Source organism: Streptococcus constellatus (assembly GCF_902167705.1).
Taxonomy (GTDB): Bacteria; Bacillota; Bacilli; order Lactobacillales; family Streptococcaceae; genus Streptococcus; species Streptococcus constellatus_A.
In genome coordinates this window covers 57672-98322 of the sequence record NZ_CABHMZ010000013.1, presented here as the reverse complement: position 1 = coordinate 98322, position 40651 = coordinate 57672, and the positions used below count along the sequence as shown (strand labels likewise).

Below are 40651 nucleotides of genomic sequence, written 5' to 3'. Positions count from 1 at the left end.
ATGGGAGTAGCTCATAGTTTTTCCTCGGGTTCTGTTTGTGTGGTTACTTACAGTTTACACCAATGAAACGCTATGAGTTTTTTTGTTGAACTATATTTTACAATTTATCCTGATAAAAAAGAATGCGACATTTTAAATTACCTACTTAAAACGAAAATATGTTATACTTAATAGTGAAAATTTTAGGAAATAAGACAAGGAAGTACAATTTGTGAAAAATATAACTAGGAAGATACTCAACTTTATGAGTACAAGACTAGGTTTTGTCTTGACCTTACTGACCCTTTACTGGCTGAAAACCATGTGGGCTTACTCTGTTGATTTTAATCTTGATATTCAAGGTGCCTATCAAGTCTTTCTCGCTATCATCAATCCTCTTCCATTAGGATTATTACTGATTGGACTAGCATTTTATATTAAAAAAACCAAGGTTTTCTATATTCTAGCAGTTGCGCTTTACATTTTATTATTTGTCTGGCTCATTTCAAACTCTATCTATTATCGCGAGTTTAGTGATTTTGTCACTGTCAATACTATGCTAGCTTCAAGTAGTGTTTCTGCTGGTCTGGGAGAGGCTGCTCTTGAATTATTTAGACCTGGAGATTTGATTTACATCATTGATTTTCCAATCTTAGGTTTCCTTTTTTATAAAAAATGGATTCGTTTGGACGATCGTTCTTTTAATAAACGAGCTAGTTTTGCAATTACTGCCTTATCTAGTATGCTCTTTTCAGCCAATCTCTTCTTAGCAGAAGTTGACCGTCCAGAGTTGTTGACACGCGGATTCTCCAATTATTATGTCGTCCGCGCCTTAGGATTACCTGCCTTTCTTGGATATAGCGCCAACCAAACATATAGCGCCAATAAAGAGCGTTCTAAAGCAAGTGCTGAAGATTTGAAACCTGTCGAAGAGTATGTCAAGTCACACTATGCGGAGCCAAATAAAGAATATTATGGGATTGCTAAAGGTAGAAATGTCATCTATCTTCACTTAGAAAGTTTCCAACAATTCCTAATTGATTATAAATTAAAGTCTGAGGGTAAAGAATACGAAGTAACTCCATTCCTCAATTCACTTTATCATTCAAACTCAACGTTTGCTTTTTCTAATATCTTTAACCAAGTAAAAGCTGGAAAAACATCTGATGCAGAAACGATGTTAGAGACTGGTTTATTTGGTCTCAATCAAGGCTCCTTTATGGTAAACTATGGTGGAACAAACACGCAACAAGCTGCTCCGTACATTCTCTCAAAAAATGGTTATAATTCTAGTGCCGTTTTCCACGGAAATGCTGGTAGTTTCTGGAATCGAAATACCACCTACAAACAATGGGGATATAACTATTTCTTCGATTCTTCTTACTTTTCTAAGCAAAACAAAACGAATTCATTCCAATATGGTCTGAATGATAAGATTATGTTCAAAGATTCTATTAAGTATCTTGAACATTTACAACAACCATTTTATGCAAAATACATCACCGTTTCTAATCACTATCCTTATACAACTAGCTTGATTGGAGACGAGATTGGTTTCCCACTTGCTTCAACTAAGGATGAAACAATCAATGGTTATTTTGCTACGGCAAACTACTTAGATTCTGCCGTTAAATCATTCTTTGACTACTTAAAAGCGTCTGGTCTTTATGAAAATTCTATCATCGTTCTTTATGGTGATCACTATGGTATTTCCAATTCACGGAATCCTTCGCTGGCGCCATTACTAGGCAAAAATTCTGAAACTTGGTCTAGCTATGACAACGCTATGCTACAAAGAGTTCCTTACATGGTCGTTATTCCTGGCATGACAAAAGGAAAAGTCGTTAATACCTATGGCGGTCAAGTTGATCTCTTGCCTACTTTAGAACATTTGCTCGGTATTGACTCTAAACAATACCTACAAGTCGGACAAGATTTACTTTCTCCAAAACATCAGCAAACCGTTGCTTTCCGTTCATCAAACTATTTCGTAACTCCTAAGTATACCAGTTACAGCGGACGTACTTACTATACAGAAACAGGAGAAGAAATTACCAATCCAGATGAAACAACTACGGCAGAATTGGAAAAAATCCGCAACACGACCAATGAGCAATTGAAGATGAGTGACCTGATTCAAACTGGAGACTTGCTTCGCTTCTATACTGGAAATGATTTAGGAAAAGTGAACCCCAAGGATTATTCTTACACTAATTCACTTAAATCATTATTATCTATTGAAAAGAAAAAAGGTGCTGAATCTACAAGCCTTTATACCCAACGCGGTGGCAATTCAACTGTCGAGCTATTTGATTCACCAAGTTATCGTGCTCTTCACCCGGAACAATTTGAATCAACAAGTAGCAGTGGTTCTTCCTCATCAACAGAAGAATCCAGCTCTTCATCTAAATAACAAAAAATCCCATACAAGTGAAATAAGCTGTATGGGATTTTATAATGAAATAAAGCACTCAATTTATCAATGTTTTGATGACTTGATTAACCCGATCAAAGTAAAACTGCTCTTCGTCATAAGTAATGCCTGTTGCTTGCGCCAGCAAAATCAATATTTCCATAAAAAATTGAGAAGAAAATCCAGTAGTGGAATGCAGTTCTTCTTCGTCAAAATGCTTAATCAAGTGCGCCAAGGGATTCCGAACAGATTTCTCCAACTTTCGTAGTTCTTTGAACATTATCTTAACTTGCTCTGGCAAATCCAGTAGCAAAATCAAACCGGCCAAACTCGAAGAATGAACTGGACTTTCAGCATGAAAAGTGCTCAAAATGGGATGCCCTGTTTTTTTCATCTTATCAAAATTCCAACGATCGTAACTCGCTTCTCTAGAATTATGAATATAGGATTCAATATCAGGAATTTCCAGCTTGATCAAACGCATAAAAATCCGATAAATAGCCGGACTAACGGCACGAATAAAATCAATCACCTGTTCGTTTTTGAGCTTTGCTTCTAAGTCATATAGGTAGTTTGCTAATTGTTCATCTTCCTCAGAGGCATGACAAAAAAGTTGAAAATCATTTCTAATTTCCAACTGACATTCCATAGCAGGGCGGATATTCAACTCTCTCCGCTCCGCCATGATATACAAAAGTTCAACTAGCTTTGATTCTGCATCATTCAGTCTTTGAGCCAATTTATAGGCATGAGCATAATCATAGCGAGAAATAGCATACACTATTTCTTCTTTTATATCTAAATTTCCAAGCATCACTCTGAAATAAGCGTTTCTAAGCCGACTTTCATCATATCTGTGAAAGTCGTTTGTCGTTCTTCCGCTGTTGTGTCTTCGTCTGGATTAACTAAACTATCTGAAATGGTCATAATGCCAAGTGCTTCGACATTATATTGAGCAGCTAGATAGTAAAGAGCTGCCGCTTCCATTTCCACAGCCAGAACTCCCATTTTACCAAGTTCGATATTTTTTTCACCGTAGTTTGAGTAAAAAACATCTGATGATAAGACACTTCCAACATGCGTTGTCATACCAAAATCCTTGGCAAGATGATAAGCCTTATCTAAAAGACGAAAACTTGCAATTTGCGGAAAATCATATTGAGGCCAATCATTACGAATGATGTTCGAGTTTGTCGCTGCTGCTTGTGCTAATACCAATTCACGTACGTGGACGTCTTTATTCAAGGAACCAGCAGTTCCTACACGAATTAAACATTTCACACCGTAGTTAACAATCAACTCATGAGCATAGATAGAAATAGACGGAATTCCCATTCCAGTTCCCATCACACTGACACGATGCCCCTTATAAGTCCCTGTATAACCAAACATGTTGCGAACTTCATTGAAGCATACAGCGTCCTCTAAGAAGTTTTCGGCAATGAATTTGGCACGAAGTGGGTCGCCAGGTAGTAAAATTTTATCGGCAATTTCGCCTTGTTTTGCTGCAATATGGATTGACATAAATAAGATACCAAGCCCGTCAAAAATCTCAACTGAGAAGTACAAGTGACAGAAAATTTTGATTTTCTAGGAACCTATTCTTTCAGAAAGAGTTTTGTGCGGGTCTCATTCCTTTCATTTTAATTGGTTATAGAAAAGCGAAAATTGAGCAAGCTCCATTCTCTTTTTCTTTTAAATTTTAGTTATATTTATAGTTCTGCAAGGATTGCTCTTACAAGTCCTTTAAAGTTTTCCTTGATGCGTTCTGTCACTTCTACTACTTCTTCGTGGTTTAGCTCGCTTTGAAAACCAGCCGCAAAGTTTGTAATAGCTGAAATTCCTAATACTTTCAAGCCTGAATGAGCTGCCACAATTACTTCTGGAACGGTTGACATACCAACAGCACTTGCACCTAAAGTTTGGAAAGCGCGGATTTCTGCTGGTGTTTCATAAGTTGGTCCTGTCACACCCAGATAAACTCCTTCTTTCAAGTCAATACCTAATTTTTCGGCTACAGCGTGTGCTTTTTCACGATAAACTTTTGTATAGGCATCAGACATATCTGGGAAGCGTGGTCCAAACTCGTCCAAATTCGCTCCAATTAGAGGATTTTGTCCAGTTAAATTGATATGGTCTGAAATAGCCATTAAAGTTCCCGGACCGTATCCAATCCCTCCAGCAGCATTGGTAACAATGACACCTTCACAACCTAGCGCTTTCATCACACGGACAGGGAAAGTCACTACTTCCATGGGATTGCCTTCGTAAAAATGGAAGCGTCCTTGCAAAGCCAGCACTTTCCGACCTGCTAAATCGCCGTAAACCAATTTGCCAGCATGCCCCACCACCGTTGAGCGGCCCCAATTGGGAATGTCTGCATAGTCAATGCTGACAGCATTTTCAATCTCACCGGCTAATTCTCCCAAACCAGATCCGAGAATCAAGCCAAATTCTGGTACAGTAATTCCTTTATCTTTTAAAAACTGTGCTGTTTCGTTAATTTTATCCATTAAATTCATATCTTTGATCCTTATTTTTATACTCTTTCCTTTCAAAATTTTATCCAAAAGGTAAATGAAATATTAAACTGTTTTGTAACTTTTACTAGAACAACTTATTTTATATACTCTAACATTTTGGCTTTCATAAAAATCAGCATTTAATGCAGTACCAATTCAGACTGAATCCATGACAATGACATGAATATAATTGTATGCGACATAAAATTCTACTCTCCTTTTGATTTGGTTGATTTTAAAATTTGCACGCCATTTTTTCCAGCAACAATGACCATATCCACCATTTGATTAAAGAGTCCATGTTCTACAACGCCGACTACATGATCTAATTCTCGCCCAAATTCGACTGGATTTTCAATCACGCCTAAGTCAAGATCGATAATAAAATTCTGCATATCGGTGACATATCGTTTACCATCTTTTTCACGAAATGACGGTTTGTAGCCTGCGCGTTCAAAACGACGAAAAAGCTGTTCTGCACCATATTGCACAACTTCTACGGGTAATTTGAAAGCACCCAGTTTATCAACCATTTTACTTTCATCCACTACCCAAATGTAGGTCTTTGTCGGAGTGGCAACAACCTTTTCCATAAGCAGAGCACCTCCGCCACCTTTGATGCCATTGAAGTCAACGTCCACCTCATCAGCTCCGTCAACGGTCACATCTACTTCTGCCACTTCATCAATCGATTTCAGTGGAATCCCCAAATTTCGAGCTTGTTCACTTGTCGCGCTTGAAGTGGTGACAGCAGTAATATTTAACTGTTCTTCCTTGATACGTCGACCAATTTCTTCTACAAAATAATAGGCAGTCGAACCAGTACCTAAACCAACTACCATTCCATCTTTCACATATTCTGCAGCTTTGATTCCTGCTATTTTTTTGAGGTTTTCCATTTTTGCTCCTTTAGTCAATCTGCTTCTAGTATACCATGATTTAGCAACTTTCGCACCTCAAAAATGAAACCACTTTCTTGTGAAATTTTTGTTTTTTACTAAAAATTCTAAAATCCGAATATTCCTTTTTTCTTGATTATAAAATGTTAAAAATTCCTAATTTTTTCTATTATAATTTGATATTTCAAACGAATAACCGAATTATCTTTTTTAGTTATTTTATCCTGCTGAAAATGATGAAGAGCCCTTTTGATGTGAAAATCTTGCGACGAACCTTGTTTTGCGTTACAATGAATATAGATTGCATTTGAATACATTATATAAGGAATAGATTGATGATAACGAAAGAATTTGATACGATTGCTGCCATTTCAACTCCTCTTGGTGAGGGGGCTATCGGCATTGTGAGACTGAGCGGGACGGACAGTTTTGCCATTGCTCAAAAAATCTTCAAAGGAAAAGATTTGAGCAAGGTTGCCAGCCACACGCTTAACTACGGTCACATTGTAGATCCTCATTCAAACGAGGTACTAGATGAGGTTATGATTGGAGCTATGCGCTCTCCTAAAACCTTCACACGCGAAGACGTGATTGAGATTAACACTCACGGAGGGATTGCTGTGACCAACGAAATCCTCCAATTAGCTATTCGAGAAGGAGCCAGAATGGCGGAACCTGGTGAATTTACCAAGCGAGCCTTTCTCAATGGACGTGTGGATTTGACGCAAGCAGAGGCTATCATGGACATTATTCGGGCAAAAACGGACAAAGCCATGAATATCGCCGTCAAGCAACTGGACGGCTCTCTGTCCGACCTCATCAATAATACACGCCAGGAAATTCTTAACACACTGGCTCAAGTCGAGGTCAATATTGACTATCCAGAATACGACGATGTTGAGGAAATGACCACCAAACTGTTGCGTGAAAAAACAGCTGAATTTGAAAAACTTTTAACCCAGCTTTTAAAAACAGCTCGCCGCGGTAAGATTCTACGCGAAGGAATTTCTACTGCTATTATTGGTCGCCCAAACGTTGGCAAATCTAGTCTCCTTAACAACTTGCTCCGTGAAGATAAGGCTATTGTGACGGATATTGCCGGAACCACTCGCGATGTCATTGAAGAATATGTCAACATCAATGGGGTACCACTCAAGTTGATTGACACTGCGGGTATTCGTGATACAGATGATATTGTTGAACAAATCGGAGTAGAACGTTCCAAAAAAGCGCTCCAAGACGCTGACCTTGTGCTTCTTGTGCTAAATGCTAGCGAGCCATTGACAGAACAAGACCGCAAACTGTTAGAAATCAGTCAAGACACTAATCGTATCTTGCTGCTCAATAAAACAGACTTGGATGAGAAGATCGAAGTTGACCAACTTCCCGATGAGTTTATTAAGATTTCTGTTCTTCAAAATCAAAACATTGATAAAATCGAAGAACGAATTAACCAACTTTTCTTTGAAAATGCAGGTATTGTAGAACAAGACGCTACTTATCTCTCTAACGCTCGCCATATTTCTCTGATTGAAAAAGCTGTCGAAAGTCTCCACGCTGTCAATGAGGGACTGGATTTAGGAATGCCTGTTGATTTAGTGCAAGTAGATCTAACTCGGACGTGGGAAATCCTTGGTGAAATAACAGGTGACGCCGCTCCTGATGAACTCATTAGCCAACTTTTCAGCCAATTTTGCTTGGGAAAATAATAGTAGACAAATTCAAATAAAAACAAGTAAGCTCTATGATTTCTAAGGTTATTCCTATAGAAATCATAGAGCTTTTTACTTTTCATCAAAAAGAGAATAAGACAGAACTAAACATTTAAAATTTTTAGTTCGTAGTTTCAGCCTTTCATTACTAAACCAATAAAATGGCAGAAACTTCGTTCTCACAGATCAGACACAATATTACGCTCTAATTGTCATGAACGGAGAACCTTCTGTATTATCAGTTGGATCTAAACTCCGTACTCTAAATAAATAATCTACTGAATAATAGCCATTATTATTAGCATTATACGGATCCATTACATAAGTCATTCCGTTGTTATAGCCCCTCATGACTAACTCATGCGTAACAGGATAATTTGCAAACACACTGGTTCCTACTGCGCCAAGCACATGGTGTCCCATAGCAAGAGCTTCTCGTACAGCTGCGGTTGAACCTAAAACATCCGTTTTCAAACCCCAATATTGAGCTGCTAATACAATACCATGACTCGTTGTACCATAGCTTCTCTTATTAAATTCGTTTGTAGAATGATAGAGATAATCTGCCACAGTCGTTGGCAAAACAGTCTGTCCTGTAATACCAGAAATTGCCATAGCAACTGTTGTTGGAACGCAGCCCGTTGCAGCAAATGTGTAGCCACCATAAGTTCGTCCTGCCCAACGACCATCACGTTGAGAAAAATATGGTGTCGGATAAGACGTTTTAGAAACTCGTACTGTTGTGCCAGCCACACCAACCAGTTTACCATTGTTTTGAATGTAATACAAATGAACATTGTATTCGCCGGTTGAGTTCTTATGGTCACTCGCTTTCACAGTTATCTTATAGGTACCGTCTGCTCGTTTTGCAGCAGTATACCAAATAACATCATCTTGACCATTCACACTGGACCACGTTGGCAGCTTCACTTCACGAACACCATGAGGACTGGAAACATTAGACACCACCACATCAAAGGTTCCTGTTTTAGGATTATTATTTTGAATCGTGATTTTTCCAGTTGGTTTAAGGTTTTCCGCAGAAATTGTCACATTGGTTGATGTACCACCTACTCCAATCAATGTTCCATTGTTTTGAACATAGTACAAATGAATATAGTACAAACCGGTTGAATTCTTATGATCACTTGCTTTAATGAACGCCTTATAAGTTCCATTGGCCTGTCTAGTAGCAGTATACCAGATAATATCGTCCTGACCATTGACATTAGACCAAGTCGGTAATTTCACTTCACGAACACCATCTGGATTAGAAACGTTGGAGACAATTACCTCAAAAGTTCCTTTATTCGCATCTTTATTTTGAATCGTTAATGTACCTTTTGGACGTGCAATTGAAACTTCTGTCGTTGTCCCACCTACTCCAACGAGTTTACCATTGTTTTGAATATAATACAGATGAATGTAGTATAAACCTGTACTTCTTTTATGGTCACTCGCTTTGACAGTTGTTTTGTAAGTTCCATTGGCCTGTCTAGTGGCAGTGTACCAGATAATATCGTCCTGACCATTGACATTAGACCAGGTCGGTAATTTCACTTCACGCACGCCGTAAGGACTAGAAATACCTGAAACAATCACATCAAAGGTTCCTGTGTCTGGATTATTATTTTGAATAGTAAGATTCCCTTTTGCTCTCGCTAAAGAAACATTTACTTGTGTTCCAGCTACTCCAACAATTTGTCCATTATCCTGAATATAATACAAATGAACATGATATAGACCTGTCGAATACTTGTGATCACTTACCTTGACGGTCGTCTTATACGTTCCATTAGCTTGCTTTGTCGCTGTGTACCAAATAATGTCATCTTGACCATCTATATTAGACCAGGTTGGTAATTTCACTTCACGAACACCATCTGGACTGGAAACGCCTGAGACAATCACATCAAAAGTTCCTGCGTCTGGATTGTTATTTGTGATAGTCAAAGTACCTTTAGGGCGAGCAATCGAAACAGTTGTCGTTGTTCCTGTTACTCCTATCAACTGATTATTTTCTTGGATATAATATACATGAATATTATACTCTCCAGTTGATTTTTTATGATCAGTAGCTTTCACTGTTACTTTATAGGTTCCATTGGCTTGTTTTGTCGCTGTGTACCAGATAATATCATCTTGACCACCGATGCTAGACCAAGTTGGAACTTTCACTTCGCGAATGCCATAAGGACTAGATGCATTGGAAATAATGACATCAAAAGTTCCTGTGTCTGGATTATTATTAGCAATGGTCACTTTTCCTTGAGGTCGTCCAAACGAGAGCTCGGTAGTTGTTCCACCTATGCCAACCAATTTCCCATTATTTTGAATGTAATAAAGGTGAATGTGATAGAGTCCTGTAGAAAATTTGTGATCTACTGCCCTTACTGTTACTTTATAGGTTCCATCAGCCTGTTTAGCAGCTGTATACCAAATAATGTCATCTTGACCATTGACATTAGACCAGGTTGGTACTTTCACTTCACGAACGCCGTAAGGAGCAGAAACATCTGACACAATCACATCAAAGGTTCCCGTGTTAGGATTATTGTTTTGAACCGTGATTTTTCCCTTTATTGGCTGATTTGCAGCACGATTGCTTGGAGTTGCCCTATTTGTAAAACGTCCAGTATAATCCACGCTTTGGTCAAATACATGACGGCCGGGTAGTAATTCAGCTTGCGAAGTAAACTGCCAAGCACCTGCTCCGCTATTATATTTTAGTATTTTTGCATCATCTGCACTTAATTTTGAAGTTGGATATTGCGCTACCCAGAAATTTTCCAAGCCAAATTGCTCTGTTTGAATCGGTCCTTTCGTTCTAAGATTGTTTCGATCAAGCCAACTTGCACTCGTATAATACATCAGATTTGAAAAGCCCATACGCCGCATTTCATCTGCCCAAGCTTGAGTAGTTGCATTGATATTCGGACGCATATCAGAATCTTCAATATCATTTACCATAACCGTTGAGAGCGGAAGATTTAATCTTCTTGCTTCCTCTGCAAAATAGCGCGCTTCTGCCCTAGCTTCTGCTTCATTAGTATAGTGAGAAAAAGCATAAGCCGATACTTGCATACCTGCTGCTTGTGCATTTTGCGCTTGGGAAGCCGCATAAGGATTTTTATAGCTCGTTCCTTCTGTTAATTTAACAACAACGCCATTTACCCCTTTTTCAGCTAAGCGTTGATAATCCTCTTTGCTGATATTCCCATTATGACTGCTGACATCCACAAAAGTTGATTTTTTCACTTGCGCATCAGGATTACTTCTAGCTGTTGCTTGGTTATTCTGCGCAGCAAAAAAAGTTGACTTGTTATCTTTTGAGCTTTCAGTTGCAGCTACCGAATTTTCTTTCACAACCGAATTTTCATCAGCAACTTTCGTCTCAGTTGAAGCAGCTGAGGAATCAGTTACTTGATCTCCAGACTCAGAAGCCGAAGTTGCTTGATTTGACGGAGACGTTTGCTCCGCTTTTTCTACTTGGAGTTCAGCTGAAGAATGAGCTTCTTGTTTATTGAGCTCTACTGTCGGTTCTGGAGTCGAAGCTTTTACAGTTTCGTCAGCAAAAATTTGCTGTGAACTAGCTGCAATTAAAATAGCTGTGCTTGCTAAATAAAATAAACTTTTCTTTTTCATTTTATTTCTCCATTTAAAACAAACCTGCTATAAAAATATAGCAAGCTAACTATTTCTTTTAAAAATTATTTTACAAAGTCCAACAATGCAAGGAAGCTGTCTGCTTCAAGTGAGGCACCACCAACAAGAGCACCGTCAACATCTGGACATGCCATGTATTCAGCTACATTGTTCGGTTTTACTGAGCCACCATATTGTACACGTACTTTGTCAGCTACTTCTTGACCAAAGTCAGCTGCTACAACGTCACGAACTGCCTTACACATTTTTTGAGCATCGTCTTGAGTAGCTGATTTACCAGTACCAATAGCCCAAATTGGTTCGTAGGCAATGACAAGAGAAGAAACTTGTTCTGCTGTCAATCCTTTAAGAGCTGCAGACACTTGAGCACCTACGAATTCTACTGCTTTACCAGCTTCGTAAGTTTCAAGAGATTCACCACAACAGATGATTGGAAGAAGACCGTTGCGGAAGATAGCATGAGCTTTCTTGTTGATATCTTCGTCTGTTTCATGGAAATAGTCACGACGTTCAGAGTGACCAATTACAACATAATCAAGACCCATTTCAGAAAGAACTTTGGGACTATTTTCACCAGTAAAGGCACCAGCGTCTTCAAAATAAGTATTTTGAGCAGCAACTTTAAGATTTGAACCTTTTGCTGCAGCAAGAACTGTCGTCAAATCAAGTGCAGGAGCTGCGATACCTGCTTCAACAAGATCAGATGAAGGAAGTTTACTTGCAACTGCTTCTACAAAAGCTTTAGCTTCTTCTGGATTTTTGTTCATTTTCCAGTTACCAGCAATAAATGGTTTACGTGACATTTCACATACCTCTTCTTTTTTTATTTACATTTATCATTTTACCATAATTTAATAGAGAAATAAAGGCTAAGTCTAATGAAATCAAAAAAAGAAAGCCCCGCAATAGCGGAGCTTAGTTGTCTGACTTTAATTGTTCATCTGGGAACTTAATTGAATTAAGCTTCGATTTCTGTAACCATACCTGAACCTACAGTACGTCCACCTTCACGGATAGAGAATGTAGTTCCTTGTTCTACGGCAATTGGGTGGATCAATTCAACATCGATTGTTACGTTATCACCAGGCATTACCATTTCAGTACCTGCAGGAAGTTCGATTGAACCTGTAACGTCTGTAGTACGGAAGTAGAATTGAGGACGGTAGTTGTTGAAGAATGGAGTATGACGTCCACCTTCTTCTTTAGTAAGGATGTAAACTTCACCTTTGAATTTAGTGTGTGGATGAATTGAACCTGGTTTAGCAAGAACTTGTCCACGTTCGATTTCGTCACGTTGGATACCACGAAGAAGAACCCCTACGTTATCTCCAGCAAGACCTTCGTCCAATTGTTTACGGAACATTTCAACACCAGTAACAACTGCTTTTTGGATTTCTTCTTTGATACCAACGATTTCAACTTCGTCGTTGACTTTAACAGTACCACGGTCGATACGTCCTGAAGCAACAGTACCACGTCCAGTGATTGAGAATACGTCTTCGACTGGAAGAAGAAGTGGTTTGTCAGTGTCACGTTCTGGTTCTGGAATGTATTCATCAACAGTATCCATCAATTCCATGATGATGTCTTCGTATTTTTCATCACCTTCAAGAGCTTTAAGAGCTGAACCTTGGATAACTGGGATTTCATCACCTGGGAAATCGTATTCTGAAAGAAGGTCACGGATTTCCATTTCAACCAATTCAAGCAATTCTTCATCGTCAACCAAGTCAACTTTGTTCATGAAGACGATAAGGTATTTAACACCTACTTGGCGTGAAAGAAGGATGTGCTCACGAGTTTGAGGCATTGGTCCGTCAGTTGAAGCTACTACAAGGATAGCTCCGTCCATTTGAGCAGCACCAGTGATCATGTTTTTAACGTAGTCCGCGTGTCCTGGAGCGTCGATGTGAGCATAGTGACGTTTAGCAGTTTCGTATTCAACGTGTGCAGTGTTGATAGTGATTCCGCGTTCGCGTTCTTCTGGAGCAGCATCAATAGATGAGTAATCTTTTGGTTGGTTAACTGAACTTGGAAGACGACGTGCAAGTACAGTCGTGATAGCTGCAGTTAGGGTAGTTTTACCATGGTCAACGTGTCCAATTGTACCGATGTTAACGTGTGGTTTACTACGATCGTATTTTTCTTTTGCCATTTGAGTAAAAGCCTCCAATAAAATATATTTTATAGATAGACAGTAGGCAATACAGTCTAACTTTCCTTACTATTTTATCAAATTTTCTTCAAATTGCAAGCATTTTACGCCTTTTTTATCAATTTATTCTTTGTCCAACTTGTAGTATGGTTGATTTGGTGTAGAAGCCCCAATACTTGATGCGTAAATCCACTCCTTACCTTCCAACTGAGCAAAATTTTCAGCTTTTCCTGTTAGAATGACGCCTGAGAATTTACAATCTTCTGCTTTTTTATAGGTTTTATCTAGGTATTCCAGCTCTTTTTTAGAATTATAACTCTCACCTGTTGATGTCTCTCTACTGATAAATCCATGTTTATCCGTCAAAGCTTCTTTGAGTTTGGATCTAAAGATATCAAAACTGTACTGTAAATCCCCTTTCATGACCTTGAAACCAAATAAATTACTCATATCCATGTCCGCAACATTATAACTAGAGTATGTTCCAAGCCAGTACCAATTTTGTTTTAGGTTATCCGGCAACATGGTTTGCAACTCTTCGTAACTATAAGCTTTGTCAAACGTCAGAGCTACCTCAACGAGCTGACCTTTCATCTCTGATACCAAAGGTAATTCCTGAGACGGTTGTGCCACCCAATCATCATTCTCCTTATTTTTCACATTAAAAAATTGAGGAACCTTCACATTACCACCATTTGAATAGGCTATCATGGTTTTTCCATCTTGTCTCCCATGGATATTCACCATATCTCCACTGTGATCAATCTGAACAAAATTTGGACCTGCTGAAGCTGTGATTTCGTTATAGGGAATCAGAACACCATCTAAATCCTTCATTCGTTCCGCTTGATACGAATAGGTAAAGTTTGCTGTCAATTGAATATGTCTAGCCGAGGAATAAATATTAGGATAAGCTATTTCCTGCCTCGTATCATAATAATTTGTTACTTCTTGCATATTTTTTGAAGCCATTTTTTGAAGCAAGATAGATGTTCCAAAAGCAACTCCTCCCAAAGCCAGCACCACTGCTGTTGACCACAAAATAATCCGCTTAATCATCCTTTTTTTGTTTTTCTTTGCAACGATTTCAAATGTTTCCATGATGATATCCTTTCTTTTCCAAAACCTGTCGAAGTTTTTTCCGACTGCGCATGAGCTGAACTTTGACTTTGCTCTTAGAATAATGGAGCACTTCTGCTATTTCACCCGTTGAAAATCCTTGAAAGTAATAAAGGTCCAACATGATTTTATCCTGTGTGGGCAACTTTTCTACCCCCTCCATGAGAAAGTCATAATCTGCTCCTTCAACAATCAATTGATTTTCCTTGGTAAAAAAATCTCGTCTCAAAAGTTCCATATAATGCTTATCACGCCGGTATTTGTCAATGTAGCGGCGAATGGACACACGATACATCCAAGCTCGCATTTTTTGAGCAGGGATGACAAAATCAGACTCTAGCATTTTGATAAAAACATCCTGAACAACATCTTCTGCTTGCTCTTTTGAAACGCCTGAGCTTTGCAAATAATAGACGATTTCTTTCGCAAAGGCAATCAAGACTTTTTCATAATCATCTAGTTTGATATCCTCATCCCCCTTCCTTCACTAGTATAACGAATTGGAAGCGTTTTTGGTTACAAAAATATAAAAAAATCGGAAATAATCCGATTTTTTATTCTTCATCAGCCTGAATTTCTCAGTCCAGTCGCAATTCCGTTGATGGTGATGTGAATCAATCTTTCTTCGTCAGGAGATAATTCTCCACGGCGTTGGCGTTTGATGAGTTCTAGCTGAATATAATTCAAGATATTAAAATAACGCATGCGATAGTCTAAACTGTCTCGTAAGTATGGATTTTCCTCCAACAGTTCATCAGATTCTTCAATAGCAAGAATGACATTCTTGGTCAACTGCCACTCATCTAAGATCGTGTAATAGATTTCTTGAACGTTTTCATCTTCGCATAATTTTGCATATTCAAAGGCAATATTCATATTCGACTTTGATAACACCATGTCCACATTGGACAAAAGCGATTGGAAGAAAGGCCAATTTTTATACATATTTCTCAAGAAAGCTAGATTTTCTTCTGGATTTTCATCAATAAATTCTTTAAAACTGGATCCAACACCGTACCAACCGGGGAACATCACCCGACTTTGTGACCATGAAAAGACCCACGGAATGGCACGCAAGCCACCAATTTCGGTAATGGTTTTACGCGCAGCCGGCCGCGAACCAATATTAAAGCTGGAAATAGCTTTGATTGGGCTTGATTCAAAGAAATAATCATAAAAATGTTTATTGCCAAAAACCAAATCACGATAAATTTGATAGCTTCGATCTACTACCTGATCCATAATATGCTCATAGCGTTTGGACGTGTTGGTATCACTTTTTTTCTTAGTAATCATACGGTTAATCGTTGCCGACACCAGCATTTCCAAATTGTAATAAGCAGCATCTTTATTTCCGTATTTATTGCCAATGACTTCTCCTTGTTCTGTCAGACGAATCCGATCGTTGATGCTGCGGAGAGGCTGAGAGGTAATGGCTTCATAAGTAGGTCCGCCACCACGACCGACCGTTCCACCACGACCATGGAAGAAGGTGATTTTCACACCAAATTCATCTCCAATAGCTGTCAGTTGCTGTTGAGCTTTATAGAGAGTCCAGCAGGATGATAAGTAACCACCATCTTTATTGCTGTCTGAATAACCCAGCATAATTTCTTGATAGTTGTTATTGGAGGCAATCCATTTCTGAGCGATTGGAAGAGATAAGTATTTCTTCATCGTGTCATAGGAATTATCCAAATCTTCAATGGTTTCAAAGAGCGGCACAATCTGTACACGCGCAAATTCTTTGTCAACGAGACCAACTTCCTTATGCATAACAGCCAACTCTAAAAGGTCAGACACACTTGTTGCATGAGAAATAATGGTTTGCTTAATAACCGCATCTCCTAGCTTGTCTTTCAACTCACGCGCCGTTTGAAAAATCTCTAATTCTTTTTGTAAAAGGGCTGATTTTTTAGTATGTGTTGCAGAGAGAATCCGTGGATCATAGAGAAGTTCATTCAGCAGGACGTGACATTTTTCATCCTCAGAAAGCTCACTATAATGCTCCACAATTCCCGCACTTGCTAGCAGCTCCGCAACGCAGGCCTCATGAACACTGGAATCTTGACGCATATCAATGGAAGCAAGGTAAAAGCCGAATACTTCCACCGCTTGCAACAATTCAGTAAATTCACCAGAAATCATTGCTTCGCCTTTATTTTCAAGAAGGGACTGCTTGATAGCTAACAAATCATGTTTAAATTCTTCAATTTTGTGGTAATGTGGCTCTGTTTTGATCTGGTCAATAAAGTAAGCCTTTGTATTTTCCAATTTTGTTTGAATATAGTAGAAAGCGCGGCGATACAACTCTTTTTCGCGGTAAATAGAATTATCTTCTGATAGATAAGCCATTTCCTGCACCGCTTCACTGACTTTTACGATACCCGTTGACAAAGAAAATTCACGATACAAATTGGCAATTTTCGTATCGTAATAGTTCATAATCACTTCGCATTGGGTCAAAGCGGATTTTTTCAACGTTTCAGATGTAACATACGGATTTCCATCTCGGTCGCCACCAATCCACATTCCCATTGTAATGGGGGTTGGATTTTTCAAGTCAATCCCATGCTTTTTGGCTAGACGCTTGTATTCTTCTGTTAGATTGGTCACCGCCTGTAAGAAAGAACTGTTGTAGTATTCCATCACATTGGTGATTTCATTGGTCACTTTTAATTTCTTCTCACGAATCATATCCGTGCGCATGATAATTTCGATATACCGCCGAAGATTGTTGTGCCATTTTTCTTCATTGAGCAAGCCCATTCGCACATCGCGGTATTTACGCAACAAGACATGAATGTGATTGGTTAAATCCAACATGGTCGTCCGTTGCACTTGAGTTGGGTGAGCTGTTAAAACAGGTACCACATTCAAATGATCTAAAATTTCAGCAGCATCTTCCTTTTCAGCAACTAAATCAATCGTTGTGGATAATTTTCCAAGATAATCTTGACCGACATTATTTTGATAGTTAATTTCAAAAGCCAAGTCAACATCTTCTGAAATATTGATTAAGAGCGGCAAAATCGAAAAATAACGTGAAATATAAGACATTTCCTTGTTCGATAGATTCTGAACAATTTCATTTAGTCCTTCGTAATTTCCAACTGTTGCCAATTCTTTTAAAGCAATGATTTTTTCAAAGGTTTCAGGACTTAGCATATTTTGTGTAACTTCTTCTAATAAGTCCGTCAAAATCGTAACTTCTTCTTTGATAACTTCTTTATTGCTGTAATTTTCTAATTTCTGAAGTGACATATTCTACACCTTTCAATAAGCTTTTGCTCAATCTAACGTTAGCGAATAACTCTGAAACCATAATTGGTTTCTTCTATTTCTCTGTATAAACTTTCTCGTTTTTCATTGGCATCAATGTTTAATACAAAAGCAATTGCTACGGATAATACCAACAAACTATTTCCACCTTGTGACAAGAACGGGAAAGTGACACCAGTTGAAGGGATCAAACCTGAAATTCCTCCAATATTGATAAACGTTTGTGTCAGCAGCATTCCACCAACGCCCAGAGCCATCATGGAATTGAACGGATCTTTCGCTCGAATCCCTACAAGGATAATCCGCAGAATAAGGAAAAACAAGAGAGCTAAAATCAAGCTGGCACCGATAAAGCCAAATTCCTCAATGACAATGGAAAAGACGAAGTCTGTCTGTGCTTCTGGTAAATAACCACGTTTTTCGATAGAGTTTCCTAATCCTAAACCAAACCAACCACCATTGCTCATGGCATAATAGGAATTGGCCAACTGGTGACCTGCGCCGGACAAATCCTTAAATGGATTAAAAAAGGCACTGAATCGTTTTGCCACATAGCCAAAAACAGGAACCTTAGCAACTTTTTCCACACCAATCAGCCAAATGCTTGTTAAAACAACTGTGGAAAGAGTAACCAATATCCCAAGAAGAGTTGAAAACCAACGATAACCAATCCCACTAACCGTTACCATGATTAAGGTCGTCAGCAAAAGAATGGTTGCATTTCCTAAATCGGGCAATACCGCTACGATTCCAATTAACACGATAACAAGAATACGCCAGTCGTTCAATGCACGCGGAATCAGTTGATTTCGTGTCAAAGCCTGATAGTCATAAGTTGCGATTTCATCTTGCTGATGAGAAAACCGCAGCGCTAAAAACCAGACCAGAATGATTTTTAAATATTCAGCTGGCTGGAGACTAACAGGACCAATATATAGCCAACCATGAGCTCCATTGATTCGCGTACCAATGACACGCGATAAAATTAAAAGCAAGATTTCCACAAAAATAACAATAACAATCAGTCGATTGTCTTTTAAGAAATCTAACTTTATTTTATAAATTAAAGCAATGGCAAGTAAACTGATTATCCAGAAACCTCCTTGACTTAAAACAGATCTGAGCGAATTTGCTCCTACCTGTACTAAAGTGGCACTTGATGTCGAATAAACAACTATCAATCCCAAAATAGATAAAATCAAATAAGGAATCAAAATGGAATAATTCAGTAGGTGGCGTTTATCAATTTTCATAGTTCACCTATTATTTTCAAATTTTCACCGAACATTATACCACTTTTCAGGGTAAAATAAAAGTATTTAACGAACGGCATTTTTGAAATCCTTTTGTTATCTAGGCTAAACTTTAACTAAAAAGAGGATAAGGCTATGAAGTTTGCTGCTACATTTTGAGCCTGAAAAAGTATTTATACACACATCGTTTGATTGTGTTCAATAAACCGCTTTCTTTAATATTTCAATTTGATGACAAATACTTATTTTCTACTAGTTTATTTTGCTTTTTATCTGACTTTACGTTAAAATAAATTTATATGAGAAAGAGGATTAAACCGCTTGTTGTCCTTGTCTTCTTTGTAAGCTTCATTGTGATTATTTTAGGAGCGAAGCATTATTCAGAAAGCAAGGAAACTAAACAGCAAAAGGCTGCCATTGAGCAATCATCAACGATCACTGCTAAACAGAGCGATGTTTCTGATTCTAACGAGGAAGATAAGGCCTACAAACCGATTATTGACTTATCAGGCTGGCAATTACCAAGTGATATCAATTATGATCAATTAGCAAAAAATATCTCTGGCGCCATTATACGCGTGCATAGCGGAGCACAAGCAAAAAAAGAAAATGCTGCTACACATCTAAATGGGATTGACAAGTCCTATCAACGACATATCGAAGAATTTCAAAAACGAAACATTCCTGTTGCTGTCTACGCTTATGTAGCTGGTAATAGCAAGAAGGAAATGCAAAAAGCGGCTGAAAGTTTTTATAAGGCTGCTTCAAAGTACAAACCAACTTACTACTGGCTGGACGTCGAAGAAAAGACTATGGAGGACATGAATGCTGGCGTTGAAGCTTTTCGTGCTAAGTTAGCATCATTAGGTGCTAAGAATATTGGAATTTATGTCGGCACCTATTTCCTTGAGGAACACAGTATTTCAACCAAGAAATTCACAGCTATTTGGATTCCAACTTATGGTCACAATGATGGTTATTACAATGCCGCTCCCAAGACCGACTTAAAATACGATTTACATCAATACACCTCACAAGGATCAATTAGCGGTTTTGCACATGATGTCGATCTCAATCAGCTGTCTCCTTTAAAAAATCAGACAAAAACGTTTGAAAAATTATTTGGTAAGGGAAAATAATGACTCTGTAATGGTTTTCAGCGAAAACTTTACAGAGTTTTTCTGTTCTTCTCGTCCAGTTAGCACTACTTTCTTGTTACTAAATATGTTATAATGACTAACAAAGAAAAGTTTAGGGAGTAATGAATGATTTCTTGGTTGATAAGAATTTTTAAAGGCGCTGTTATCGCGCTCGGATTTATTCTCCCCGGAGTATCTGGTGGAGTTCTAGCCGCTATTTTGGGGATTTATGAGCGGATGATTTATTTTCTAGCGCACATAAAGGAAAATTTTCGAGAAAATGTGCTTTATTTTTTACCCGTTGGCATTGGAATGGTTTTAGGAATTGCACTATTTTCCCTACCGGTTGAATATTTATTAGAGCATTATAAAATCATTGTTTTATGGGGATTTGCAGGAGCGATTATTGGTACGATCCCAAGTTTACTAAAGGAATCTACTAGAGAATCTGACCGCGACCAAACCGATGTCATTTGGTTCGTAGCCACTTTTTTCATCTCTGGGATTTGCTTGTATTTCCTCAATAGTTTCGTTGGAACGTTACCTGTAAATTTCTTGACTTTTATTTTGGCTGGTGCTTTAATTGCACTAGGAATTCTCGTTCCAGGTTTAAGTCCTTCAAATTTGCTCTTAATTTTGGGGCTGTATTCTCCGATGCTAACTGGTTTTAAATCTTTAGATATTTTAGGGACTTTTTTACCAATCGGAATTGGTGGTCTCCTCGCACTGGTGATTTTTTCAAAATCCATGAATTATGCTTTGGAAAATTATCATTCTCGAGTGTACCATTTTATCATTGGTATTGTCTTGTCTAGCACTGTTCTCATCTTGGTACCAAACCCTGGAAATAGCGAAAGTATTCATTATGCTAATACTTCTATCATCACTTTTGTTACTGCTGCGTTCTTCTTTGGTTTAGGAACTTGGCTGGGCGCTTGGATGAGTCAATTGGAGGAAAAGTATAAATAATGGCTAAAAAAGCAAAAATCAAGAAAACCTTAGTCGAACAGATCTTGACGAAAGCTAAGGTCAGCCACAGGGGACTTCAAATCAATGCTTTAGAAGGACAATTGCCCGAAGGAATAGAACGCTCACAGATTTATAAAACATTAGCCCTAACAGGCGATAAAACTGGAATGATTATTGGGATTTTGCCTATAACAGAACATCTTGCAGAAAAGAAATTGGCAAAAATATCTGGTAACAAAAAAGTCAGCATGATTCCGCAGAAGGATTTGGAAAAAACGACTGGTTATATTCATGGTGCAAATAATCCCGTCGGTATTCGTCAAAAGCACCACTTTCCTATTTATATTGACAATTCAGCTTTAACACGCAAGACTATTATCGTCTCAGCTGGAGAATTAGGACACAGTATTGAAATAAGCGCAAAGGATTTAGCTGATTTTGTCAAGGCGACCTTTGCAGATATAAAAGAGGATTCACAATAGAAAGGAACTTGTATGAAACTCTACTTCGTTCGACACGGAAAAACTCAATGGAATTTAGAAGGACGCTTTCAAGGAGCCAATGGTGATTCACCGCTGCTTGAGACTTCTATCGAAGAATTGCACTTACTTGGAAAACACATGTCTCATATCAAATTTGACAAAATTTTTTCAAGCGATTTACCACGCGCAATGGCGTCTGCACAGATTATCAATAGTGAAAATCATTTTTCACAAGTCGTTGAACCGCATGCCGAGTTACGTGAATGGCAACTCGGCTCCCTAGAAGGACAGAAAATTGCTACGATTACTGCTATCTACCCTCAGCAGATGCAAGCTTTCCGTCACAATCTGGCGAAATTTAACAATTCTATTTTTGGCGCGGAGTCGGTTTATCACACGACAAACCGAACGATTAACTTTATCAAATCACAAAAAGGACATTCTTATGAAAATCTTCTTTTTGTTGGTCATGGAGCGAATTTAACTGCTTCTTTACGTTTATTATTAGGTTATGACTTTGCTCAACTTCGTCAGCAGGGCGGTCTTACAAATGGAAGTGTCACCATTCTTGAAACACAAGATTTTGAGCATTTTACACTTCTTGATTGGAATAATGTTGACCACTTAGAAACAATTGAAACCGTGAGCGTATAAAATCACGGTTTTTCTTTATTTATAGGTGAATTTCTGCCTTATTTATGATAGAATGAGAAAGGTAAACTTTAGGAGGAAGAATATGACTACTGAACATATTGAAGAATTAAATGACCAGCAGCTGATTCGTCGTGAAAAAATGGCTGCTTTAGCAGAACAAGGTATTGACCCATTTGGTAAACGTTTTGAACGTACTGCAGATTCTGCCCAATTAAAAGAAAAATATAGTGATAAAACAAAAGAAGAGTTGCACGAATTAGCTGAAACGGCTACAATTGCTGGCCGCCTTATGACCAAGCGTGGCAAAGGAAAAGTCGGTTTTGCTCATATCCAAGACCGCGAAGGCCAAATTCAAATCTACGTCAGAAAAGATACTGTCGGCGAAGAGAATTATCAAATTTTCAAAAAAGCAGATATTGGCGACTTCCTTGGTATTGAAGGTGAGGTCATGCGTACAGATATGGGGGAACTTTCAATTAAAGCAACTCACATTACACACCTCTCTAAAGCACTTCGTCCATTGCCAGAAAAATTCCACGGACTGACAGACGTTGAAACGATTTATCGTAAACGGTATTTGGATTTGATTTCCAATCGTGAAAGTTTTGATCGCTTTGTGACTCGCAGCCGTATTGTTTCTGAAATCCGCCGCTATCTGGACAACCAAGGATTCCTTGAAGTTGAAACGCCTGTGCTACACAACGAAGCTGGTGGTGCTGCTGCTCGTCCGTTTATTACTCATCACAATGCACAAAATATTGACATGGTACTTCGTATCGCAACCGAATTGCACTTAAAACGCTTAATCGTCGGTGGTATGGAGCGTGTCTATGAAATGGGTCGCATTTTCCGAAATGAAGGAATGGACGCCACTCATAACCCTGAGTTCACTACAATTGAAGTTTATCAGGCTTATGCAGACTTTGAAGATATCATGGACTTGACAGAAGGAATTATCCAAAGTGCGGCGAAAGCTGTGACAGATGCTGAAAGTGTTCCTTATCAAGGTACTGAAATCTTTATCGGTCGCAAATTTGCACGCAAGCACATGCTAGAAGCCATTAAAGAACAAACTGGCATTGATTTCTGGAAAGATATGACTCTCGAAGAAGCGACTGCGCTGGCTAAGGAGCATCATGTAACGGTTGAAAAACACTTTACGGTTGGTCACATTATCAATGCTTTCTTTGAAGATTTCGTTGAAGATACCTTAATTCAGCCTACATTTATCTATGGTCATCCAGTAGAAGTGTCTCCGCTAGCTAAGAAAAATGCGGATGACCCACGCTTTACAGACCGCTTTGAACTCTTTATCGTTGGACGCGAATTTGCCAACGCCTTTACAGAGTTGAACGACCCAATCGACCAATTAGCGCGGTTTGAAGCGCAAGCCAAAGCTAAGGAACTCGGAGATGACGAAGCAACTGGCATTGACTACGATTACGTAGAAGCTCTTGAATACGGCATGCCACCAACTGGAGGTCTCGGAATTGGAATCGACCGCTTGATTATGCTGTTGACAGATGTCACCTCTATCCGTGATGTATTGCTTTTCCCTACGATGAAATAAATCGACAAAACGAGCGGCTCTTCTCAAACCGCTCGCTGTCAAATAGACATTAAAAAATAAAAGAAACACATCAATCTTGCCTCTCTTAAAATGATAGACAGGATTGCTGTGCTTTTTCTTTTACAGTTTAATTTCAAAATTATCTTGAAAAGGAGGAAGTTGAGTTAAATCATAAAATTCTCCCCTTGCATGCTTAAAACGAAATACTTCTAGAAAGGAACGCCCTTCTTCTGTTGGATAAATGTCATACATATAGGGATTCGCTGCAAGAAGTTCCTCCAGCTTTTCTTTGCCTATATGCTCTACCTGGCCTGTCAAAGTAATGGACTTGCGCTCCATGGTCCCATTCCCCTGTGTCATACCAGTCACCGACACACGTCCATCATCTTTCAAACGTTTAAACAATGACTTAAAGGAGGCTGTCAAGAAATAAACAGTCTGTCCATCTTCAAGCATCATATCCATAACAGAAGTATGAGGATTTCCTGCCTCATCAACTGTTGCCACTACAACCGAGTGAATCTCTTGAACCAAAGTTTTAAGGTAATCCATTATATTCCTCCTACTTAACCTTGCGCACCAAAAAAGCAATCCCATTTTGGTCGGTAACAAGGAGTTCTGACGAAGACAACCATTCACTTCTTCCGCCCTTTGCTTGAGCTTGTTCATGGATAGCAATCAATTGCTCCTTATCAGTTACTTCTGCGGTAAAATAGGCCAGACCCAGCTGGTCAGGTTGACGCTGTTCTAAATGAGGTCCTCCCCATTCATTAACGGCCAAATGGTGATGATAATCTCCAGAAGCAAGCCAACTAGCTGAAGGAAGGCTAAATTTTTCAGACAAGCCCAATACTGCTTGATAAAATTGGCTAGCAGATCTGCTATTGTTCACCGACAGGTGAATATGACCCATGCGAGTTCCTGTAGCGATCGTGAAAGGCTCTAGCTCCCGCCCCAGTTCATAAATGGCTTGAGCATCCAGCTCTTCGGTCACTCCGATAATCCGACCATCTTCACGAATATCCCACTCGGACACTGGCTTGTCCCAATAAAGCTCGATGCCATTTCCTTCTAAATCTTCCAGATAAATAGCTTCACTGTAACCATGATCTGCTCCTCCTACCAAAGGAATCTGATATTCGAGCAAATGTTTTAGAATATCAGCTAAGTCCTGACGAGAAGGCAAGAGAAACGCCATGTGATAAAGACCGTAAAGTTGACGAATCGGCGTTTTATCTTGAACTTCCCTCAAGTGTACTAAAGCTTTTTCGCCACGACCAAGAATGACTTCTTGTTCTGTCTGGAGCAAAATTTCCAGACCTAATATCTGATGATAAAAAGTTGTTTGTCGTTCAAGACTTTGAACATTGAGTACAACTTCAGCTAAATAAATATGACTTTTATATGGATAATCCATTACAGTTCTCCCAAATAAGTACAGAACGGTTACGCTCTCTATTTTCCTAAAACTGAAATCCGTTCTTGAATATGTTTTCCAGATTCGATTTCATCGACAAAGGCAATAGCGTAATCAGCATAAGAAATCTTACTTTCTCCTGCTTCATTAACTGTAAAGAAATCGCCCGCTAAGATATATTCACCCGTACGAGCACCATCTGGTATAAATTCTGCTGCTGGGCTGACAAAGGTCCAATTCAAATCTTTCTTTGTACGAAGCAAGTCCAATTCATCTGCTTGAGCACTAGCAAGTGGTTTATACTCTGCAGGAAATTCTGCTGTATCTACCAAGCGGACTTTCTTTTCCTTGTCAACATAAAGACTACCAGCACCACCCACAACTAGGAAACGCGTACTTGTTCCCGCCAACAAATCATTGAAATGCTCAATAGATTTGCTGTGAAGCGGCAACGTTTCTGGTGTCCAAGCACCAAAAGCTGTAACGACCACATCATAACCCGCCAAATCTTCTTTTGTCAAATCAAACAAGCCCTTTTTAAGTAGGTGCTGTGCTTGTGTTTTATTTTCAGAACGAACAATAGCTGTTACATCGTGTCCACGTTTTACAGCTTCCTCAACGATGAGTTGTCCTGCTTTTCCATTTGCTGCTACGACTGCGATTTTCATAGTGATTTCCTCCGAAATTGTTTGTTATTTTTAGTTGTAACTTTTTTTATTACAACTATAGTATACCACGTTTTATTGTAATGTCAATAGTTACAACTAAAAAGTTTTTGAAACTAAAAGAGACCTCAATTTTTATTAGAGATCTCTTTAATTTAATAGTAAAAATCATTTTATTCTAAATCACTTACATATTGGTCTACAGCCAAAATAGCCTGTGCAACATCTGAAGCAGAAATTTTAAAAGGCATTTGATGAATCGTTTCCCCTTCCATTGTTGCTTTCTTTCCAACTTTTAGTAAGTCGTCATAAATAGCATTTTCTAAATGCATTTCCGCCAAAGTCGTTGGCATGCCAATCTTCTGATAGAAACGAATGTATTTTTCCAACTCCTCTTTTGGACGATTTTCAAGAACAAGCTGCGTTAGAGTCCCATAAGCAACTTTCTCACCGTGAGTCAGATGATGAATCTCTCCAGTTAGTGCTGTAAATCCGTTGTGCACAGCATGAGCAGCAGCTAGACCACCGCTTTCAAAACAAACACCACTGAGAAGCGTATTAGCTTCAATAATATGTTCAAGAGCCGGTGTTACCACTTGTGCCTCACAAGCAGCCAGCGCCTGCAAACCATCCGCAAAAAGAGTTTCTTCGCATTTTTTGGCAATGGCAATAGCTGCTAGACTCTGCCTTTGTCCCAGCATTGTTAATCCATTTGACTGCATAACAGCTCGCGCTTCAACCCATGTTGCTAAGCCATCTGCGATTCCTGAAGCTAACAAGCGTCTCGGAGCCTGTGCAATAACTTTTGAATCTACTAAAACGAGCTCTGGATTCTTACTGTAGAAGATATATTTTTCAAATGCACCTTCCTCAGTATACATTACAGAAAGAGCTGAAGTCGGTACACCTGTTGAAGCAATGGTCGGTGCAATGACAACAGACACTTCTAATAAATCAGCAATCGCCTTGGCGCTGTCAATGGTTTTTCCTCCACCAAGCCCAATTACCAAATCTGCTCTTTCTTTTTCAGCTAAGGCAACTACTCGATTGATTTCATTGTCTGAAGCTTCGCCATTAAAGTTGACATGCAATACATGAAGCCCATAACGAGTAAGATAGGATTGGAACTTCTTTCCTACAATTTGATAAACAGTGTTATCACAAAGCAAAACTGGATGGTTTCCTAAGTTCAAAATCTGTTTTGCATTTTCAAATAAAGCATCTTCACCTTGAATATAGCGAGAAGGGCTTGCAAAAACTCTCATCAGCAACCTCTTTCTACCTAAAAATAGAGATTAGATATACTTTTGACCATGAATGAATGACCAATCTGCTGCAAAATCATCTACTGCCTTGGAGATAGATGGCATGGCAAAAGCTGATTCAAACACATCTGCGCCTGCTGTGATGGCTTGAGCACCATCTGCAAATGCTTGATTGACTTGACCTACATTCTTAAAGGAAGCCGCTAAGATTTTACTAGACGAACCTTCTAATGCAATCGCCGTTGATAATTGCTTAATGACTGCATCTGCATCAATGTTCAAGTTTTCCATTCGATTATAGTAAGGTGCTAAATAATCCGCACCAGCTTGAATGGCTAACAAACCTTGAAATGTTGTATAAATAGCCGTAGCTGTAATCTTATAACCATCTTCTTTTAAAGTCTTTATTGCAGCCAGACCGGCTTCTGTCACAGGGACTTTGATATAAATATTTTCACCGCAATTTATTCGAATTTTTTCGGCGTCTTTGATAATTCCTTCGTAATCTTTAGCAACGACTTGAACATGGATAGAGGGGACAGGACCAATCATTTCTCTGACCGTCTTTATCCTTTCAAAAAAATCAATCTCTCCTTCTTTCTTAGCAATCGTTGGATTAGAAGTGACACCAGCCAATGGTAAAATCTGCGACCATTTCCTGATTTCTTCTATATTTAAAGTATCAAGCATAAATTCCATATATAAATCCTCTTCTATAATGTATGTTCTGTACGTCCGATAATATCATCCTGAGTCGCCTTAGAAAGTACATTGAAGAATGCTGAATAACCTGCAACACGCACAATCAAATCACGGTGTTTTTCAGGATGTTTCTGAGCATCAATCAAAGTTTCTCGAGAAACAACATTGTATTGAATATGATAACCATGCAAACGATTAAAGAACGTACGAAGTAAAGCAATCAATTTCATTTTATCTTCTTCTTTAGACAAGGTCTGCGGATTGACTTTTTGATTCAATAGGACACCTCCGACAATCTCATCCGTTGGTAATTTTGAGACAGACTTCAAAACAGAAGTTGGACCGTTCTTATCCATATTATGTGATGGAGAGCATCCTTCTGCTAGCGGCGTACCTGCATTGCGACCGTCTGGTGTCGCCAATGTGCCACGTCCTTGCCCAACATTAGCAGAAATGGAAGATGTCCCTGAATAGCGAATACCACCAATCGGTCCACGTCCGTAACGCGTGTTCGGGTATTTGGCAATTTCGTCCACATAAATATCATAAGCATCTGTAACCAGCTTATCAGCATAGTCATCATCATTGCCGTACTTCGGTGCATCAGAAATCAACATTTTTTGAATTTCCTTGCCACGTTCACCCGCATAATCCGTTTCCAGCGCATGCCACAACTCAGCAGTGGTTAATCGTTTTTCTTCAAAGACTAATTTCTTAATAGCTGCTAAAGAATCTGAAAGATTAGCAATTCCAACCTGCAAGCCAGAAATATAGTCATAAACTGCTCCGCCTTCTTTCAAATGCTTGCCGCGACCAATACAATCATCCGTAAGTGCCGAGCAGAGAATATCTGGTACTTCTCTTTCCAGAGAAAGGTCAATCGCATTTTCAACAATAACACTCATTCGAGTTAGATAACGCAAGGTCTTATCCCAAGCCGTTTGTAATTCGGCAAAACTCTTCATATCTTTGAAATGTCCAAAACTTGGCGCAAAACGTTTGCCAGATGCCGGATCAATCCCGTCATTCATGGTGATTAAGAGCACTTTCGGAAAATTCATATAGCTCATACCCGTGCAACGATAACCCCATTTACCAGGTACAGCGGTCTCAACACAGCCAATCGCACTATAGTCATAAGCATCCTCTTCCAAAACACCTTTGGCGATAAAGGACGGAATGATAATCTCGTCATTATTGAAAGCAGGCATTCCAAATCCCAGCTTCATAACCTCAATACATTCGTTCATAAAACGAGCATCCAAGCCAGCATGATAACGAACCGTTAAGTTTGGCTGTGGCAAATGCGTCTGCGCAACAGATTTCAAAACCAGATAAGAAAGAGGATTTACAGCATCCTTCTTATCACGTGTTTGCCCACCAATTGTCACATTTTGATACAAAGGACTACCAGCAGACGAGAAGGTATGAGCCTGACTGCGTACTTTATTGATAGTAATAGTCTTAATCCAGAGATTGGTTAAACGTTCGACAATGCTCTCTTCTGTCTCACGACCAGCTTCCAAGTCCGCCTTGACATAAGGATACATGTATTGGTCAAAACGTCCATAAGAGAGGGAGTGACCATTAGACTCAATCTGTAAAATGCACTGGATAAACCAAACAGACTGGATAGCTTCAGCAAACGTTTCAGCCGGTTCGTAAGGCACTTTGGAACAAATGCGAGCAATTTCCAATAATTCCTGACGACGTTTTGGAGTCGCATGCTCTGCCAACTCAGTTGCTAACGCAACAAAACGATCTGCATAAGTTTTGACAGCCTCTATGACAATAAAAATTGAATCATAAAAATGATATTTATCAATACTGCTTGGATCTGTTAAGTCAAGAGCAGCTTTTGCCGCACGCACCCTCTCTTCAAAACCTTTCAAACCATACTGGAGCAATTTTTGATAGTTAACCGCTAAGTGAGCGTCACCCGAGTTCATCTTGCCCTCCATGCCAAAGAAGCCTGTTTCCATATACACTTGTACTTCATCTGGCAAAAGAGCACCTGCTCTAGCACGGAGATTGTTATTTTCCCAGAACGGAGCAATATTGCGCAGCTGTTCCTTAGTTTCTTCTGTGATATAAAAGACATCACCGTCTCGTTTTTCAAACAAATCGAGTTCATTCAGAACAAATTCCAAAGTGTACTCCGGAAAAATCGGCGCATCTTTATTGGATGAAGCTTGATTTCCGACAATCATCGTTTCATCTTCAATATAAAGTGTCATATTTTCCAAAATTTCCTTGAGCATATAAGCGCGCTTCAAAACATTCGGTTTTTCCTTGTGTTCTTGATAAGCTTTTGTTGCTAAGACAGCTCGCTCTGCATCAATATATGGTTTTTTGTCTAACACATCTTCCCGATATTTGTTCATTCGGTCGGTTAAACTACCAAAATAACCTGTCTTTATCGTTGTCTTTTCTACTTCCTTTACCTTAATCATCACAACACAACCTTTCTTATGAAATTATTTTATTTACTTTCGTAACTATCATACCATGTAAATTATAATAATGCAATGATTTATCAGCTGTTTCATTATTTATCTTTTTTTGCACATTTGTGCCCAAATAATATCAGAATGGCTTGCTATAAATGTAGATTATTCTTGTACATTTAATTCATTGCTATAGGCAAGATTGTCTTGGAATTTAAAGAATGGGAAGTAGATAAGAGTTGACATGGCTAAAATGATAACTTGGATGACTGCACCTTGCCATCCTGCTACCAAGAAACCAGAAATAATAGCTGGCGTGCTCCACGGTAGGGTCACTCCTGAAAATGGCTGCATAAAACCAATCGCTATAGAACCATAAACAATTACAGCTGCAAAAACCGGTACCAGAATAAATGGCAAGAACATGACAGGATTCATGACAATCGGAAAACCAAAGACAACCGGTTCATTGACATTGAAGATTGCTGGGAAAGCAGCAACTTTCCCCAGTGCTTTGTATTGCTTAGACTTAGCTGCAAAAAGCATCGCCACCACCAAGCCAAAAGTAATACCAGAACCAGACAAAATGAGGAAACTATCCAAGAATTGCTGAGTAACAATGTGAGCTCCTTTGTCGACAGATAACTTTCCAGCAGCAAGCAAGGCTTTATTAGCATCCAGATTTGAAAGCAAGAGAGCAGTTACTACACCATTGACAACGGATTGCCCGTGCACACCAAACCACCACAAGAAAGATATGAAAAAGGCGATACCGATTGCCCCGTAAAGAGAACCAGTCAACCCTTGCAGCGGTACTTGGATAACACCGTAAATCATTTCGATGAAAGTACCACCCTTTGTCAGCATTTTAGCAAGGATATAAACCACCATAGAAAGGAAGAAAATCACAAAAGCAGGAATCATAGCCTCAAATTGTTTGGCAATCGCTTGAGGGACTTGCTCTGGCATCTTAATAACAATATGCTTCTGAATGAACATTGTATAAATACTGCCAACAACCAAGCCAATGATAATAGCTCCGATAATCCCTTGACCACCAAACCAGATCTTTGTAATAGCATCTGCAATCGCTTCTCCTTTTTCCGGCACATAAGATGATTTTAAAAGAATGAAGAAAGAAGACACAGATAGAACACCTGCTGGTAGCGGCTCTACACCACTATTTTTAGCATAAGAATAGCCAATTGAGAAACAGGAAATCAACCCCATAATTGCAAATGTTCCTGAATAAACCTGCATAAATGGCTCCGTCCAGTCTTTCCCGAAGACACCTGCAATCGTTTGATTTAGCCCTTCAAACGGCAGCTGTCCAACAATCAGAAAGATACTTCCGACAACCGTCAAAGGCAAAATTGCCAACATACCGTCCTTCAAAGCAATAATGCCGCGCATATTCACAAATTTCATAATAGGGGTAATGATTTTTTGAGCATCTATTTTAGCCATCGTCAAACTCCTTGTTCTTGTTGCAATAAGCTCAATGCCAGATTCAAAACTTTTTTGCCATCTAACATTCCATAATCCGCCATTGGAATCACTGCAATTGGAATATGATGTTCATCACAAATAAGTTTAGACTTCTCTAAAGTATAGGCCACTTGTGGTCCCAACAAAGCAATATCTAAATTTGGAGCATATTCAGCCAACTTTCCTTGGGAATAAGCCTCAATTTCTGCATCTAAACCAAGCTCTGTAGCTGAAATTTTCATATTATTGACCAACATGCCAGTTGAAAAGCCAGCAGCACAAAACAATCCGATTTTTACCATGATTGGTTCCTCCTAAATAATGGTTTTTATTTTACTGTTTTAATTCTTTTCGTAAATCAATGATTTCTTTAATTAAATTGACCTCTGTGATACTTGTCATTAAGTGATCCTGAGAATGAACAAAGAGAGCAGAAATTTCTGTTTTAGTTCCACTAGCCTCTTGAGCCAAAAATTCCGTTTGCATATTATGGGCTTCCAACAAAGCGTTATCTGCAAGTTCTACCTCTTTATCGCTCTCTGCAAATTTTCCTTCTTTTGCATAAGACAAAGCCTGATAGATGTGCTGTTTGGCATCTCCTGCATTGAGGATAAGCCCCATAATAATTTGATCTGGTACGATGACTTCCATTCGTATCCTCCTTTAAAATTTCTTAGTTTACGTAAGCTTAAAACTTGCTTTTAAAAGCGCTTACATTTCTTTCGTAATTAAAATTTAACACCTTTCATGTAAATAGTCAATATTTATCTAGCAAATATTCTCGTTAATTTCAAAAACGCACATTTGTGCAGAAAGCTAAATAAAAAAAACAGATAGATTCTGGTTTTGGAAGTACACTTAAAATGTAGTAGACTGATCTAATTCTAACACTTTTAAAATCGTTTGCTCATCTGTGACTAAATAGTTAATATAGCCGGCACGAAGAGCCGATAGAAGAGCTTGTGCTTTGTAGTCACCGTAAGCAAACGCAAATGTATTGGGAATCGTCTTTAATTTATCTAATGAAATTGCAATGGTTCTATCTTGCAGTTCTTCATAAATAGCTTGTCCATTCTTATCAAAGAAGCGACAGCAAATCTCACCTGCTGCATCAAGCTGTTTCAGCTTCGAAAAATCTTCTGAAGTCAACATATCCAGCCATTGACGATTTTTTTCTTCAACCTGACCACCGATACCGATAACAGCTACATCAAGTTCCTGCCAGCTCTTTTTTAAATCTTCAAAATATTTAGAAGAAAGAATACCTTTGGCTAACTCTTTATTTTCTTGAATAATGGTCGCGTTTATAAATCGACAATCGCCATGATACTTACCAGCCATACTGTAAATCAAAGTATTAACATGATAGCGAGCATGTATATGACTAGGACCACCAGCCAAAGGATAAAAATGAATGTTCTTTAAGTGGCGAGCGCCTAAATGTTCCACCAAAAGGCTCAGGCTCTTTCCCCAGGAAAATCCTACTTTCATATTATCGGTTAGTAACCCTCTAAGCATGCCTGCTGCAGCCTGTGCCAATTTTTGCTCCAGTTCAGATGAAGAAAGGTCTAAATCATTACTGACAAGCTCTATTCCTTTGAGATTGTACCTTTTCTTAACATGATTTTCTACTTGGAATAAATGTGTATCAAAATTTTCAATCTCAATTTTCACAATTCCTTCTTTTTTAGCTTCTGCTAGCATACGACTGATAGTTGTTCGATAAATCCCTGTTTCTGCTGCTATCTGTGCTTGATTTTTTTCCTCTATATAGTAAAGGTAAGCTACTTTGGCAAGCAATTTCTTTCTATCATTTTTCATGATGAATCCTCTTCAAATCAGATTAGGGTCAACTTAATTTTGGCAGCTTCTAATTTACGGACAAGTGCATCAGAAATACCTGAATCCGTGATGACCTGAGCGACCTGTTTCAGTCCAAAGCGCTTAACTGTTCCACTCTTTGCAAATTTACTAGAATCTGTCAAAACAATTAATTCATCTGACGCTTCAGACATATATTGTACCACTTCACTACGCATCAAATCTTTTCCAGTAAAGCCAAGTTCTTCATCATAACCATCAGTTCCTACAAAAGCATGTTTTACATGAAAAAATTGAATCATCTCTTTTAGCAAAGGCCCTACAGTTACTCGAGAATCTTTTTGAAATTCTCCACCAAGCAAAAGAATTGTACAGGAATCATAATTTCTCACATAATCTGCGATAAAATAAGAATTCGTAACAATTTTAACATTTCGCTTTGTTTGGCAGATTTCTTCTGCCAATAAAGCACAAGTCGAACCGGACTCAATGATAATAGTCTCATTGTCTTTTACTAACTTAGCTGCTTCTTTTGCAATGCTGCGTTTTGTATTATAGTGAAAAGACAATCTGACATTTAGATCATCGTCACTATTCAAAACTGCATAGCCATGCTCACGGTGTAATAATCCTTTAGACTCTAGTTTATCTAAGTCTTTTCTAATTGTTACTTTCGAAACATGCAAAGTTTCAGATAATGTATTGACATCAATCTTTTCATACTGTGAAACTAGGTTAATAATTTCATCTAATCTTTCCATATTGTCACCTCTTTCTTATTTTAACAGAATTCATGAAATAAATAAAATAAAAATATCTTTCGTTCGTAATTGTATTTCTTTCGTTTGTATGATAAAATAAAATCATAAAAAGAAAAGGAGACTTTCCAATAATGGCTCAAGATAAGGGAATTATTTTTAATATCCAGCATTTCTCTATTCACGACGGTCCTGGAATTCGTACAACCGTTTTTCTCAAAGGTTGCCCGCTTCGCTGCCCTTGGTGCTCCAATCCCGAATCTCAAAGAAAACGTCCTGAACCTATGTTAGATGCAACTAGTAAAGAAAAAATTATCATGGGAGAGGAACGTTCTGTTGAAGAAATTATCAACGAAGTAATGAAAGACATTGATTTCTACGAGGAATCTGGTGGCGGCATGACCTTATCTGGTGGAGAAATATTTGCCCAATTTGAATTTGCCAAAGCAATCCTTAAAGCCGCCAAAAAAAGAGGAATTCATACTGCCATTGAAACAACTGCTTTTGCAGAGCACGAAAAATTTGTAGATCTAATCCAATATGTTGATTTTATTTATACTGATCTGAAACATTACAATACCCTTCGGCACCACAAGGTTACTGGGGTAAATAACCATTTAATCATCAAAAATATTCATTACGCCTTTTCCATTGGAAAAGAAATTGTTCTCAGAATTCCTGTTATTCCAAAATTTAATGATTCCCTTGAAGATGCAGAACATTTTGCAACCTTATTTAACGAATTAAAAATCAATCAAGTCCAGCTGCTTCCCTTTCATCAATTTGGAGAAAATAAATACAAATTATTAGGAAGAAAATACGAAATGGAGAATGTCAAAGCACTTCATCCGGAAGATTTATTGGATTATCAAGAAATTTTTCTCAATCATCAAATCCACTGTTATTTCTAAATTCTCTCCTTCTCTATACTACAAAAACAATCCATTCCTCACGAAACGGATTGTTTTTTTATCTCTTCTTGGGCAGATGCGACGACATCTGCAAGGCTGGTTTTACTCAATTCTTTTTCCATTGCTGCTTGAATTTCCGCTAATTTATCATCTAAAACGAAGTGAATATTTCTGCCAATGGGGCAAGATGGATTGGGATGTTCATGGAAGCTAAAGAGTTGCCCAGATTTGCCTAGACTTTCTACTGCTTGATAAACATCCAAAAGGGTAATGTCTTTTAAATCTTTTCTGATGACAGCTCCGCCCGTTCCACGCGCTACAGAAATCAAATCTGCACTTTTCAACTGTGATAAAGTCTTGCGAATAATGACAGGATTTACTCCAACGCTATCAGCTAAAAAATCACTAGTCACCTTATGTTCTTGACATTCTAGTGCTATAACAGTCAGCATGTGCGTGGCAATGGTAAAACGACTCGAAATTTGCATGTAAAACTCCTTTCATTTGCTGATTCTATTACTAGTATACTTTATTTATGTTGTAACTTCAAGTGTTACTTCTCAAAAACTCCTTGAGATGTGCAACATAATCTTCTCGCTCACTAATCGCCCGAAGTAAATCATGGTTATGCGTATGATGAATTCCATTGACTAAACTTTCGTAATACACTTCATAATAAGGCAATTTCAATATTCTCGCCATTTCCAATTCTTTATTTACATCATAAGCAACTCGCCTAAAGTCAACATCTGCTAAACCTTGTTCATCAATTTTTAAAATAGCATACTGAGCTCGCAGATCCTTTCGCAAACAAGCATCTAGAAAGAACGGATGACCGATAGAGCCTGGATTGATAATCATCTGCCCACCCGTCGCATAACGAAGAAATTGCTGATGAATATGACCATAAATGGCAATGGCACAATGATGACCTTCAAACAGGCGGTCAAAGTTCTCTTGTTGACCAATATGAATCAACTCTCGTCCCCAATTTTTATCTGGCAAATGATGAGTCACAGCGATTTCTAAATCGCCAACTTTTGTCAAAAGCTGCAAAGGCAATTCATGCAATCGGTTCAGTTCTTCAGGCGTGACTTCTTCCAAAAGATACTGGCACATACAAACCATATATAAATGACTAGGGCGACTGATATCTAATTTTCCATGAAGGGCATTCCAAATGCTATCTTCCCAATTTCCTCGTACTTGAAGACTAATCGGTAAAGCAACCATTAAGTCAAGAATCTTCCTTCGCCCCGTTCCCGGTGCCAATAAATCTCCTAAAAACCAGTAATCGGTCACCTGTTCCTTTTTAGCGTCCGCCAAAACAGCTTCTAATGCCGTTACATTTCCATGAATATCTGATAATAAAGCAATTTTTCGTTTCATTGTACCGTTTCATCTGTCCTTTATAAAATATTATAACAAACCAAGAAAAAACTTCCACTCCCAAGTTTGAGTGAAAGTTTTACTGCCTCATCAATCTACCGACTTCAACGCTTCCAACATGTCAATACGTCTCAGAATTGCATTGACCATAAAGCCTAAGACAATCAAAATCATGATGATAGAAAAGACTGGTACAAGATATACAAACACCGATACTGTCGGATTGAGAAGAAAGGCATCTGGAGCAATCGTCTCTAAAAGGGAGCGATGTAAGATATTCCCCAAAAACAAGCCTACAATAATACCAATAACAGACAAAAGAATGGTCTCTCGATAAATATAAAGCGTGACTTCTTTATTATGAAATCCCAATACTTTAATCGTTGATAATTCTCGAATCCGCTCTGCAACATTGATGTTCATCAAATTATAAAGAATCACAATGGCTAGTAAAATAGAGGCAAAGGTTAAAATCTGCATCACAAAGCCAAGAGATTTGACAATGACATCAATTTGTTCCAAAATACCCGTATTTTGTACGACTGCTCGCACGCCTGTTAATTTCATGAAGGCTGCTGCGGTATCTTGTATATTTTTACTAGAGGGATCTTTCAATTTTATCAGATAAGCATTTTCTTGGAATTTGCGAGCAAATACCGTTTGATAATAGCCCTGGTTCATAAAGATAAAATGCCCTGCATACATTTCAGCGATACCAGAAACTTTGATTTTATAGCGTTTCCCCTCGTCAGATGTCACCTCAAAAGTATCCCCGACAGAAATGCTCATAATAGTTGCTAATTTCTGAGAAATGACTGCTCCATGCGAAGACAGCTTCAACTTCGCTTTGCTTCGGCTGTCGTAGAGTTCCATAAAATGATGAAAATCCTTGCCTGTTGTCACAAATAACGCAAGAGATTGTTCATCTTTAGCACCCTTGATTTTTTTGGTAAATGTTTCCTGATAAATGCCGTGCTTTTTAGCTATTTTTTTATCTGCTAATAAATGATTGATTGCTGCTTGCTCGTCCGATTTGAGATGATATTTTTGCGAAATGACCGCATCGTATTTGATAATTTCTCCATACTGCCGACTTCCCATACCTTCCATGGAAGAAGACATCCCCAGACCAGCAAATAAGAGGGCGACGGAGCCTGCCACACCAAAAATAGTCATCAGCATTCTTTGCTTGTAACGAAAGATATTTCGAGCTGTTACTTTTTGCGTGAAACTAAGGCGACGCCAGATGAAGTCAATCCGCTCTAACAAGATTTTTGAGCCTTTAGTAGGTGCCTTGGGTAACAATAATTGAGACGGTTTTTCTTTCAACTCTTTGTGGGCAATATAAAGGGCTGGTGCAACGCCACACAAGACCGAGCACACAAGAGCAATGAGACTGATTTCCCAATAAAAGTCTAATCGCAATGCTGGATAAGTTGATGTCTTAAAAATCGTTTTCCCTAAGATGTACGGTAAGAAATAAGTACCTAACAAACTTCCCATTACTGTACCTAACAAACTTGAAACCAAGCCATAAATGACAAATTTCTTAACGACATCTTGATTCCGATAACCCAAAGCTTTTAAAACGCCAGCATTTGTGCGTTCTTCACTGACAAAACGCGTCATCGTCGTTACTGTTACAAGGGCCGCTACCAGATACAATACAATCGGAAAAGCATTCCCTACAGCTGAGATTCCATAAGCACGATTTGCCGTTGTTGTGTACTCATCAGCTCCTGGAAATGTCCGACGTGTATACACGCGGTAGGTTGGTACAAACAAGCCAGCTACTTCATCTTTTGCCTTTTGAATGTCTGCTTGCCCATTTTTTATTTTTGTTTCAGCATCTTTCTTTTGCTTTTCGTATTCAGTTTTTTTATCGTTCAATGTCGCCTGAGCTTGGTTTAATTGCGTCTGACCCTCTGCGATTTGTTGTTTTGCTTGCGCCAATTGGTCTTGACCTGCTTGGTACTCGGCTTGTTTATTTCTTAAGGTTGCTTGACCACTTTGATATGCAGCCAAGCCTGCATCATATTCAGCTTGTTTCGCATTCAATGTCTCAGCCGCAGATTGGTATTGGGCAAGTCCTGCTTGATAAAGCGCTTCTTGGCTTTTGTACTGTGCCAGTCCAGTTTGAAATTCAGCCTGCTTTTCCTCCAGTTCTGCGCGTGCAAGATTTAATTTTGCTTCTTCTTGTGCTAGTTGAGTTTGTGCTGCAACAATTTCAGGCACTGTTGTTGGATCAATTCCTTGTGCTTGTAGCACAGCTATTTTTGTCTGCAAATCAGTTTTTGCAGCTGCAAGCTGCGTTTGACCTTTTTCCAATTCTGCCTGCGCAGTAGCTAATGTAGCTTGACCGTTTGCTAGATTTTCTTTTGCAGCAGATAACTGACTAGCTGCCAGATCTAATTGGATTTTCGTTTGGTTCAATTGTGCCCAACCTGAAGACAGTTGAGCGGCGGCTGTATCTAATTTTTCTTTCGAGCTTGCTAAAGTTTGTTCAGCCTGTGCAATTTGAGTGGCTCCTTGCACAAGTAAACTTTCTTTTTCAGCTAATTGACCTTGAGCAAGCTCTAAATCTGCTCTTTTTTGATCAATTTGACCCTGCGCAGTCCTTAATTGCCGTTGGGCGTCTTCCAATGCTTGTTGAGAAGTTTGAATGTTTGCTTCGCCGTCCGCAATTTTTGCCTGTGCTTGGACTTTTATCTCTGATAAACGATTTTTTCCATTATCGGCCACTAGCTTTTCCAGCTCATTTTCATGCTGTTTTACCTTTTTTCGATAGGAGTCTCCAAAAGAATTGAATGATTTTAAATCATCATACCTCAAACGAGCAACTGTATAGACTGAACTTTGAAACGTTTTTGGCGTCACTACTGCATAAGCAGACAAGGTACCACTCCCCGAGTTAGAATTGCCAAGAGAAATCGTCGAAGCCAATTCACTTGAATTGACGAATCCCGTCACCGTAAAGGTATGCTGCTTCAAAGCATAATCATTGGTTCCTTCTTCATTTAAAGTAATGCTATCGCCAATCTTGTATTTTCCTTGATAAAAACTAGCCAAAGCTACCTGATTTTCCTTGCTTGGAAACTGCCCTGAGACAAGCTTGAACTTAGAAATTTTATTTGTCTGAGAAAAAACTCGAACAGAAGTTGAACTATCTCCAATCACCGTATCTGTAAAATAACCATATTCTATCTGTGCATTTGGAATTCCATTAAGTTCTTTTTGGTCAACTTTGCTGATACCATAGTCTGACATCACTGCCAAATCCATCATTTTCATCTGTGAAAGATAACGATTGGCTGAATTTTCAATGTCTGGACTAGCTGCTTTCAGTCCCACTAGTGCAAAAGAACCTAACATCATCAAAAACATAATAGATAGGAAGCGTCCTTTGGATTGACGAAAAGAGAGCCAGATGTCCTTATTTAGAATGGATTTTTTCATATCACCACTCCTCACTAATACTCTAGACTTGCAATATCTTGAGGATGTTCATTCAAAGTGACAGACTGAATCCGTGCATCGTGCATGTGAATCACGCGGTCTGCAATCGGAGCTAACGCACCATTATGAGTCACGATAATCACTGTCGCACCTTGCTTTCGCGACATATCTTGAAGGATTTGCAGCACTTGCTTACCTGTTTTATAGTCCAGTGCGCCTGTTGGTTCATCACAAAGCAAAATTTTGGGATTTTTTGCCACGGCACGCGCAATGGAAACCCGTTGCTGCTCGCCGCCAGATAGTTGAGCAGGAAAATTATGCAGCCGATTTCCCAAACCAACTGCTGCTAACGCCTCTGCTGCGTCCTGCGCATCTTGAACAATTTCTGAAGCTAGCTCAACATTTTCTAGCGCCGTTAGATTGGGAACTAAATTATAAAATTGAAAGACAAAGCCAACATCTTTTCTCCGATAGTCTGTCAGTTGATGAGCGTTGTAATGCGCTATATTTTGCCCATC

At 38.7% G+C, this 40651-nt stretch carries 34 protein-coding genes (1 of these 34 running past the window's edge); 8 read left to right on the top strand and 26 right to left on the bottom strand.

Going from position 1 to position 40651, the window contains the following annotated elements; all coding sequences use genetic code 11:
* The first annotated feature begins 211 nt into the window (after positions 1 to 211).
* Positions 212 to 2392, top strand: a complete 2181-nt coding sequence (locus tag FQ204_RS04130) for an LTA synthase family protein (RefSeq protein WP_144208958.1) — start codon at positions 212 to 214, stop codon at positions 2390 to 2392.
* Positions 2393 to 2450: 58 nt separating this feature from the next.
* On the opposite strand, the gene FQ204_RS04125 is transcribed toward FQ204_RS04130, so the two are convergent.
* From FQ204_RS04125 to rpiA, 4 genes are all read right to left on the bottom strand, one after another.
* Positions 2451 to 3206, bottom strand: a complete 756-nt coding sequence (locus tag FQ204_RS04125) for a hypothetical protein (protein WP_144208955.1) — start codon at positions 3204 to 3206, stop codon at positions 2451 to 2453.
* Complete coding sequence (gene deoD / locus FQ204_RS04120) at positions 3206 to 3916, bottom strand: purine-nucleoside phosphorylase (protein ID WP_144208952.1); 711 nt, start codon at positions 3914 to 3916, stop codon at positions 3206 to 3208. The genes FQ204_RS04125 and deoD overlap by 1 nt, the downstream gene beginning before the upstream one ends.
* Positions 3917 to 4104: 188 nt before the next feature.
* Positions 4105 to 4914: a purine-nucleoside phosphorylase gene (locus FQ204_RS04115; RefSeq protein WP_144208949.1), complete on the bottom strand. Its 810-nt coding sequence runs from the start codon at positions 4912 to 4914 to the stop codon at positions 4105 to 4107.
* Positions 4915 to 5123: 209 nt separating this feature from the next.
* Positions 5124 to 5813: a ribose-5-phosphate isomerase RpiA gene (gene rpiA, locus FQ204_RS04110; RefSeq protein WP_144208946.1), complete on the bottom strand. Its 690-nt coding sequence runs from the start codon at positions 5811 to 5813 to the stop codon at positions 5124 to 5126.
* Between the two features lie 335 nt (positions 5814 to 6148).
* Here rpiA and mnmE point away from each other — a divergent pair, with 335 nt between their 5' ends.
* On the top strand, positions 6149 to 7522 hold the full coding sequence (gene mnmE, locus FQ204_RS04105; RefSeq protein ID WP_144208943.1) for a tRNA uridine-5-carboxymethylaminomethyl(34) synthesis GTPase MnmE: 1374 nt from the start codon (positions 6149 to 6151) through the stop codon (positions 7520 to 7522).
* Positions 7523 to 7723: 201 nt separating this feature from the next.
* Here mnmE and FQ204_RS04100 read toward each other — a convergent pair whose 3' ends face one another.
* The 7 genes from FQ204_RS04100 to ftsW all read right to left on the bottom strand — a co-directional run bounded on the left by FQ204_RS04100 (position 7724) and on the right by ftsW (position 19000).
* Positions 7724 to 11170 carry a GBS Bsp-like repeat-containing protein gene (locus tag FQ204_RS04100; RefSeq protein WP_144208939.1) on the bottom strand — a complete coding sequence of 1149 codons (3447 nt, stop codon included), beginning with the start codon at positions 11168 to 11170 and terminating at the stop codon, positions 7724 to 7726.
* Positions 11171 to 11235: 65 nt separating this feature from the next.
* Positions 11236 to 11994: a triose-phosphate isomerase gene (tpiA, locus tag FQ204_RS04095; RefSeq protein WP_144208936.1), complete on the bottom strand. Its 759-nt coding sequence runs from the start codon at positions 11992 to 11994 to the stop codon at positions 11236 to 11238.
* A gap of 155 nt (positions 11995 to 12149) precedes the next feature.
* Positions 12150 to 13346 (bottom strand): elongation factor Tu, encoded by a 1197-nt coding sequence (tuf, locus tag FQ204_RS04090; RefSeq protein ID WP_144208933.1) that lies wholly within the window; start codon positions 13344 to 13346, stop codon positions 12150 to 12152.
* A gap of 123 nt (positions 13347 to 13469) precedes the next feature.
* Positions 13470 to 14447: an anti sigma factor C-terminal domain-containing protein gene (locus FQ204_RS04085; RefSeq protein ID WP_144208930.1), complete on the bottom strand. Its 978-nt coding sequence runs from the start codon at positions 14445 to 14447 to the stop codon at positions 13470 to 13472.
* The gene (locus tag FQ204_RS04080) at positions 14434 to 14904 is read right to left on the bottom strand and encodes an RNA polymerase sigma factor (RefSeq protein ID WP_144208927.1); all 471 of its coding nucleotides are present in this window, start codon (positions 14902 to 14904) and stop codon (positions 14434 to 14436) included. Before FQ204_RS04080 ends, FQ204_RS04085 begins: the two co-directional genes overlap by 14 nt.
* Positions 14905 to 15029: 125 nt before the next feature.
* Entirely contained in the window at positions 15030 to 17729 is a 2700-nt protein-coding gene (gene ppc, locus FQ204_RS04075; protein ID WP_144208924.1) for a phosphoenolpyruvate carboxylase, read from the bottom strand.
* Positions 17730 to 17767: 38 nt separating this feature from the next.
* Positions 17768 to 19000, bottom strand: coding sequence for a cell division peptidoglycan polymerase FtsW (gene ftsW / locus FQ204_RS04070; RefSeq protein WP_144208921.1), 1233 nt, complete (start codon positions 18998 to 19000; stop codon positions 17768 to 17770).
* 299 nt (positions 19001 to 19299) lie between these two features.
* On the opposite strand from ftsW, the gene FQ204_RS04065 reads away from it, so the two are divergent.
* The 5 genes from FQ204_RS04065 to lysS all read left to right on the top strand — a co-directional run bounded on the left by FQ204_RS04065 (position 19300) and on the right by lysS (position 23814).
* Positions 19300 to 20139, top strand: a complete 840-nt coding sequence (locus tag FQ204_RS04065; protein WP_144208919.1) for a glycoside hydrolase family 25 protein — start codon at positions 19300 to 19302, stop codon at positions 20137 to 20139.
* Between the two features lie 126 nt (positions 20140 to 20265).
* On the top strand, positions 20266 to 21108 hold the full coding sequence (locus FQ204_RS04060) for a DUF368 domain-containing protein (RefSeq protein WP_144208916.1): 843 nt from the start codon (positions 20266 to 20268) through the stop codon (positions 21106 to 21108).
* Positions 21108 to 21590, top strand: a complete 483-nt coding sequence (locus FQ204_RS04055) for an aminoacyl-tRNA deacylase (RefSeq protein WP_144208913.1) — start codon at positions 21108 to 21110, stop codon at positions 21588 to 21590. Before FQ204_RS04060 ends, FQ204_RS04055 begins: the two co-directional genes overlap by 1 nt.
* Positions 21591 to 21602: 12 nt before the next feature.
* Positions 21603 to 22244, top strand: a complete 642-nt coding sequence (locus FQ204_RS04050; protein WP_144208910.1) for a histidine phosphatase family protein — start codon at positions 21603 to 21605, stop codon at positions 22242 to 22244.
* A gap of 82 nt (positions 22245 to 22326) precedes the next feature.
* On the top strand, positions 22327 to 23814 hold the full coding sequence (gene lysS / locus FQ204_RS04045; RefSeq protein ID WP_144208907.1) for a lysine--tRNA ligase: 1488 nt from the start codon (positions 22327 to 22329) through the stop codon (positions 23812 to 23814).
* A 120-nt stretch (positions 23815 to 23934) separates the two neighbouring features.
* Here lysS and FQ204_RS04040 read toward each other — a convergent pair whose 3' ends face one another.
* The 11 genes from FQ204_RS04040 to FQ204_RS03990 form a co-directional block, all read right to left on the bottom strand.
* A complete protein-coding gene (locus FQ204_RS04040) occupies positions 23935 to 24366 on the bottom strand; it encodes a pyridoxamine 5'-phosphate oxidase family protein (RefSeq protein ID WP_144208903.1) in 432 nt (143 codons plus the stop codon).
* 10 nt (positions 24367 to 24376) lie between these two features.
* Positions 24377 to 25231 (bottom strand): VOC family protein, encoded by an 855-nt coding sequence (locus FQ204_RS04035; protein ID WP_144208900.1) that lies wholly within the window; start codon positions 25229 to 25231, stop codon positions 24377 to 24379.
* Positions 25232 to 25269: 38 nt separating this feature from the next.
* On the bottom strand, positions 25270 to 25899 hold the full coding sequence (locus FQ204_RS04030; protein WP_144208897.1) for an NAD(P)-dependent oxidoreductase: 630 nt from the start codon (positions 25897 to 25899) through the stop codon (positions 25270 to 25272).
* Positions 25900 to 26069: 170 nt separating this feature from the next.
* Positions 26070 to 27161 (bottom strand): glycerol dehydrogenase, encoded by a 1092-nt coding sequence (locus FQ204_RS04025; protein ID WP_144208894.1) that lies wholly within the window; start codon positions 27159 to 27161, stop codon positions 26070 to 26072.
* 30 nt (positions 27162 to 27191) lie between these two features.
* Positions 27192 to 27860 (bottom strand): fructose-6-phosphate aldolase, encoded by a 669-nt coding sequence (locus tag FQ204_RS04020; protein WP_144208891.1) that lies wholly within the window; start codon positions 27858 to 27860, stop codon positions 27192 to 27194.
* Between the two features lie 14 nt (positions 27861 to 27874).
* Positions 27875 to 30316: a glycyl radical protein gene (locus FQ204_RS04015; protein WP_144208888.1), complete on the bottom strand. Its 2442-nt coding sequence runs from the start codon at positions 30314 to 30316 to the stop codon at positions 27875 to 27877.
* 159 nt (positions 30317 to 30475) lie between these two features.
* Positions 30476 to 31777, bottom strand: a complete 1302-nt coding sequence (locus tag FQ204_RS04010; RefSeq protein WP_144208885.1) for a PTS sugar transporter subunit IIC — start codon at positions 31775 to 31777, stop codon at positions 30476 to 30478.
* 2 nt (positions 31778 to 31779) lie between these two features.
* On the bottom strand, positions 31780 to 32100 hold the full coding sequence (locus tag FQ204_RS04005; RefSeq protein WP_144208882.1) for a PTS sugar transporter subunit IIB: 321 nt from the start codon (positions 32098 to 32100) through the stop codon (positions 31780 to 31782).
* A gap of 31 nt (positions 32101 to 32131) precedes the next feature.
* Positions 32132 to 32449, bottom strand: coding sequence for a PTS lactose/cellobiose transporter subunit IIA (locus FQ204_RS04000; protein WP_144208879.1), 318 nt, complete (start codon positions 32447 to 32449; stop codon positions 32132 to 32134).
* Positions 32450 to 32656: 207 nt separating this feature from the next.
* Positions 32657 to 33619: a sugar-binding transcriptional regulator gene (locus FQ204_RS03995; RefSeq protein WP_144208877.1), complete on the bottom strand. Its 963-nt coding sequence runs from the start codon at positions 33617 to 33619 to the stop codon at positions 32657 to 32659.
* A gap of 17 nt (positions 33620 to 33636) precedes the next feature.
* Complete coding sequence (locus tag FQ204_RS03990; protein ID WP_144208874.1) at positions 33637 to 34380, bottom strand: DeoR/GlpR family DNA-binding transcription regulator; 744 nt, start codon at positions 34378 to 34380, stop codon at positions 33637 to 33639.
* A gap of 131 nt (positions 34381 to 34511) precedes the next feature.
* Between FQ204_RS03990 and FQ204_RS03985 the strand changes: the two genes are divergently transcribed.
* Positions 34512 to 35288, top strand: a complete 777-nt coding sequence (locus tag FQ204_RS03985) for a glycyl-radical enzyme activating protein (RefSeq protein WP_144208871.1) — start codon at positions 34512 to 34514, stop codon at positions 35286 to 35288.
* A 38-nt stretch (positions 35289 to 35326) separates the two neighbouring features.
* Here FQ204_RS03985 and FQ204_RS03980 read toward each other — a convergent pair whose 3' ends face one another.
* From FQ204_RS03980 to FQ204_RS03965, 4 genes are all read right to left on the bottom strand, one after another.
* Entirely contained in the window at positions 35327 to 35776 is a 450-nt protein-coding gene (locus FQ204_RS03980) for an Rrf2 family transcriptional regulator (protein WP_144208868.1), read from the bottom strand.
* A 58-nt stretch (positions 35777 to 35834) separates the two neighbouring features.
* On the bottom strand, positions 35835 to 36677 hold the full coding sequence (locus FQ204_RS03975) for a metallophosphoesterase family protein (protein ID WP_144208865.1): 843 nt from the start codon (positions 36675 to 36677) through the stop codon (positions 35835 to 35837).
* Positions 36678 to 36767: 90 nt separating this feature from the next.
* Complete coding sequence (locus FQ204_RS03970) at positions 36768 to 40133, bottom strand: ABC transporter permease (protein ID WP_144208862.1); 3366 nt, start codon at positions 40131 to 40133, stop codon at positions 36768 to 36770.
* A 14-nt stretch (positions 40134 to 40147) separates the two neighbouring features.
* Positions 40148 to 40651: the 3' portion of an ABC transporter ATP-binding protein gene (locus FQ204_RS03965; protein WP_144208859.1), read on the bottom strand. 198 nt of this gene lie beyond the right edge of the window; only the last 504 of its 702 coding nucleotides appear in the window; the start codon falls outside the window, past its right edge; it ends in the stop codon at positions 40148 to 40150.

Coding starts and splice junctions, on each gene's coding strand:
- FQ204_RS04125 (WP_144208955.1), bottom strand. CDS start 3,206: ATGCTTGGAAATTTAGATATAAAAGAAGAAATAGTGTATGCTATTTCT.
- deoD (WP_144208952.1), bottom strand. CDS start 3,916: ATGTCAATCCATATTGCAGCAAAACAAGGCGAAATTGCCGATAAAATT.
- FQ204_RS04115 (WP_144208949.1), bottom strand. CDS start 4,914: ATGAATTTAATGGATAAAATTAACGAAACAGCACAGTTTTTAAAAGAT.
- rpiA (WP_144208946.1), bottom strand. CDS start 5,813: ATGGAAAACCTCAAAAAAATAGCAGGAATCAAAGCTGCAGAATATGTG.
- mnmE (WP_144208943.1), top strand. CDS start 6,149: ATGATAACGAAAGAATTTGATACGATTGCTGCCATTTCAACTCCTCTT.
- FQ204_RS04100 (WP_144208939.1), bottom strand. CDS start 11,170: ATGAAAAAGAAAAGTTTATTTTATTTAGCAAGCACAGCTATTTTAATT.
- tpiA (WP_144208936.1), bottom strand. CDS start 11,994: ATGTCACGTAAACCATTTATTGCTGGTAACTGGAAAATGAACAAAAAT.
- tuf (WP_144208933.1), bottom strand. CDS start 13,346: ATGGCAAAAGAAAAATACGATCGTAGTAAACCACACGTTAACATCGGT.
- FQ204_RS04085 (WP_144208930.1), bottom strand. CDS start 14,447: ATGGAAACATTTGAAATCGTTGCAAAGAAAAACAAAAAAAGGATGATT.
- ppc (WP_144208924.1), bottom strand. CDS start 17,729: ATGTCACTTCAGAAATTAGAAAATTACAGCAATAAAGAAGTTATCAAA.
- ftsW (WP_144208921.1), bottom strand. CDS start 19,000: ATGAAAATTGATAAACGCCACCTACTGAATTATTCCATTTTGATTCCT.
- FQ204_RS04065 (WP_144208919.1), top strand. CDS start 19,300: ATGAGAAAGAGGATTAAACCGCTTGTTGTCCTTGTCTTCTTTGTAAGC.
- FQ204_RS04060 (WP_144208916.1), top strand. CDS start 20,266: ATGATTTCTTGGTTGATAAGAATTTTTAAAGGCGCTGTTATCGCGCTC.
- FQ204_RS04055 (WP_144208913.1), top strand. CDS start 21,108: ATGGCTAAAAAAGCAAAAATCAAGAAAACCTTAGTCGAACAGATCTTG.
- FQ204_RS04050 (WP_144208910.1), top strand. CDS start 21,603: ATGAAACTCTACTTCGTTCGACACGGAAAAACTCAATGGAATTTAGAA.
- lysS (WP_144208907.1), top strand. CDS start 22,327: ATGACTACTGAACATATTGAAGAATTAAATGACCAGCAGCTGATTCGT.
- FQ204_RS04040 (WP_144208903.1), bottom strand. CDS start 24,366: ATGGATTACCTTAAAACTTTGGTTCAAGAGATTCACTCGGTTGTAGTG.
- FQ204_RS04035 (WP_144208900.1), bottom strand. CDS start 25,231: ATGGATTATCCATATAAAAGTCATATTTATTTAGCTGAAGTTGTACTC.
- FQ204_RS04030 (WP_144208897.1), bottom strand. CDS start 25,899: ATGAAAATCGCAGTCGTAGCAGCAAATGGAAAAGCAGGACAACTCATC.
- FQ204_RS04025 (WP_144208894.1), bottom strand. CDS start 27,161: ATGAGAGTTTTTGCAAGCCCTTCTCGCTATATTCAAGGTGAAGATGCT.
- FQ204_RS04020 (WP_144208891.1), bottom strand. CDS start 27,860: ATGGAATTTATGCTTGATACTTTAAATATAGAAGAAATCAGGAAATGG.
- FQ204_RS04015 (WP_144208888.1), bottom strand. CDS start 30,316: ATGATTAAGGTAAAGGAAGTAGAAAAGACAACGATAAAGACAGGTTAT.
- FQ204_RS04010 (WP_144208885.1), bottom strand. CDS start 31,777: ATGGCTAAAATAGATGCTCAAAAAATCATTACCCCTATTATGAAATTT.
- FQ204_RS04005 (WP_144208882.1), bottom strand. CDS start 32,100: ATGGTAAAAATCGGATTGTTTTGTGCTGCTGGCTTTTCAACTGGCATG.
- FQ204_RS04000 (WP_144208879.1), bottom strand. CDS start 32,449: ATGGAAGTCATCGTACCAGATCAAATTATTATGGGGCTTATCCTCAAT.
- FQ204_RS03995 (WP_144208877.1), bottom strand. CDS start 33,619: ATGAAAAATGATAGAAAGAAATTGCTTGCCAAAGTAGCTTACCTTTAC.
- FQ204_RS03990 (WP_144208874.1), bottom strand. CDS start 34,380: ATGGAAAGATTAGATGAAATTATTAACCTAGTTTCACAGTATGAAAAG.
- FQ204_RS03985 (WP_144208871.1), top strand. CDS start 34,512: ATGGCTCAAGATAAGGGAATTATTTTTAATATCCAGCATTTCTCTATT.
- FQ204_RS03980 (WP_144208868.1), bottom strand. CDS start 35,776: ATGCAAATTTCGAGTCGTTTTACCATTGCCACGCACATGCTGACTGTT.
- FQ204_RS03975 (WP_144208865.1), bottom strand. CDS start 36,677: ATGAAACGAAAAATTGCTTTATTATCAGATATTCATGGAAATGTAACG.
- FQ204_RS03970 (WP_144208862.1), bottom strand. CDS start 40,133: ATGAAAAAATCCATTCTAAATAAGGACATCTGGCTCTCTTTTCGTCAA.